We start from the raw sequence: 50,421 nt of genomic DNA, 5'->3' as shown, positions 1-50,421 counted from the left end.
TTAGTTGTTCCCGTTGTTTCTCGGATAATGTGCTCCTTGCGTGAATAGAAAAGCTCCCCAGATGTTGGTTACTGATTTCTCAGTCCAACTTCTGGGGAGCAATTCAGAATGCCGAGGCAGGATCAATTTTCCAGGCAAAGTTTATGGCCTATATGCCAACTTTTACATAGGGGAACCCCCAATACGGGATCCTAGTGGATCTCCGCGATACATATACCGCTATCGTTTGGCTAATATCAGAGAAACCGTTTGTCGCGACAATAATGTCAGACTTGATAGTCAAAGGCACACCCATGGCGAGCGAATGTTCCTATAATTCGGTAATTATGTTCATAATTCGAGCCCCAATGACCGATTCTCGATAGTTAGTCGAAGTGAAAATTTGAGCATTCTTGGCAAATTCAATTCGGCGAGGTGAATTTTGGGAGAGCTCCCAAATGAAGTCAGCCATTTCTCCTGTAGAAGCATGGAGCCATTCTCTTGGGAACACTCGATCCGCGCCTGGGTAAAGAAGCCCCACCGGAGTTGTCCCGAGTGCTGCAGCATCAGGCAACGTGGAATGCATTGCTTCAAAATCGCTAACTGACAAGGCAAAACCTGTCTGTCGATACCAATCAGCCATGTCAGGCCCAAAGGGGTCAAAAGTCACATATGAAGACATTTGGCTTGACGCTCGCTCTAGCGACTTTTCATACCATTTCAGTTCCTCTGGCCGTCTTTTCATCCAAGGGTAATCGACAGGCAACTTACTACGAATTCTCAGGTTAAATCGACTGTCGCGTTCATGAAGAATTTCGACAATATCCAATGCACGGTCAATGCGCTTCAACTTAGGAATAATACCCACCAATCCCAAAGTGAACTTAGAGGCTTCAAGAGGCGGAGTGTCGTCTACCATTGGAACAGTATTCGGAACAACGACACATTTTTCTGGATCAAGACCATGATCGCGAATAGCTTGGGCCCGAATATGCGCAGAAACAAAAATGTACTTACTCACAGCTTCTTGTTTTACGCGCGACAAGAAGGCCACGAACAATTCTTGTGAATGAACTCGAACGAATAGCTTCTGATCGCTTCTTAAATTGTGTGAATACCAAACCGCATTCCCGAGTCCCCACTCACAAAACACAATGTTAGCCATCGACAAAAGTCTGCGGCTCTTTTCTTCATCGTGAGCGTTGTGTCCGGCCCACGCGTCCTTTGTTACTTTATAACCAGCGGCCTCGAGCTCCCGCTCTACGCCACCGACAAATTTGAAGTCATGTCCTGCAAATAGCACAGTACCCGTATGAGTTCGTGCGACCGTCGAATATTGCTTCACATCGTCAGTTGTTTTTGGCGAGAGCACAACAGTACGAAGTAGCTTTTCTGACGCGCTAGCGTAATGTTCGCTTCGCACCATTGCACCGCCCAGATACTTGGATTCCACCCTTTTCGGCTCATGCGTATCTTCAGGTCCATAAACGATTTGGTCGACCCCCTCATTGGACGCATAGCTCAGAAGATCAGAGAAGTAGTTCTCTTCGATTTCTTCGCTCGGGAATTCAACTATCCAGTCGTTTGGGGTAACGTTCTTATTTCCCGCGAGCTCGCCACCTAGGTAGCCAACTCCAGAATTTTTCAGTAACGTCATGGCCTTATCATCAGTTATTTCTCCGAGCACAGCCTGTGGCCGGACCGATTGTTTAAGAAGTTTAATGCAATCGTCCATCGTCCAACTGGTGCAAACGGAAATAAAGGACAGTTCAGGTCGAACCGCGCAGTTGACTCCGGCAGTCCGTAGCATAAGAGCTAAGACGTGTTTTGCCCTGTGAGCACTGTAAACTCGTCGTCGGGCCTCACGGATGCTAGGAGCGAAGAACTCAATTTCGTCTTTGCACTTTTTCCAGGCGCCAGCAATCACATCAGGATCATTAGAAACCACAATCGAATCACCAAAAAATCTACTGATGGCCTCATTTGCTGCAAGATGAAGTTGCGGTTTTCCAAGCATGCTACCGATGAGGACTTCCTCCGGCATGAAAGTAGGAGATTGACCAGTTGAAACGGACAACAAGAGGTTAGTTCCCTCTATACACGTCGCTACATTGTCGTGCTTCCATTGAACAGCACCATCCGCTAGATCTTCCGAAAGCGGATTGTTAGTGTTGAAACGTGGACCTCGACCATGTATTTGGATCGTGTGCATGTCAACGGCACGTTTCGCCTTCTCAAGTACCGCCGATACTTGCTTAACAGGCGCACTAAACCGCAAGCCAGCGTAGTCAAGCGTTGGATTCTTGTGAACAAAATTCTTCGAAGAATCATGCAAACGTTCATCAACCATGCCAGATATCGAGACAACGGAAAGATCCTGGTTTGACGCTGTCAGATACGCAGGTAGCAAATTGGAATCAGAAGTAGCTACTGATTTTACGCGTGCTGCATGTTTCAGGAACGTGGCCGGGTAGTACCCGTCCTGTGTATTCCAAAGAATCGTAGGTATATTGAGTGATTCGGCTTTATTAATTAGCTCATTCAAAGCCTCAGAGGCTTCCGCATCTGTGCCGGATACTGCTCCAGTCCAGTTTCCTCCGTTACCGTTCCATGCGGATTGGATCACTACAGCATCAAGTCTCTCACTTTCAAGTTCAGCCAACCACCTGTCACGCGATAGAGCAAACACGTTCAGATTACTTGATAAAAGCAACTCATAGTAGGAATCAGCAACGAGACCGATAGTGAGTTCATCTAGAAACGGACTCTTCTCTACCTGTGAGGCTCTGGACAAACGAGCAACTTCATACGCATTCCGAATGGTGCGTCCGATTTTCGCCCAATTGCGTTCGTCTACCGCCCAGAGACGACCAGCACGAGCCAATGATTCACGCTTCTCCGAGTCATTAATCAGGTTTTCTAGAACATCGGCAAAATCAAGTGCATCATCGCTCTTGAACAACGCAGCTCGTATTTGCCCAGGTCCTGCAATATCCCGGTGTGGCGCAACATCTGACAACACGACGGCGCGGCCAGCACCCATCGCTTCAAGCGGCTTCAACGGCGAAACTAGTTCCGTAACCGCCAAAGAATGCCTGGGGCATGCGACGATGCTAAAAGTACTTATCAAGCTAGGAATATCTTTTGACGGTAGCCTTCCAGCTAAGGTCACCACATCAAGCAAATCCATCTCAGTTGCCAAGTCTCGCAGACGCGGAAGATCGCGTCCATCGCCGGCTATGAAGACTTCAAATCCTACACCACGGGATTTCAGAATTGAAGCAGCCTCAATTAGGAGATCTAGGCCTTCATACTCAACGACACTCCCAGCAAAACCGATGACGGGAACTCGTGAACTAATATTTAGGGACTCTCCGTAAGTAATATTTCGCAATAACGGTGCGAATTCTTCTGTATCGACGGCGTTTGGCACGACCTCAATTAGATTCTCCGGAACACCGCGTCGGACAAGTTCGCTGGCCACTTGTTTTGTAATTGCAAGTACTCGATCCGCATTTGATGCGATGAAAGTTTCAAGCTCCACCTGATGGGCATATCGTTCGCTTGATTCCCAGCCAGGGTTTACTGACGCATGAGAAACCTCCCATAAACCACGTACCTCGTAGATGAAGGGGACACCTAATCGTCGCGCCGCTATAATGGCAGGCAACGCGGTCAAGTAATTTGATGCCGATTGAATTACGGACGGAGTGGCTCTCCGTGCTTCTTGGATCAGCGAATCTGCCGCGGTCAACAGGTACTGATCCAATGGATCATTGTGCAAATGCCCCTCAGGCAGTACTACGTAATCAACGCAGTCCACCCGAGTCACTTGACGTTTCCGCGTTGGCTTTTCAATATCGATAGAAGAATCCCAAGGGTATCCAGGCCTCCCAACAACAGTTACAGAAATTCCAGAAGATTTAAGACCATCTGCGATGCCCTTGGTACGTTTAGCGTAACCGTTCGAATTGTACGGAGGAGCCGCATGCACGCAATACATGACGCTGTCAGTTTTCTCTAAGTACGTCGCGCCGGACAATTTAGGAGCTAACTTGATGCCATTTTCGCGGATCCTTGATGTGCTTTGAATTTGTCGAGCAATCCTCTGTCCGCGGTTAGACATTTTCAAAACCAGGTCTTGATTCTCAGCAACGATCTGATTCGATGACTTTATTTCACCTGAAATGTTCCAAAGGTGGTCGATTAGGACTTCAAGATTCTCTGGCGTTCGAGAATTCGATAAGTTCGCCTGCAATTCTGGAAGCGAGGGCTTGCTTGAAGCTACAATTTTTGGAGTCGATTTTGATGGAACACTCTTCGCAGAAGAAATGCTTGCAGGCTTACGACTATTACCATTATCAGTACGTGGTTGGACGACAATACTTTGCTTAACAGAAGCATCAAGAACATCGATGCTATTCTTCAAGTTAACCCGTGTGCTCGTCAGAGCTTTTCGGAGAATCTCAGTCTCGCTTCGTAAGTGAGATGACTCTAAATTTAGAGCGTGAAGTTCCTTCTCCATGATTTTAACATATGAATATAATTCATCAGGCTTTGAAATAAATCCTGCGAGTTTCAGTTCGCGTTCAAGAGGATTTGTTCCGATAAAGATGGAGTCTTCTGCCTTGTTGACCTCTGTAATTGCCAAGATTGGTGCCACACGGGTATGAGCATCTTTCATTGCAATTTCAAGCCTTTTCGCCGAGGCTGAAATCGAATAATACTTTGCGGCTCGCCTACCTGCTTCGCGTGCCCGAACTAGTCTTTCTGGGTCAGTTGAAATTTTACTAATCGTATCCTCAATGGAAAGGTCAACGAATAGTGGGTAATTTTTGCCGAGAAGTTTTTCATGCGCAAGGGTCCTGTTCACTATCGAGGGTAAACCTACAGCACAGTATTCCAAAAGTTTTGTCGAAATTTCTGGACTTTTGTCTAAGGCTGCAGTCCTCCACCCTAGGCCGAAATCGTGTTTTCTCATTTCTTGAATTGCTTCAATACGGCTCATGCCGCCCAACCACTGGACGCCAGCCGGCGGCGATGATAGGACTTGTTGCATGTTGTCAGCCCATTTAGGGTCCGACTTACTCCGCTGAACTTTGTCTCCGACGAATGTTACTTCAAGATTGCAGTTTATATTTCGACAAGTTTCGGGTAACGAAGCCATCTCCAACGTTCGCCAGTCCTCATGGAACTTACCTACATAAACGGCGGATAGATTGGAGGGATCTACAACTTTATCGTGTTTCTCCTCAAAGAATTCGTCAGGGATCATAGGGTTCAGCAGCACCAGCTTGCTGTTTGCTCCCGGGAGGATTTCATTCATCAACTGGCGCGAGAGTTCTGTTTGCACAAACATTCGAACAGAACTATCCAGGATGTCCCGCAGATCATCCTTCAGCTGCGGAGAGTATTCCGAGGCACTTTCGGGCAAATCAGTAATGTAAGGCCACAGTTTACCAACGAAATGCCCTCCGCGCGCTAACATTTTGCAAATCGCAGAGCCTCTTGAAATAACAAAATCGTATTTATTTCGCTGGTGCAGTCGCACCAGCTCCCGTCCAGCAAGTCTAGGAGTCAAGGCCTGCTGATTATCTGATGAAGAACTGGATTTGAAAACGTCTACGATGGTCAGATTGGGCAACCCTCGTAATGCTCTGATGAGACGATCGTCAATTACAGGTGCCTTTAACAATAATGTGACGTCGCTGTTGGTAGCAGCTAAGCATTGGGCCATAGATACAAGCCACACAGCTGAACCGTCAAGTAAGTTTAAATTCATGTCCCCATAGAGCAGAATTCTATTGCGGGAAGTCACTTCGCTTTTTTCCTTCATCGAGAGTCCTCATATATCAAGCAGGGAGCAGCGGGATCTAGCGCGCGCATCAATTTGGCGAGCGAACACTTTAAGTTCCATTCTATCTGCTCTTCATCTCTCTGAAGCTACGACACCTTTGATTCAAAGTAATCTGATAGCGAATAGTCATAAGGAATCCTTTATCGACCCTTCTATACTTATTGTCAACCCATCAAAACCTGTAACTGACCGAAAATACTCCTCGAAATATAACGATTTAGAAGCCGTTTGGCCTCTCCGTGACTCACTCCCACAGCAGCTCGTTTCTCAACATAAGCTTTGGTCTCCTTGTCGAACTTCATTCTCGAATTAGGGTCCATGTTTGCTGAATAGCGTTAGTTGGTACCGCTAGTCCGGCGACCTGGTTTGTAATCTCGTCACATCGTAGACACCGAATCTCGTCACTTCGTGGACAACCGGTCTCAAGAGTTTGTATGTCCTGTCTCATGACTTTTTGGACACACGAAGTCATGAGACAGGACAGCAGCACCACTTGGTAGCGCATGTGTAAAAAACGATAGCAATAGTGCGTGGAAAGGATGACATCCCATGCTATTTGGCATCTTTATGCTGGCAGCATCGGCGGCGAACAGAGCGCTCTCTTCTTACTGCCTACATAGATATTTACCCTCCCCGTCATTCCATTCAAATCGATCGGTTCACTGCCAAGGGCCGTAGATGGAGCTCACTAATTCCTTCGTTTGGCGCCATCTCAAATAGGCACGATGGCTCGGGTTGTTATGCCACGACGACATGAATTTCTCGGTTCCCGGAAAGCGACGTTGCTTTCCTTTTGTTGGCTAGTTCTCGCTAGAGCGAGATACCCAGGAATTGAACGGAACCATATACGTCCCAGGAAAACAGTGGGTGGGCGATTCGTTGAGCATTGGTCGTTTATTCGCCGCTCAGCCTTTGGGCACTTCGATTCAGGTGCTATCCGATGTTTACGCGTGCGCTACCGTATCGCCCCACAGGTGCTTCCAAATGCGTCTGCTAACTCATAGAAAGAATACCGTTTAAGGCTCGTCTCTCAATGAAGCTTTTGAACCTAAGAATTGGTTTAGAACTTTAGGACTATCGCGTGTCAACTCGGTGCGTTGTACCCTTAGCCGCTTCAGAATTACCCAGCACCCTGCGGAATATCCTTATTCTGAAAATGTCTTTTGGCAGATTATTCCACGTGTAATAGTCAACATTGGAATAAAGGGTCGAATCCCACAGCGTGTTCTCACGGTAAAGACGAAATGAGACTTCGGTACCAGGAATAGATTCAACAGTAATAAACAACCGGCTAGACAGAGCATCGAACCAGATGTTGTAACTACCAAGTCGTAAGTCGTTGTCGGACAAATCTGGTTTTAAGGCTGCTTTCTTGAGTTCGGACCTGAGCTCCGCGCTGTAAATCTTTCCAATCTCAGAATGAGGAGTTCCTTCTAGCGCTACGATCCGAGGTTTCAATCCAAGATTGGAGACGTATTCGCTCCATGGAGATACATGATTGCGGAAATGATGGTCTTTCTTGCCCACTAACACAGTAATATTATTAGTCGATCGATTAATCAATTCAGCGTCATATAGAATCTCGTCCAGGGTCGATATATCCGAGGCCCCGACACCTCCGGTCATATATTCGATGATATTCGGATGCGGTTTCTCTAAAAAGGATCCAATTTTAGTTTGCGGAGCTCCTACGAATATATTGCTTCGTGGGACTCGAAGGCCATGGATCATAGCTGCCGATCCACCCTTCGAAGATCCAACAAAGTAGACTGCGGAGCTCTTTCCGTGATGTTTAATTCGGTCAGCTATAAAGGCCTGAACCGAGTCGTGAATATCTCTATTTCCCTTTTCTTGATGGTAATAGGACCCTTGATCTCCGAAATCATCCAAAAGGTAGTAAATATGGCAGTTTACGTCTTTCAATGAGGCACGATAGTTATACGTAAAATCACCAAGAGCACCCATGGCGGAGAAAACAAAAACAATTGGAGTACTGTTAGATTTACCTTGAGGAGAATCATAAAGATAATTAATATTCCGAGAGCTTTTATACACACCCCAAAAATCATTCGTAGTTAATGAACCTACAATGCCCCTATCCTTGTAGCGGAATTTGTGGATATTGAATTCGGTCTCCAACAGAACAGTGCCAGAGGACTCGATCTGGACACACACTGAGTTCAACGGAGCTTTGCTACCAAATTTTGGAAAGTTCCACCCACGTGGGTTGGGATTAGATTCGCCACTATTTATTTCCATTTTGATGGGTACGTTCGAGCGCATGAAGGCGTCTAGTACTTTAGTATCACCGTCAAAAACTTCGAAACCGTTTCCATGCAGTAAGACCCGAAACCCGGCAGGAATATTCCAATGCGCGTCATACCGGTTATTCTTCAAGGAAGATAGCTCGTCTTTTACTAAAATTGTTTCTTTTCTAGCTGCACCGACTACATCCACAGTTCGTTTATGAGTTGCATTCGTCAATCGCCCTGTGGAAGCAGCAACATGGAACGTATCGTCATCAACCAGAAAGTCATCAATCTTTACTGTCTTTGATTTTTTATCAGTTCGGGGGGTGCTGATTTCGTTTACAACGATGTTGTTATGGGCATACTGAGAATAGGCATATATTGAGAAAGGGTCGGCGTAGTTATAACTATACGGTCCAGCCTCGGTGATTAGATTTCTACCATTAGCGTAGAGCAAAATGGACAAATCGTCCGAATGCTTGTGATAATTTGCATTATAAGCAGCTTGAAATAGTAAATAAGTAGAATTTTCATCCTCCCAATCTGATCGATACATAGCATAACCACTTTTTGGGAAAATAATATTCTTTTTGTTAGGTACAAGGCCTTGTTTACCGCCTGTTACAGAATACGAAAACTCGTCATTAAAGATCTGCCCAACACTACTTTTATTAGAAGTCCTATTGGTGTCACCGATTGGAGCGAACATTCCGTCAGGAGTCGTAATGTGGGTAGCGTATAAGGCCGTCTTCTCCAGCAGTGAGTTCAGTATTTCGGATTCAGCACCCGAAACACGCCTAATAGTTTCTACATGATTGTGAAGATGCTTGGACACCATCAGATGGTACGTAGGCGTATTTTCTACATGCACGCCCTCTGGTGTGAATGCGCTAACGAAATATCGGCTCAGTCGTTCACAAGCAATTTTCCAGTAAAAATCTCGACGCTCCGGACTAAGCCACGATGCTGTAAGTGCGTAATGGCGCAAAGCAACGTCTTGAAACATTCCATGGTTGTTTAGCCCGCTGTGAAATTCTTCCGTGGCCAACAAACCAGCAGTACGATCCGCAAGTTCACGAAGATACGGAACTTGTTGCGGCTCTGCAATGCGTATAAAAGACACTAAGACCGTCAAACGTTGTGCTGTAGTTTCATCATGATAGGCCATCTCATCTCGCTGCCTTTTCGCGAGCGTAAAACGGGTTTCCCACCGCCGAAAAATATCTTGTACAACCTCGAAAGAATCCGATAGGTGATGTTCAGCGATGCATTTGGCCCAACCTTGCATAAATAGGAATGCGTGAAAATAACGACCTTCACTCCTATCCGCCCTCCCTTCCCAGAGTTGAAGCCCCTCGTTTTCCACTTGTCCGTAGAGCGACGGAATTGTGTGAGTATCACCGTGTAAAAAATCAGGGATGGCTTCAACTAATTCACGTGGCGCCTGAGTAATGGTCATCGCGTCGACGAGTGTTTTTACTTCTGCCGAATCTAAATTCATTGTTGTCCTTGCTGTGCAGTTATACGCAGTGCTTCTTTACGAGAAGTACGTCAGGCCCCTTAGGTAAGTATTCTAATGTTGTCCTAGGCAAGCCACGATTGTGCTCTATACTAACTCAATCCACGAGACGTTTGAGGTCAAGTGCATCGTTTCTACGCAACTTTGCCCTCGTTTGATGAGGTCCAAATTTAGATTCCGGGCGTCTACAGTCCGTAATATGCTCCGAGTTCTACCTGGAGAATCCGTTTAAATCCCATTATTTCCATAGGATACGACTCTAATCTTTCATTCGCAGAAGTTTGTTTAACGAAGTCGGATATCATGATCGACAAAAGTTGATTCTAGTAGAATAACTATTTTCTGCCGGATTTATGAATTGACTCTAAACCAAGTGCATGGGATTACATTTTCGAATAAGAGGAGAAAATTATTGACTACCGGTCTCGTGAGAACAACGGGATCGGCAGCCAATAACGGTCAATATGTGCAGAATAAATCTAACCCACTAAATTGATCTCTCTTGCAACGCTTGCTCCGATAGCCGCACCAACAACATCCAGCACACCGTGCGGCAGAGCCGAATCGATGTTAATGACGGCGACGGCTTCAGCACGCTCTTCGTCGCGGGATACCTGCATGCCAGCAATGTTGATGCCCTGCTCCCCCAGCACGTTGCCTAGCGAACCGACTACACCCGGACGGTCCGAGTAGCGCACAACGATCATGTGATCCGAGATCGGGATTTCGATCTCGTGGCCGTTGATTCCAACAAGCTTCTCAATCTGCTTGGGACCGGTCAAAGTACCGGCGACCGCCAGTTGAGTGCCTTCATTGGTTGCTCCCTTGATGGTCAGCTGGTTGCGGTATTCAGGTGAGTCGGGGGTGGTGACCAAACGGGTGGCCACACCACGCTGCTCGGCAAGAACCGGAGCGTTGACGTAGGACACCTGGTCCGAGACGACATCCATGAAGACGCCCTTCAATGCGGAAAGCTCCAGGGCCTTCACATCCAGGGAAGCAATTTCGCCGGCGACCACCACATCGATGCTGGTCAGCGAGCCCGAGGTCAGGGCGTTGAAGATGCGGCCGAGCTTCTCGATCAGCGGGATGCCTGGGCGCACGTTTTCGTCGATGACGCCGCCGGCAACGTTCACCGCGTCCGGGACCAGCTCGCCGGCAAGTGCCAGGCGGACCGACTTGGCAACAGATACACCAGCCTTTTCCTGAGCTTCATCGGTGGATGCGCCCAGGTGCGGAGTGACGGTCACGTTCTCGAACTCGAAGAATGGAAGGTCGGTGCTTGGCTCCTTGACGAAGACGTCAATGCCGGCGCCGGCAATCTCTTCATTCTTCAGTGCTTCATACAGCGCGTCCTGGTTAACGAGGCCACCACGTGCCACGTTAATGACGTAGGCGCTCTTCTTCATCTTGCCGAAGGCTTCCTTGCCCAGCATGCCCAGCGTTTCTGGAGTCTTTGGCATGTGAATGGTCACGAAGTCCGCCTGGGCCAGCAATTCATCAAGGGTCACCAACGTGACACCAAGCTGCGAGGCGCGAGCCGGGGTGACATATGGGTCATAGGCAATGACATCCATGCCGAAGCCCTGCAGGCGTGCTGCGACGAGGGCGCCGATACGGCCCAGGCCGATGATGCCGGCCTTCTTTTCGAACAGCTCGACTCCGGTGAAGGAGCTGCGCTTCCATTCGCCGTTTTTCAGCGAGGCATTCGCGGCAGGAATCCGGCGAGCCAGCGAAACGATGTGGCCTACGGTCAGTTCCGCCGCCGAGATGATGTTCGAGGTCGGAGCGTTGACCACCATGACGCCAGCCTGGGTGGCGGACTTGATATCTACGTTGTCCAAACCGACGCCGGCACGGGCGATAATCTTCAGGTTCTTGGCCGCGGCGATTGCCTCGGCGTCCACCTGGGTGGCCGAACGGACGAGAATTGCATCTACGTCGGCGATTGCTTCGAGCAGCTGGGAGCGGTCTGCTCCGTCTGTCTGACGAATTTCAAAGTCGGGACCGAGCGCAGCGACAGTTGCTGGGGATAGTTGTTCGGCCAGAAGTACGATTGGCTTGTTGTCAGACACGGGTGTGGCACCTTTGCGATTTCATTGGGCTGATGCTGGCATGTTGGCGATCGTTGATATCCGCCAACATGTTCCACCCTATCGCCGGACAGCCGCGGGAACCGTTGAATTTACGCATATTACGTGGATTCAGGGCGACTTTGTGAAAACTTTCACTTAGTCGCTCAAGGGATCGAGGTGAAGTTGCTAAATTTGAATATTTCCCTAGTGTAGTCAGATTTGCATCGACCTCTGTTCTCCGAACCACCGTTATGCCATACATTTATGTGCACAGTACATCTGCATTTCACTGGCTCCATTTTCGATTCCCATCTTAACGAAGAAGGTATGCTCGGCGACGAGTTGTTCCAAATCCTGTGGGCTCTTCTGAAGATGCATTATTGCCATCAATCCCCAATCAGACGATGGCTTAGCCGCCTCCATTGATTTTTTGCGCCATCTTGACATGTTTCCTGTTCACTAGTCCTGCGACTTGGTCTAGTCTGAGGGTAGACACTTGGGGGTATCTACTTTGCAGCAGACAGTTTTTCCTATCGATCCGTTGCTTCTGGCTAAAAATGGCTGGAAGCCGACTGTGATCATCACAGTCTTTTGCCTGGTGCTGGCTGGGGCATTGCATGTCGTGTGGCCAAGCAAATACGAGGCCAATGCGGTCATCACGGTTGCTCAGGTCACTGAGTCGAAAGAACCAATCAATATGGACACGGAACGCGTCGTCGCCGCCTCAGATGCCGTGCTCATTGCTGCTACCCGTGACCTAGGAGGACTCCAGCTCGGAGATCTACGCGACCGCTTAGCAGTCAGCGTTCCCAAGGGCTCGGACGTACTGCAGTTCACCGTCACCGATTCCCTTCCCGAGAGGGCAGCTGCGGCCGCCAACGCCATCGCAAAATCGTACGGCGCAAATCGTACGAGCAGCGCGCAGACAGCCACAGAAAACGCGATGGACAGCATTACCCAGCGCATCGCAGAACTAGAACGTGAACGGAACGACAAAACTAAAGTGGTTGACCAGCGAGCCATTGACCTGCAACTGACCTCCTTGCAGGAAAGTCTTGCAAACTACAGCGCAACCACCTACAGTCCAAGCTCAATCCTGCGTACCGCAGTCGTCCCCGATCGGCCAACCACACCAGGTCTCCCGTTGTTCTTGGCCGGCGGTTTCTTCCTCGGCATTTTCGGCAGCGTCGCTTTTGTCCTGACACGCGAGCGCTATCGGGCCGTTCGGAGTGTTGCACAATTTACTCAGCAGTACCGCACCGGGACCAGCCGCTAGCCACGGCAGGAAGGCCGGAACTCCGATAAAGTGACGAGCATCTCAAACCAAAAATTGGTTTCAGCCGCACAAGAACAATGCGCAGACTTCAGGCTCAGGACTGGTGCACGCTTCCGTGATACCTTGCAGGTTTGGAATATTCTCGCAAGATGTCCAAACCCCGTTTAATGCCATTATTCCAAATGACGCACTATATTTTCCAGATGTTCTCGTGAAATTTCGTCTCCGTATGAGCTGCGCCCTTGTCACCAAACGTTGTTGCTGCCTACCGTTAACCCAACGTTGATGCCAGCAACGAAACAATCGTCTTGAACGCTCCTGCGCCAGCATGATTGTGTCGAGAGCTCATCTGGGGTTTAACCACAACAGATGTTTTCTCAGTCCCATCGTCGGGAGGCGGGTTCCATGTTCCTGGGGGTACATCGAATCCTGGCTCGCTTCCATGTTCTGCGCTGTCCCCAAGCGCATGATTCAAGGAAATTACTTGTTCAATCCCACTTCCCCCATGCCCAAAAAGAACTTTGCACGCGCCGGTGTTTTATTTGCCGCCGGAGCCATTATTTTCACCAGCGGAACCATCCCGCTGGCATACGCCAGCGGGGCTGCGGCTTCAACTCAGGGCTCGGCCAATACCGAAAATACCCGGTCCGCTGGGCTCACGTCCCCGATTGCGAACAACCTCAGTTTGAAACTGGTTAACTGGACCAAAGAAGCCGAGTCACCGCTCAAACTGCGAAAGTCAGCCAGCAATGCGGCAACGGCTCTTGCAAGCATTCCCGAGAACACCGCGTTGCAGGTTACCGAATCCGCAGGCCGATGGGCCAAGGTATTCTACAATAAGCAGACTGGTTGGGTCCCAGCTGGGTCATTGCGTGATATCAGTGCACGAAAGGTCAACTGGAACAAAGAGACCGAGCGTTCCATGCCGCTTCGCAAGGCCCCTGACAACAGTGCGGATACCCAATACACCATCGCAGCTGGGCAGCCGGTTACCGTCGTCGCTTCCTACGTTCGTTGGGCAAAAATCAAGCATCAGAGCAGCACCGGCTGGGTCCCCGCGGGTTGGCTGCGCGACCAGTCGGACGTAACCAGCGAACCCGAACCATCCCCGCTACCGCAGCCAGAAGCACCAAAAAACGAAACCCTGCAATCTGATGTGCTGAAAACGTGGGGCCAGCCGGACCTCCGCGATGAATTTACCTACGTAGATCAGGACGGCAAGCCAGCAGTTGATCCGAGCATCTGGAATGTCCGCGGCCGTGACACTTTGGGGCTATTACCCGATAAAACAGTAGTCGCCAAAGACCAGGTGAGCGTAGATGAGTCTGGTATCGCTCATTTGAAGGCCGCTTGGCTGGATCAGCCGATTTCGGCGAAGACCGCACCTTTTGAGCGCGTCATGGAAACCGGTTACATGGATATGCGTTCGCTGCGTGAAGGAGATGCCGACTATGCGCAACGCTACGGACGTTGGGAGATCCGCGCCAAAGTCCCAACGAAGGCAGGAACAAGCAACGGTGTTCTTGCCGCGTTCTGGCTGAGAAACGAAAATTCCGGCGAGATCGACATCATGGAATCGTGGGGCTCCTCCCCCACCCCACCGTCTTACCAGAAGGTCGGAACCTCCACTACCACCGTTCACACCCAGACCTCGGGTAAAAATAACCAGAAGAAGTTCTGGGTATTGGAGCGCGAGTTGGGGATCACCGAGCACGTTGCAGACAAGTTCCACACCTGGGCCTTGGAATACACCCCGGACCGCTTCGCCATGTACTACGACGGCAAGCTCGCCTTCGAAACTACCCCCAACGAATCACCGGATATCTGGGGCCCGTCGTTCCAATCCCCATTGCATGTCCGCCTGAACCTCCACATGGGCATGAGCGAAAAATACTTCGGATTGCCTGATCCAACGAAAAAGCAGGAAACGCAGAACAGCGACTTCCAAGTTGACTATGTCCGCGTATGGGACATGAAGAAGTAAGAGATCTAATGTGGGTCTACGTTGTGCCCACACACCGTAGACCCACATCTTTCTACCTAAACCACAGAGTTCTCCTCGTCGTTTTCGAACAACCTGTCAACCAGGTCCTTGGTGGCACGGATATTGCGTGCACTAGAAGCTCCGAACACGATGGCGTCAACTTCAGCGTTGTCCCTCAGCCAAGTCAACGCTTCTTCGGGATGGATAGCACCAGAAGCAAAGACTGACATGGCCATCAGCTGGCACGGGTACCTCTTCAACGCGTCCTTATAGGCCTGAACGCCGCCGGACACACGGAATTCTGCCTTATTAAAGTTCGTGCAGACAATTGGATTTGCAATGCCCAGCGAGTCCAGACGCTCGAGCAGCATCGGCAGGTTCATGGTGATATAGCCTGGCACCGCATCGTAGTGCTCACGCACGTGGGCATCAAAGATGCGGAAGGCTTCGTCGAATCCCATGCCCAGCAGCAGGTCCACTACGACATTCTGCAACATGATCACCGGAGTCTCTACGCCCGCGAAGGCCTTGAGCTCGGAATCGATGAGTATTCTGACGACCCCTTCAATGTCCTTCCCGGCTAACGCTTTGCCACCTTGCAACGCAGCGTCAAAAAGCCCATTCTGCGGCATATATTGCTTCAGCGCACCGAGCATTCCATGTTCGGTGACGGCATTCGCGTACTTATGCGCGTAGGGCATGCACGGAATGAACTTAAAATTCGCGTAGCGTGACGGGTTTGCCTTGAAGTTCTCCACGACTTCTGACATCCGCTCGTGCGTGGTGCACATAAGTGTGTCGATTCCGGAGTCCATCGCATCATCAAGAACATCGATAATACTCTGCACATCCCGGAACTTCATTGACTGGCTCATAGCTTTATCCTCGGACATGTGGTTAATTCCGAAGAACTGATTATCGCCTAAAAACAGTTTTGTCATAATTATTTCGCCCCCACGGAAGTCAGCAAGCGACGGATCGGCTGCAGCAAACGGCCTACTGACAGCGTCTTAGCTTGCTCGGTTGGAGCATTTCTCTGCCCACTTGCCGTCGGTAGGTTGAGTGGGTCCTCACCCGCGGCATCGGCAAGGATCAGCTCAATGGTGTGGTCCACCTGGCCGGCAGACGCAAAGTCGTTGAGCCCATCCACCGGCTGCCCCTGCGCGGCCAGCTGGGACTGGGCGATAAAGTGCGCAATCTCGGCGCTATATTCTTCGCCCCGGAGATAAAACCAGACCGGCTGGGTCAGCTCCGTCGTAAATCGGACGTTCCAGCCGTTCTGGTACCCGGCCGGTGGCTGAGAAGCAGAGTTGAAATACACCTTGCATTCCTGACGGTCGGCCACGATTCTTCCCTTTTGGCCCCACAGGGTGATCCTCGTGGTCATTTTCCGGTATGACTCGTCAGACCAGTTCACCGAAAGGTGAGCGGTGCTCTGCGATGCCATTTGAAAATTTGAATAAACCTCGTCGTCGGTATCCGAAGAAAAAATGGAGCTGGTGGTACTGCCCTGCACTCCTTGAGGCGTACCGAGATACCAGTGGAGCAAATCGATGGTATGGGCGGCATAGTCATAAAGGCAACTTCCACCGGCCGAGCGCTTTGATCGCCAGGTTTTGCCCTTTTCACGTAGTACGACCGGTCCGTAGCTCTCCGCCATGGCGTGAGAAATTTTCCCTATCGCCCCGTCAGCTACAAGACGGTGGACCTCTTGGAAAGATCCGACAAATCTGTTGTGGTATCCGACTTGAGTCGCCACTTGATGCTGTGCGGCCAATGCGGCAAGTTCCTGCGACTGGGTGAATGACAGCGTTAAGGGCTTCTCGCAAAATACGCTGATGCCGCGCACTATTGCAGCCTTCGCCATCGAATAATGATGCGGCGTCGGAGTAGCGATGACCACAGCCTGCGGTGCTTCAGAATCCAGCATTTTTTCGTAGTCGGTAAAAACCGGAAGTCCGGTATATTTCCCCAAAACTTCGAGTATGAAGCCCGGCTGGTCACACACTCCTACAAGTTCAACTTCTGGGTGAGCCCGTAACGTGGACAAATGCGAAATCCCCATTTTCCCCGCGCCCACAAGTACAGTTTTCAGCACTAGCTTTCCCCCTAGATATCGCTAACGTGCACATTTGACGGTGCTTTACAAGAGACGGTTTCCCACGACCGCTCTTCACAATCAATAGAATCGAATGTAGCATCAGGAGACAATGTTTGTGTAGCGTTGGACCTTTCTTTGGGGGGAAGGAATTTTGGGGAATTTCTACACAAAAGCTGATGCATCATTTAAGCATTCGGTTTTTGAATTTAAAACGTCGCTGTTGCAGCCAACTATTAAGCGCGTGGCCAGTCAGATGCTGGCGCTCGAAAGCGCCTCCGCGGCAGAAGTAAAAAGTCTCCAGGAACGCAACTGCTCAGCCATTGCTCTCTACGCTTTCCAGAACACCAATTTTTATGAAGACTACTACCGTAGCCACGGGTTCAGCACGTCGGATCTTGCAGATCCCGAGGCCTTTCCGGAACTGCCCGTCATAACAAAAAATCAACTACGCGAACACAATAAGAGCTTCATTTCACGGTCGGCGAGCCGAAGGCGCTGGCTGCCTTCACGCACCGGCGGGAGCACCGGAGAACCGCTGGAACTTCTTCATGACAAAGACGCCCCTACGGCAGCCTTGTGGTGGACTGTCTACCGGTGGGCGGGTGCCCGGCCATCGAGCGACGTGGGATTCATCCAACGTGAACGCCGGGAGCGTGGCCAGCGCTGGGCCGAAACGATCCAGTGGTGGCCTACCCGACGGTTTTTTCTCGATTCGAGAATGATGACCGCGCATTCGATCTCTCAATTTGTGAAGACTCTTCGGCATAACCAGAATTTCATCATCATCGGCTATGTGGGGGCCGTGCTGGAACTTGCAGACCATCTGCAGCGCACCGGAGAACAGCTGCCCGGACTGCAAAGCGTCAGCGTCACCGCAGCGCCCCTCGACGCAGCCTCCCGCGCCCAGTTGGAGCACGTCTTCAACGTCCCGGTTCTCAACCAGTACCGAAGTGCGGAGGTGCCGTGGATCGCCGCGCAATGCCGTCTGGGTTCGAATCTGCATATTCTTGCCAGCCACCGCCATGTGGGAATCAACCAATCTGGCGGCAGCAGTAAACCGGCTGAGCCTTCCGGCAACCTGCTCATCACAGATTTTGCGAACAGAGTGTTCCCTCTGGTCAAGTACGACATCGGGGACACCTCGTCTTTTGCGGAGGGCACCTGCCCCTGCGGGAGTCCGCTACCGATGCTGCGTCCCGTTGATGGCCGCGTCACCGATACCCTGCGCTTACCTGGCGGACGGGCCATCACCGGCGGGCTGACGGGTCTGTTCAATAAATACCCGCATGCAGTACGACAATTTCAAATTTTTCAAGGCGCAGACCGCAGCCTCACGCTACGCTGCATCGCCACGAACGCAGCTGCCCTGCCGGATATCGAACGTGCCAGAGCAGACCTTGCCAGCCTCGTTGAGGGCCTGGTCCCGGTCAGCGTCCAGCTGGTAGACACGATTCCACACGACCGCGGCAAGAGCCGCATCGTACAAACTGAGGTACCAAGGAGCTGACTACGTGCAAACACCGCCCGTTACGGTCGTTGTCCCAACACACAACCGTCCTGAACTCATGCAGAAGGCAGTGCAAAGTGTATTGAGCCAGGATTATGCCGGAGACATTGAAGTCATCGTGGTCTTTGATGCCTGCGACGTTGCACTGCCGAAGATTCCGGTTGCAGACCGTCGGAGTTTGCGCGGCATTCCCAACGAGCGCACGCGTGGGCTCGCAGGCGGAAGAAACACCGGCATCATGAATGCGTCCAGTGAATTCATTGCTTCCCTGGATGACGACGATTACTGGTTTGCCGACAAGCTCACCGAGCAGATGCGACTCATGCAGCAGAACCCGCAGACGTATCTGGTCGGGTCGGCCATGCTAGTTGAACGCGGCGAAGCAACCCATGAGCGGCTGGTGCCGGTAGACGTGGTGCATCACGATCAACTGCTCCATGACCGTATGGCGGGGCTGCATTCAAGCAGTTTCCTCTTCCGGCGTTCGGCGCTGGTGGACAAAATTGGACTGATTGATGAAGACCTGCCCGCCAGCTACGGCGAAGACTACGATGTACTGCTGCGCACGGCTAAGCTGTCACCGATCCTGGTGGTCAACAAGCCGTTGCTGACCGTGCGCTGGTCCGGTCAGTCGTACTTCTTCGGCAAGTGGCTCACCTATGCCGACGGGCTCAGTTACCTGTTGGACAAGCATCCGGAATTCACCAAGCATAAAAAGTCCCATAGCCGGATCAACTCGCAGATCGCCTTCGCGCTGGCTGCCGGCAAGGAGCATGCGAGCGCCCGCAGGATGGCCCTGAAGGCTTTAAAAGACAATCCGTTAAACATCAAGGCCGCCTTGGCCTTGGCAATCGGCTGCCATCTGCTCAGCGCGGCATGGGTCATCAAGACCGTGCAGCGCATGGGCAAGGGCATCTAAATGGATGAAGGTGCAGTGATGAAGGTTTTAATCGTTTGTAGCTCCGGAGGGCATTTGACTCAGGCCATGGCACTGCGCGAATGGTGGCAGGCACACCAGACGCATTGGGTGACGCTGCCCACCGATGACGCCCGCACCAAATTGGCTGGCTGCGACGTCCGTGAAGCCCACTACCCCACCGTGCGGAACCTGCCGAATCTACTCAAGAATTTCCTGCTCGCCAACAAGGTGCTGCGCGAGTTGCGCCCGGACATCATCTTCAGCTCCGGAGCGGCCATCGCCCTGCCTTTTTTCATGCAGGCCAGATTCTTCAACGCACGAACCGTATACCTTGAACCGGTGGACCGTATCGAGAGCCCCTCTTTGAGCGGTCGTCTGGTGTACCCCTTCGCCGACCAGTTTCTTGTCCAGTGGCCGCAGCTAGCCGAGCAGTTTCCCGGCGCAAAGAATGTGGGGATCATCCTGTGAGTGCACCCTTTACGCTGATGGTCAGCGCTGGCACCTATCATCTGCCTTTCAACCGGCTCGGCGACTGGATCAGCCGCTGGATGCAGGACCATCCGGAGGCTCAGGTGATCTACCAGCATGGGCCGGGAATTCCTATCTCCGGGGCGGATAACCGCGTGATCATTCCGGCCGATGAGCTCATGGAACTCTTCGCCGCGGTGGATGCCGTTGTGCTGCAGGGAGGCGCCGGAGGCGTCATGGATCTGCGCGCACTACAGCGCATCCCGCTGGTGGTCCCCCGGCATCCGGAACTCAACGAGGTGATCGACACCCACCAGCTGCTCTTCACCGAGAAAGCCAGCGCGCTGGGCCTGGTGCACCGCGCCGACGAAGAGCACCAGCTCCATGTTTTGCTGGACCAGGCGATGGCCGGAGAACTGAAGACCCGCTGCGCGGTGGCTGAACGGACCGAAGGAATTTCACAGGGCGTGGCGGTGCTCAACCGACTGCCGCAGAAACTGAGTTTGCTTACCACACTGAAGCGTCTGGCCTCCAGTATCATCCCGGTGGCCAAATCCCTGCGTTAACGACTCCGGGAGGCCACCGCTGATTATGACCGGCAAAGCAACTAAGCTACCCATTGGGAGCTTAGTTGCTTCACCTATTGGTTCCGCCGCGCAGCAAAGGGAATAAATGGCCAGCACCGCGATCCGCCGGTCTCCGAATACCGCCCACCGGGTCCTCATTGCCGAGATGGATTCCATTGCACAACGCGCCCGTTATGACGCCAAGGATCACCATGTCGCTACCGCCGAGCTGTCGGGCATGCTCCGCATCGGACGGTTAGTCTCCGAGCATATCCTGCTGACCGATGTTATGGTCCTTGACGGTTGCTATTTCATGCGTCTAGGACCCGAGGGCGTCATCCGTGAACTGGGCGCCACCGAAGCACAATTCCCGCTCACCATCACCGGCCCCTATCCCACCCTGCGTGAGGGCCTGAGAGCCCGTCTGGCAAATGCTGACTTCGTGTGGTCTCTGGACAACGTACACCGGGGGCACGAAGCTCCGGCCTCGGTGACAAATACCTGGCAGCAATGGCTGGACTATGTGGAGCGCGGCATCGTGCGTTATGAGCAGCAAACCGGCCAATTCGCGCTGCCGGCCGGGGCAGATTACCCGCTGGAGCATGAGGGTGCTGAAGAGCTGCAAGCGGCACTGGAGCAGACCCTTGGCCGCGGAGCGGCCTTCGCAACGATTAACGGCGCGCTGGAAGGTGAATCCGAACGCGAGCGAATCCGCGGCTGGTGGAATGTCCGCTATCTGGATGGGATTTCACGGGTGACCGGTGCCGACTGGCTCAGCTTCGAACCCGCCGATGAACCCTCCCGGCGAGTGGGAGAAAACGAACTGATCCGCCTGCCCGAACGCCTGCGCTCCTGGGCTGAGTCAAACGGGTCGGCAACCATCTCCCTGGCCTGGGATCATACCGTCAAGCAGCGCGCCGCCCTGCACAAAAAACCCAGCCAAACCGCCTTGCGTGCGCTCACCTTCTCCGCCATGCAGGTTTCACAGGCACCCACCCGCACTGGAGTGCTCACGGATGCAGCTCTCAAGGTCTTCATTGCCCTCGCCGTGATCACCGCAGAGATTATTGGCCTCCAGATAACCGACGCACTTCCTTTTCTCTCGGCTAGCGCCCTGACCATACTAGTCCTGTCCACTTTTCCTTTCGGCTCATTATCAACCCTGCTGTCCAATCTCAAACCAGACCGGCACAGCCTGCTGCTGCTCTCCCGAAACAAGGCGGACCACTAATGGCTTCACCCCAAGGCTTTGAACCACTCTATGAATCCACCCAGGGCACGCATGTACGCCTGGATGGCGCGCACCGGGTGGACGGCGCAGGCAATGACTACGTCCATCACCGGCTAGTCACCGCCCACGGACGGCCTGGCGCGGTCATCCTCGCCACGCTGGACGCGCACCTGCTGCTGGCACACGCCCGGCGGGACCATCTCGCCGCCCTGAGCCTGGAGCTGCCCCGCGGATCATGGGATCCGGTGGATTCGGGGCCCGCCGAACGGCAGGAACTTCGCTACTTGGCCGGGGGCCGGCGCGGCACCGCTGACTCAGACCTATTGGATGAGCAAGCGCAACTGGCCTTATGCAATACGGCTGCCCGCGAATTACGCGAGGAAACCGGCTACCGCGTTGGCCGGGCGCAGTTCCTCGGCGGCTATGTCACCGACACCTCCATTTACCCGCAGCGGGTCGGCGTGATCCATTGCGTGGTAGACACCGGCAAGACTCTGGCCACTACGGATGGTGAACTCGCAGGAAGCAGCTGGACCCCGCTTACCCAGCTGCCCGGCTTAATCGCCAAAGGGAGAATTGCCGATGCTCATTCACTGGCTGCGCTGGCACTGTGGCAAGCCGCCACGGCGCGCTAGAGCTTTCTCCGCCCGGTAAATGACGTGAACTTGAGTTCTCCAAGCCCTAGCCAGCGGCGCAGCAGCACAATGGCTCCAAGGTACACCAGTGCCAGCATCACCGCGCCGAGCAGCAATGCCCCTATCGAATGCCAGCCGCACAGCCGCAGCGCCAGCCAACCACCGCCGAATACGGCGAGCGCTACGAGGATGGAACGTAGGACATAGCGCAGGTCCAGGCCGATGCGCATCCTGCGGTAGACAAGGAACCCGCAGATGCTCGCGTCAAGAATAATGACGGCAGTCCAGGTGATGGCCGCCCCCATGATTCCCCACCACGGAATCAGCAGGATGTTTAGCCCCACGCTGAGCGTTAAGCTGACGGCTTTCACCAGCATCTGCCAGGAGCTGCGCCCGCCCATCAGAATCAGGCTCTGCAGCATCCCGGTGCTGGTCAGAATCATGATGCCTAATGCTGCTACCGCAAGCACCTGGCTTCCTGAAACGAATTCCGGGCCGAAGAACACCAGCACCGGCTGCCCGAAGAAGATCAGCGTCAGGTAGAACGGCCAGGCAACCAGGATCATCGTCTGCGTCGCCTTGGTATGCAGTGCCCGCACCGCGTTATTCTCACCAAGCGCCAGATGATGGGCAATCTTGGGGCTCACTGCCACGCGCATCGCCCGGTCAATGATCTGGCCGGCTCGCACAATCCGTGTCACTACCGCGTAGATCCCGGCCTCCGCCGGGGACCGGAGCGCGGCGACCAGCAGCACGTCCACCCACTCCAAGCAGATTTCCAGCGCCGCGCCGACGCCGCGTGACGCACCGAAGATCCAGAATTCACGCGTTGTCCCCGGTGCTAAAGTCCGTTCGCGCAGTTTCCTGTCTTCGCGCAGCTTGGGCAGAAGGATTCCCACCGTCACCAGGACCCAGAAGGGTATTGAAATCGCCCAGGCAAAGACCACCTCAAAGGCGTCCATCCCCCACCACAGAGCCAGCCCCACGAGCGCCACCCGGCCAGCGGGCAATAAAACGTTCTGCAGCATGGTGAACATCAGCACGCTGTTAAGCATCCGAGTGAGCGTCTGCAGTACGGCCAGGACCGCGCTCAGCGAAATCAAGAACGCGAGTTGGCGCAGCAGGGAGGCAAAGTCCGCCTGTTGCCGGGCATCGACAAAAAATCCGGCCATCGGCTCGGCCAGCAGCACGATGGCTGCCGCTGTGCCCAAGGAGATGAACAGAACCGGCAACACTGCGATATATAGCACGCTGGACGCATGCCCCGACACCCCCAGAGCACGCTGAGTGGCGATGGTCCGGATCACCGCGCTATTGCTTCCTAGCCGCAGCACCTGGGAGGCGATGGTAAAAAGACCTACGGCAAGATAGAACAAACCGGTGCCTTCGGCTCCCAGCGCCCGGCCCACCATGATGGTTAATAACAGCGCCGCAACCGCCGCAAATCCGGATCCCAAAAAACTGATGACAGCACTATGCGCCAGCTTTTCACTGGGAGAATTAGTGGACAGACTCATTGTTCACTTCTCAGATGCTTGGGTTTTTGCGTTTCCAGCGCCCCGGCCTTCACCAGATACCAGCGGCGCGGCACTGGTTTCCAGAAACTCGACTGCTCCGCATATCTTTCCCGCAAGAGGAACCCGGCAAGCAGCATGATGATCGGCAGGTGCCGGTCCAGCCCGTAGAAGATGCCCACAAAGGTGGCAGTCACAATCGAGGCCTGCAGCCACAGGGCCGAGGCGTTGGGCGCAGCCCACGTGCGGATGAGGATTCCGCTCAGAAAGTAGAAGAAAAATCCGCAGCCCACCAACCCGTAGCAGAACATCAGTGACCACAGCATTCCCTGCGTTCCCACGAAGATCTCGCTGGTGTAGGAAGGCTGCGGAGCACCAAAGCCGAACAACGGAGATTCCAGGGTCCGCTGCCACGTTTCCAGGTACAGGTTTCCCCGGCCCTCGGTGGTATCCACCGCATTCTGACGCTCGACTATGCCCTCCAGCACGCCAACCGACACCAACGTTGCTGAAGCGACAGCTCCGGTCAGCACAATGCCTAGAAACAGCAGCAATTGCCCGCGCAGGAAGAACCGGATGGCCACGTACACCACCGCCACCACCACGCCCAACAACAATCCGCGGTTCGTGGACTGCACCATCGGAGGCACAGCTGCTGCCAGGGCGAGGACGAGCAGAACCTTGGTGCGTAGATTGCGTTGCGCGGCGGCCACACCAATCACTGCCGGGATCAAGATCCCTACGGCAGCTCCCCACCCATTGGCGTAAAGGAAAGGTGCCGAGGGGCGGTAAAACGGTTCATCCACACCCCACGGTTCCTGAATTTCGGCGAAAGGAGGAGTGAAGAGCTGGAAAATGTATTCATTAGAAGCCAAGGAGCCAGGTAGCAGCATCCCCACTGTGTATTTCAGCGAGCCTTCCGGAAAGAACATGCCAATATAGCCGCCGAGTACAATCCACGCATAAGTGAATCCGACGCACCGTAATAACCACGTGGAAGTTAAAGCCTTGCGGGCATTAACTACGTACAGCAAAACCACCGCATAAGACGCGAACAGGCAGAAACGCATCCCGAAGCCAAGGACGTCACCATAGTCGCCAAGCACAATGACGCAGGTAATCAGCCACCCGGTAAAGGCCACGTAGGGCAGGATTCCAGGTAGCCAAATTATCTTTGGTTGTCGGGTCAGCAGGAAATAAACCATGGGGATGCTCATGATGACCGGGCTGAGCGGGTACAAGCCCACCAGCCACCACACCGGCAAGCCGATGAAGAGCCAGGTAATCGGCCAGGCGGGTAATTGTGAGCCGGCGCGGTCGTCAACTACGCGTACTTGTTCCTCACCGCCCCCGCCCGTTCCCGGCGGCGCCTGGATCCGGAACTGCGTGCCAATCCGCTCGGCAATGCTCATGAGATCTCCTGGGAGCTGCCCGCGGTGACTGAGGCCAGCCACCGGTATTTGCGGTACAGCGAGAGCACCGCAACCAAGGCGGTGAAGACCAGGAGCGCGGCATAAAGCACAATAAATGTCCCAAGCCAGGGAAAGAACAGTATGGTCAGGAACGAGGTAGAGACATCGTAAGGCTGTTTGGCCAGCGACACCCAGGCGCGGGCATCAGATCCAGGTGCACGCACAGATTTCGGCCCCAGCTTCTCGGCAAGCAACTGGCCAATGAACCACGTTGAAGCCACCAGGGCAAAGGCCACGGCCAGAGCCGCGGTCCAGATTTCCGCGTCGGCACGTCGATACAGCCCGATGGCGACTCCCAGATGAAAAGCCGGCAGGCGCAGCGCATCGACTACATGGTCCAGCCATTCACCCGCGGGGCTGCTGACGCCCAGCAGCCGGGCCAGCTGCCCGTCGGCGGAGTCCAGCGCATAGCCGGTCAGCAAGAGGAACACCGCGAGCCACGACATCACGGCGTTCGGTGCCGCTAAGGCGATGATCCCGATGCCGGTAAAAGAAACCGCCGCGCTGAGCAGCGTCACTGCATTGGGGCTCAGGCCCAGCACGTAGGCCATCGCTCCCATCCGCCGGCCTATGCCGCGGTTGACCCAGCGCAAATAGGCTGGCACCCCCTGTCCAGGCTTCTGCGCCGCCGACAAACGGCTTACCGCCTCGCCATAATGACGTTTTTCCCCAGTCATTTCAAAGGTTCCTCTCCCCCAAGATGAACGTATCCACTAGCTTGCCGCATCGCACGGCGCCCGGCCACGGAATTCCCGGTTCCGGGCTCGTGCGCCGTACCTCAGATAATTGCCCAGCTCATCGCTGACCTAGCCTTGAAGATCCGCGGTGAATGACAAGTCGAAGCTGAGATCCGTGGTGCCGCGGTAATTGCCATGCGTGCTGACCGCGACGGTGTTATCCCCTGCCAGCAGCGCGTCTTCGGGAACCTGGAATTCCACGAGGTTCGCGGCCGCTCCCGAGGCCCGCGGCGCGGCGGTCGCATAACTGTTCTGGCCCAGGTTGCCGGTGGGCAGATTCTGCCTGCCGACTTCCTGTCCATTGATATACACGACCACGCCGTCATCGGCACGGACTTTGATCATCGGGGATCCGAGTTCAGCGGGATCTTCGACGTGCACTACTTGACGAAACTGCGCACTGAGCGGAACTGGCGACAACGCGTCCGGCATGATATTCGTCACCCATGTACCAGGTCCTCGTCCAAGTGGCGCCTCCCCTGAGGCCCACGTGGAATCATCAAAACCGGCCGTGTTCCATGTCGGGTCCCAGGCAGCGGAGTCATACCGCCATGACCAGGTAGAACCGAGCCCGATGACCGTCACCGAGGTATCGGCCGGTGTGCTCAGCGTTGCGCTGCCCGCATCCGAGCTACGCCCGAATTCGCCCACCGCCACCACGGTGTACTCGTAGGATGTCTCCGGGCTCAGCCCCTCATCAAGGTAGGTCAATTCATCTGCCGCGAGCTCGGCTAGCTGCTCTCCATCACGGCTGAGTACATACTTGCTGATCCCCACGTTTCCCTCATCAGCCAGCCAGCTGATCGTTGCCGTAGTCGGCGAATTCGCCTCCACCGAAACCTGCGGTGCTGCAGGAGCGTCCGGTATTTGTGCCTCACCGCGGGCCGCGGCGAAACTCAAGTCGAAGCTCAAATCGGTAGTCCCGCGATAGTTTCCGTGGACCGACGCGGCAATGATGTTCTCCCCAGTCCTGAGCACCGCACTTGGAACCTCAAATTGAACCGGATTAGCGGCTGCCGTCGAAGTGCGAGGTGCCGCAGAAGCATAGGAGTTCTGCCCCAGCGTGGCGTTGGACAAATTTTGTCGGCCAACTTCTACGCCATTGACGTATACCACTACCCCATCGTCGGCGCGCACGGTGACTACCGCGTCAACTACCGCAGCTGGATCCTCCACTTGAACCGCTTTACGGAATTGAGCGCTCAGCGGGATCGGTGAAAGCGCCTCGGGCATTATGTTTGTTTCCCAGGTGCCTGGTCCGCGTCCCAAAACAGCGGTTCCGGTGGCCCAGCTTGAGGAATCGTAGCCCAAGGTTTGCCAGTCCGGATCCCATGCTGCTGCATCGTACCTCCAAGACCAGTCCGAACCCTCCTGGATGAAGGTCAGCGAGGTGTCCGTTGGGGTGCTCACCGACGCTATGCCGGGCTCCGAATTACGTCCGAACTCACCGACGGCAACGATGGAGTATTCGTAAGTGGTTTCTGGGGTTAGCGAATCCTCTGACCAGCTGGTCTCATCCCCGGCCACTTCTGCCACTACTTCGCCGTCTCGACTGATCTCAAACTTCTCAACCGCAACATCACCGGCCGGCTGCGTCCACGACAGCGTGACCGCGGTCCCGGACGTCGCTTCTGCCACCAGCTGCGGAGTCGCCGGAGGATCTGGTACTTCGGCCTCACCACGTACCGCGGTAAAGCGCAGATCGAAGCTCAGATCCACGGTGGACCGATAGTTGGCCTGCACCGACGCCGAAACAACGTTCGTTCCATCGCGCAGTACCGCCGCCGGCACGTCAAACTCGACCAGATTCGCCGCTGCGCTCGACGAGCGCGGCGCGGCCGTCGCGTAGGTGTTCTGCCCCAACGTAGTCTCCGGCAGGTTCTGCCGGCCGATTTCAACCCCATTGATATACACAACGACGCCATCATCGGCTCGCACCGCGACCTTTCCGCCGGTGACATGCGAGGCATCCTCAATCTCGATGCTCTTGCGGAACTGCGCGCTCATCGGGATGGGCGATAGTTCTTCGGGCATGATGTTGGTTCCCCAGCTGCCCGGTCCACGGCCCAGCGGTGCGGCCCCGGAAGCCCAGGATCCCGAATCGTACTCGGTGGCATTCCAGTTGCTGTCCCACGCGGCCGAGTCGTATCTGAAGGACCAGTCGCTTCCCAGCTCAATGAGAGTCAGCGCGTTGGGATCAGGCGCTTCGGTGATGAATGCCGCGGTGCTCGCGGATCTGTTTCCGGCCGCGTCTGCGGCCCGCACAAAGTACTTCGCACCGTCGTTGGGCACGGTTGCGGAGCGGTCACTGGTCGTCTGTACAACCCGATCACCGCGGATAATCTCATAGGTCACCGAATTGCGGTCATCGGTGCTCGCAGCCCAAGACAGCTGCGTATCGGTTGCCTGCGCCTGGTCTTGCAGATCTGTAGGAGTGCTCGGTGCGCTCGTATCACGAGGTGCGAAGCGCATGAAGCCGCCGGACCACTGATTGGCGAAACTTGTCGGAGTGTTCAGCCGCACGGAGTCGGTATAGTCGCCGCCCACCCACAGCCGTCCCAGGGAGTCGGTAAAGGTAGCCCACACGCCGTAGCCGGAGCGGCCTATCACCATTGGGGAGAAGTCGCGCATCATTTCCCCGGTTTCGGTGTTCCACGCACCCACCTGGCCGATAGCATCGGAAGAGGTCCATTGATTGCCAACGTTCGGCCATTCAAAAGCGTTGCTGAACGCCCAGTCGTCACAGTGGCAGCCGGCGTACATGACCTTTTTATCGCGGTGCATATATTGGAAGTCACCGCCATTCTTCGTGATGTTTCCACTGAGCAGGGAGAAATCCTCGGTGCTGTAGCTGAACATGCTGTGTTCGGAGCCCCCCAGCCAAACCCGCCCGTCGGCCTCACCGATGGCGTATTGCCACAGATTGTCATTCAGTGTCCGGCTGAAAGTTGGATTCCACACCGGTTCAATCACCGAAGCGCCCGCTTCCGTAGAGATCGCCGCGGCCGAGACAGTGCTGGTGCTGCCGGACATCCTGAAGAAGCCAGAAAAGTAGGTTCTCGGGTTGTCGCCAGAGGCATCCAACCCCACGGAAGTTCCATTAAACAGTGGATTCCAGTTGCCATCCGGGGTCCCGTTGGAAATCTTGACGCGGCCGCCGTTCCATGCGCTGGCGCTGCCGGTCGCACCCTTCTTCGTCAGGTGGGTGAAGGAGCCGGCGAGATACAGATAATCATCTTGCACGTCAAGATTCCGAATGGTCCCCATGCCACCTGCGTTACGGTTTTCAACAACAACTTGATCGCCGTTGAGTTCGCCGCTGTTCGGATCAATGAATGCCAGTGCCGGTTGCTGCGTGCCGTTGACGGTCGAGAATTGCCCGCCAATAGCTAACCGGCCGTCGGGCATCGCTTTCATGGTCTTCACCGGATTATTCAGTTCTGGGGTAAAGGATGAAATGTATTGCCCGGTATTCACATCAAATGCGGCGATAAATCGCTGTTCAACCCGGTTCGCACCGGAACGGTTGGTCTGCACGTAGCGGAAATTACCACCGACGAATACGCGGTCCCCCACCTGAGCAAAGGCCTGGACTTCGGTGTTCAATTCGCCGCCGGTGCCATTGCCCAGGCCGTTCACGCCCCACGCGGTGGTCATTGACGTGGACTCGGCCAGCGGTTGCTGTTCAATTTTTGCCGTACCCGAGTCCTCTATCGTCTGATATTCAATTTCCGAGCTGATTAACTTGGGACGCAGGTACATCTGGGTGAAGGGAACCGCGTTGCCCCTGCCATTAACGTTGGCCCACAGGTAGGTGCTGGCATTGTTATTACCCGTCACCTGACCGCCATAGGCAAATCCCCAGACCCAACCGGTATTTGATGATCTCTTGGTATTCACCGAGTTGTAGGCATTATTGTTGCCAAAATTGTTGGTGGTGCCGCCGTTGCCATTGCTGTTGCCAAAGCTGTAGCTGCCTACAGGCCACTCGGAGGGAAAAGTCCACGCCCACGCGCCCCACCGGGCGGGCTTGAAGCGGCTTTCCTGCCACTGCGTACCAGTGTCATTCGAAGCCCGGCGCAGGCGGATGCCGTCATCCAGTGCGTCGACACGGCCATTGTTCAGCAGGCCGTCAACGGTGTTGATTGGAAGCTGCGCGACGTCGAATGCCTCGCTGCCGTCGACCGGATTCGACACCCGCGAGGAATATCTTCCATCGACGTAGGTCTGCCACCCTTGACGTCCTCGCCCAACCAGCACCCATCCGCCGCCATCGGTGCTCTGATCGCAGTAGAACTGCTGCGGCGCCTTCAACTCGGGAGTGAGAATCCAGTAGATGCCGTCGGCAGCCTCGGCGTTGTTCTGCTTGATCTCCCAGCATGAAGCCGCGGCAGTGGACTGGCTCATGCCGTCAATGACCGGTGCTGCGGGTTGTTCATCGGCAGTGGCAACGGGAATCGGAGCGAGAAAACTCATTGTCGCGATCAGTGCCAAGGTCAGGACGGCTACGATCCATGTTTTCACCGTCCACGGAATTTCCGACAACTGAACTGGTTTGGTGCGAGTCGCGATTGACATGATCAGTCATCCTTACTGGATACGTCGCCGCAGGTAGAATCTTCTGGAATATTATGCGTGGAAATCTTCCACTGGCCATCAACAAAAATGGCTCCATAGGTATTGAGCACGGGTACGTCCGGCTGATAGAGCAGTCCTTCGAATGAGTTGCCATTTTCGTCAACGACGTCAATACCGCTCAGATCCAGACAGACGAGCAGGTCCATGGAAGGCACCTTCGCCTTCAGGTCCACGTTCTTCGTCTCGACGGAGACAACCTTCGCCTCACCTACCTGGCGTACGCCCAGCTGCCAGCGTTCCGCGGCGAGCGCTTCAAGCTGGCCTTTGACGAAGCCGTCGGCCACTTGGTCGATGCCTTTGGACTGCCCGTCCCCGCGCACCGCAATCTGCTGCGCGACGTTGACCACCGATTCGACGGCGCTCTGCGCGTTTTGAACTGCATCCTTTGGCGTTCCAAGTTTGCCAGACTCCGGTGCCTCGATCTGCAGCGGTTCAAGGTCTTCGGCGAGTTCCTTGTTTTCCGTATCCTGCTGCTCTTTGACCAAATCGCTGCTTGGATCCGGCCCTTCGGATGCGTTCTTGCCGCTGCCTCCGGTGCAGCCCGCGCACAGAATCGCGACCATCGAGACCGAAAGAACAACACGCATGCCCCTTCTGGAGGCGCGTCTTTCGATTCCGCCTAATATTCGACTCTTCATTTCAACCAGTTCCCCCAGTAAGTGACCTAACGACTATTTGCAAGAAGGAAGCTAGTTCTTCTCGCTTTCACAATCCCGAATTTAACGTTGCGGGAATCAGATGGACGCAGATTTTTATCATTCGGCCGCCGCTAGTTGGAGTCCCGGAATTTTTTTGCTAAGGGCAAGGGGCCGCCGACGGCTGGGGGTTCGAAACAGGGCTTAATCTGAATCGACCGCCGACGACCCCAGTCACATTCGATGTCAGTGATGGCTATGCCTGAATCGGTTCCACTAACGACACCAGACTTTGCACGATTACCTAGCATCATTGGCTTGTACAGCTTTGGCATCGTGTCGAGAATTGTTACTGCCCAGGACCACCAGAGCCTGACGGAGCATCGTCGAAGATGTATGAACGGTGTATGGAAAATACTCCACCACGACTCCCACATGGCCGAACCTCAGCTCCAGGTCCAGCCCTTTGGGTGTGCCGCGCCAGTCATCGCCTTTGAAAAATACGTTGAAGCCGACCTTTTCCCATGTTTCGAGCTTGTCTGGGACTGTCTCCAGAACCGCAGCATCGACAATCCCGACGTTCTCCACGATTTCCAATCGTTCAGCTTGCGGAATTACCGGTTGTTTTCCCTTGGTCAGTTCGAGCATTTCGTCGGACACCACACCCGCAATCAGATAATCGCAGCGTGATCGTGCCTGGCGTAAGAGATTAAGATGTCCTACGTGGAAGAGGTCAAAAGCACCTGCAGCGTAACCGATTCGCACCATTGCATTTCTCCTTAGGTTAAGATCGCTACGCTAGTACGCGCCGACTGGATTGAGCATCACTTTGAAGGTCCGCCACATGATCATGATGTCCCCCGTCAGCGACCAGTTTTCGACGTAGTACAGGTCAAGGCGCACGCCCTCTTCCCAGTCCAAATCTGAACGTCCGCTGACCTGCCACAGGCCGGTTAGCCCGGGCTTGATGTAGAGCCTGCGTCCGACGTGCCCTTCGTAGGCTTGCACTTCTTTAGGAAGCGGGGGGCGAGGTCCAACGAGCGACATATCTCCACGCAGCACGTTGAAAATTTGCGGAAGCTCATCAAGGGAATATTTCCGAATCCACCGGCCGACTTGGGTGACCCGCGGATCATCCTTCATTTTAAATAGAAGCCCGCTGCCCTCGCTCTGACTTTGCAACTGGTCAAGGAGCTCTTCGGCATTGCTATGCATGGAACGAAATTTGAACATTCTGAATGTATTGCCGTTAACGCCGACTCGTTTTTGAACGAAGAACGTCGGCCCCGGCGAATCCTTCTTGATAAGCACCGCGAGGACTGCAAAAACAGGCAGCAGCACAATCAAGGCGCTTGCAGACAGAATAATGTCCAGTAATCGTTTGATCACGTGGTGCCCGCCGCTGAAATTGGGCAGGTCGACATGCATGAGCGGAAGCCCATCCACCGGTCGGATGCTGATTCTCGGGCCAGCCACATTGGTCAGTGAAGAGACCATGATGATTTGAGTTCTTGACTCCTCCAGCAGCCAGCAAAGTTCTTTCAATGCTTCTGGTCCATCATTTAACTGTCCAGCGACTATGACGGCGTCAGCTCCTGCTGAGGCAATCGCTTCTTCAATCGTTTCCACGCCGAAGCGACACGACATTCCGCTTGGGATCGATTCATTCCATGAATAGTCTGTGGTCACTATGCCAACAATTCGGTATGCAGGTCCTGCATTCGAATTGATTTGACGCATCACATATTTCACGTCTGCAACGGATCCGACCACTACAACGTGAGATAAAGCCTTTCCCAATACAGCCTGGTGATACAGCCAACGCCGCGCACCCCAGCGGGAGACCAGCAGCGCCAGAATTCCGATAGGCATTGCAACAAGAACAAGTTCACGGTATTCGATAGCATTCATGCTCATTGCGGCAAAAGCAATAATTCCGCCAGCGACCGCTGAAGACTCCACGACTGAGCGATATTCTTTTGCGCCGCTTCCCAAGATCCGCGGAGCACGCGTTCGGCGTAATTCCATAACGGTGACCCACAGCAAGCCCACAGCGCATAAAATCCAGATCTCACGAGTGCCTGATGTTGATTCTTGCAAGATCCCAAATGCAAGCAAAGTTGTAAATACTATGAACACATCTGAAGAGATCAGATAACGTGTAAAGCCCTTACGCCATTTCACCCCTGCATACGCTTCAGGATTACCGGTATGCGTAGTCCCCTGCGAACTATTAGTTTTAACTTGTAGTTGTGCCGGCGAAAGTTTTTCAGGCATGCCCCAAGTTTCGTGCAACTGCGTCACGAAGATTCCCCCATCTTCAGCTGAGGATCAAGACCACAGGGAAGACACGGCTTGAACTACCGCAGGAGTCCCCCAAGGACGTTTGACCACTCGAAATGCATTGAACAAGATAGCAAGTCCCCACTCGCTACCTTGTTTTTCACCTTAGGGAGTTGCCGAAGATAGCGCACGAGTATCCCCACACTCGATATCCATAGGTGTTCACCTCGCGTTTGACGAAGAATACTCACTTCGAGAATTAACTACCTGTGTCGGTACGTGAGACATACTCGCTTTGGCGAGAAGTGCCAGAGTACGCAAAATCCATCACAGAGATTTTCGGCCCCCGTTCTGCTCTGTGCATACTTCTCATAATTTTCCGGACGCCGATGAGCACTGAAAGATAGTCCGTTCTACCAATTGAGCATGAGTTCCTTTCGACGTTTGATCCCCAGCTTGCCGAAAACTCTAAATAAATGCCCCTCAACTGTTCGTCTGGATAGTGTCAGGTTTTCCGCAATTTCCATGTTGCTCATCCCCCGTCGCAGAAGCCTCACGATCTCCAGTTCTCGTTCACTCAGACCAACATTCTGCAGGACCATGCCTGCGTAACCCCAAACCTGGATTTTATGCTTCTCCATCAGGCCATGCATTCGCATGACCGCTAGCCCCCGGCCTGAGGGCGTGATGACTGACAATTCCAGACCTGCAACTCTGGCTAATGCTTCTACGGCGTTTGGATAGTCGCCGGCTCTTTCGAATTCCTGAGCGAGGCGCATCAGCTGCTCGTGCTCAGCGTTGACAACGGCCTTCGATAGTTGGGCGATTCTCCCTATACGCGAGCCGGGCGCCGAAGGTGTGCCGTTTTTTACCAAGCGGTCGAACCAAAACGTCGTCGTGCCGGAAATGTCGGATCGCCAAAGCAGCAAGGCCGATTCCCATTTCACCGGGATGGACTCCAGTGATTCAATCTGCATAGTTAGTTCCGCTATGGAGTCCATGTCGGCAGTGTGTGCGCCGATGACTTCCGCAAGCATCTTCGCCACGTTAACCTGAGAAATTCCCACGGGCGATGAATGGTCGCCGTCATCAATGATTGAAGCCTGCGCTTCAGCGTCTATTTGGCACTTTACTCCCAGAATATTTACGATGATCTGGAGGAGACTGGTAGATGATGATTGCAATCGTTCTGGATCCTGCAGGGACAATGACCTAGTGGCGCGCTGTAAGTACTCAAACGAAAGTGTGTATTTCCCTTGTTGAGCGTACAGGTACCCACGGAGGTAGTTCAAAGTCCCCTGCGCCCGTAAAGAGGCTTCGTCCGACACGGATTGGAAGGCTCCAAGAAGGGATTCTGCCTGCAGGAAGTCTCCGCTGAAGATCACTGCTCGCATCCTCAGCACAAGCTCTGCCAGCCTGTAGGCATCGATCGGCACGAAAGTTCTCATGCAACCGTGGGATGCAAGTGACATTGTCGAGTTCATTTCTCCTTTCCGCCATGATTCTGAAAGATCATTCAGGTAGCGGGCCCAGTGGAGATCGGTCCATCCGCCGTGTGTGCCAGGCACTACGTCGAGGGGCTTTTGAAGGTACTCGCTCAGAACTGGCTCATAGAACTCATGTAACAGTTCGGATGTTGGAACCGATGACGATATCGGGAGGCCGTAGCGAATCGAAGCCCAGTGAATCGCAGATACGACTTGGTGCACTTCGGTCGCATCAGGTTTGAGCCACTCGTGTTCGAGAGCCCTCTTCAGAAGGGATACGGCCGGTTGCAGCTGGAAATCGCCAATTAGCGCACGGAGATGATTTAGGATAGTTGCCGGGCCCTCGGCTTCCGGTCCCAGTAGCCAGAAGATTTTTCTTGCCAACGTGTACTGGGCCGCTTCAATAGCGGTTCGAGTAGCTTCAACTATGGTTTCGCCGTCTAATGCGATGCCTTGTTCCAGAGAGGTCAGCACCAGCTGGGCATTGATGTCCTCGGTGTTTTGAGTCATTGCACCTGTTATGTCGGCTAATATTTTTTGCCTACGGCGAATAACTATGGTTCTAGCCAGCACCTCCATATACAGGGGACTCGCAATCCGGACTTTGCCCTCTTTCACTGCAAATAAATCAGCGTCCTCTAGTTCATGTTCCTGCAGAGATTGGAGATCTAAAAACTGCTGCACCGGTAGCTGGCCTGCAAGGGCCAGATACTCAAGCGCGGTCTGGGCCGCTGGGTTCTGACGACCATGGAAGCTGCGTATGGCACGATCAAGACCAGCATCAGATCGCAACTCGATCTTGTTCAAGTGCCAGGTTTCGCCTCGCTTACGCAATTGCCTCTGGCCCAGTGCATGGTGCAAGTAAAGTTTTGCCAGGAACATATTCCCAGCAGATTGCCGATGCACCGCAAAAGCAACGCCATGATCAATGTGGCTTCCAAGCCGTTCTTGGCAAAGCTGCAAAATCTCGGAACGTTTCAGCGGCTCGAGCACCAGTGTCTTCATGGTGTCCTTGGATCCTAAGGCTGCGAATTCTTCACGTTCGTCAAGCAGATCAGAACTGAACAGCAACAGGTTTGCAACTTGAGATTCGGCGAGCTGGCCCATGACAAACGCGGAAGATTCATCGAGATACTCCGCGTCAACAATGACTACCAGGGGCCTGACCTCCACACCGGATGATGCTGCCAACACCTTGAGCGCGGTCATCGAAGCTCGCAATGCCGATGTCACATCGGGGGTTGTCCCGCTGCCTGAATACAACGGCGCTAGCGTGGACAGCGGTTCTTTCTCAAGCGTTTCCGTACACACCAGGTGTACTACGGTCCCTGGATATGATTCTTTCAAGGAACGTAGCAGTCCGGACCTTCCGCTTCCAGGAGGTCCTGAGACGAACATCTTCGATACCCCGCCCTCGAACAGCCAGCGCTTCAGCTGTTTCAGCTCATTGATCCGCATCTCAGGTTCAAGACCTGTATTCGACATTGCTACCTTCATCGCCTTTAATTTTCGCCACCAAAGCTGTTAAATCCTGTCGGCCTGAGACTTCCAGCTTGTTATATACCTGGTACAGATGCCCCTCAACCGTACGCACTGAAATACCGGTGCGGTGCGCAATTTGAAGATTGGATTGACCGTTCGCGGCGGATAGGGCCACCAGCCGTTCTCTCGGTGTGAGTAGGGACCTCAAATCGAATTCAGCCAGGTCCCCCGCATTCTCAAGATGATCCGTAGCTAGTGCCATTCTGAGAATGTTCCGACGATCCCGGACACTTAACATTGAATTGACCAGATTTTTTTGTTCAGACACCAATCCACCGAAACCAAGATTAATGAGGCGCATAATTCCTGAAAGTACCTGTCTGGGCACTTTTCCCTCTACTCCCAATGCGACCTCACGAGCCGCCTCTCCCCAGTCGGTGCTGTCTCCATCGGTCATCCGGATCAGTTCATTGGCAGCCGAGGCATTCCCGGCGCGAAGCGAACAGAGCAAGCTAGTAAGGCTCAAGATTCGCTGGTGCTGCCGATCGGCCAGCACTGAGATGCTCAAGAACAAATCGTGGCATTCTTCCTTGCCAGCATCCCCGTTTGGCGACAATGCGTGAGCTAGGAAAATCCAGCCATCCAGGGGGAAAGGTAAATGTCCGGAATCCGAGCGGTTGGATAACACGTTTAGGTCAAAGGCACTCATTCCGAGGGCAAAAGGTCTTGAACTACCCCAGACATCCGTCTGCCGGGCCAGAGAACGGAGCTCTTCCATGGGTTCTCCCGACCTCGTTCCTCCCAAAATTTTCAGCATCGCCTTGATACTTTGCCCAAAGCTGAAACTTTCCGGATCGAGAGCATTTTCGTTTACTTGTATCACGCTCAGGGCTTCATTCCAACGGCCCGACTGCAGAAGAGCGAACACCAAGAGGTCATGGCAATGACGTATGCAGGTCTCAGTTGCTGAGTCACATCTATGATCTGTGGACCCATCGAAAAGAGCCATGAGTACAGCCGTCGTTCTATCTGACAATTCATGATCGCCACGTTGTATGGCGATCGCTCCTGTGAAGGCCGCCATGAGGTACTCGAAACAGTTATCTGCTGGTTCGGTGCCGTGGCCAGTTGACTCCTTCACCAGCGAGGTCAAGGCTTCTAATGCGCTCTCGGGTTGTCCTTGGAAGATGCGGCGCTTGGTTTCATCATTCCAATATTCCAAAGATGATTGCGCGCCAGTATCGGTTGCCGTTGCAACCGGAGCCGGGGACTGTTCTTGGCATTCAGGCATGGCGATGAAAGTTAATGCAGAAGGTATCACTCCTGAATTATCGGTATCCATTTCCAGCCATCCCAAGAGGATGAGTGCATCTACATGGTCTAGCTTTGCCTCACGGATTTCGGCTATTTTTCGTCCACCGTTTGCCTTGACCCAAGCAAGTGTGGTGCGTTGATCCGTCGTTAGCTCCTGCATTCTTTGGCGCGCGGTCTCAACGACAGGACCGGCCATAGATAGGCCCTGTTCACCGAGAACAAGATATCCATCGGATACTAAAATACGGTGCAGCCCAATGTTGTATCGGATCACAACGTCGAATAGCTCTCTGCTTCCTCTAGTGAGAGCCATGAGCGACCCTACGAGCAGGCTCGAGGGTCTTGCCCCAGTGATGTCTGAGAGCACCTGCCGGATTTCAAGCATCGACATGACCGGAATTTCGATGCTCGAAACGGCCGGCGACAGCAACAGACTAGACAAAGACGTCTGCAGTTCCACTAATTGGTCGTCCATGATGAGCAGGCGGATATCGCCGGTAAGCACCAACTGGCAAAGGACCGTCGCAGTCTTCTGGTCCAGCAAATGTGCGTTCTCCACGAGAATGAGACTACGTTGCGGGGCCTCACTAAATAGTTTGCGTACCTCGCTGTAGACTCCGCTGCTGGTTTGTTCAGCTTCGGGGCTCAGCGAAGCTACCAAATACTGAATAGCTCCATAATCGATTTTTTTCGCGAAGCGGGTTCCGACAACGCTGAAGCTTGTCTCAAGGAGTCCGAGTTCTTCGAGCACATCGGAAACAAGCGCTCGTTTCCCAACGCCAGGCTTTCCGGACACCACAATTGCGGCGTCGCTGCGTCGACGCAAAACATCTGTCAAACGATGACGCGCGACTCGAATTGCGCTCGCCATTTCCATGGTTGCGTGCTCAGGCACGCCGATATCTACATTGCTGAAGTTCCCTACTCCAGCAGAAAAAATCCCCAAAATTTTTTCCACCCGTCCCCCTACGGATCTGAGTAGTCAGTCACCCCCAAAGTGGCCGACTACGCATTATCTATCTGAATATAACTCATTCTCTACGCCAAATACACGGTTTGGATAATAATACGAATACGTGACTTGTTCAGAACTGCCCGGTTTCGGTCCACTACGCAAAATACACAACTAGCCCCAATGCCGTTTACTTAGCTCCCTGATGTGTCAATCTTTACTCATGGCACGCAGCGGATGGGTGAAACCCGAAAGAACAGAACGACTTTCAGACCACGCCTCTCTAGGCGTCCTCGCGAAGGTCTTCCCTCCGTCGCTGATTAACGAGGTGATCGCCAAGGTGGCTGCTGGCGAGCAACGCTCACGTCTGCTGCTCTCGTGGATGATGGTGTAACTACGTGATGGCCCTGACCTTGCATGCTGCGGCCTCCTACGAGGAAGTCATGCGCAGCTTGCTCGGTGGGCTCCAGTGGATTTCGCACCGAACCAGCCAATGGACCATGCCCACCAAAGCAGCAATTTTCAAAGCCCGCACTCGTCTGGGATCCGAGGTGATGATCGAGCTGTTCGACCAGGCCGCTAAGCCTTTCGGCCCTCAAACGCGGCGAGGATTCCTCGCGGGCTTGCGCCTGGTCAGCGTGGACTGGACCACAACGGATATCGCAGACACTCCCGCCAACGAGCAGGCCTACGGGCGGCCGGAAACGAATACCAAGTTAAAAAGCGCCTACTCGCAGGCGCGGATCCTGGGGCTGGTGGAGTGCGGCACGCACGCCATCATCGGCGCGGTGACCGGCCCGTATTCCACGTCGGAAAACGACATGTATCTGGGATTGCAGCACAAGTTTGATCCGAGCATGCTGCTGATGGCGGACCGCGGATTCTTCAGCTACCGATCTTTCAAATACAGTGCCGCAACCGGGGCCCAATTGCTGTGGCGGGTGCGCGGGAACATGGTTCTTCCGATGCTGGAGGAACTGGAGGACGGCTCGTATATTTCGGCCGTGTACGAGGGAACGAAGCAACGCCGGAACAAGGTGGATCCGGTGCCGGTGCGCGTGGTGGAATACACGGTCAGCAATGGTGCCGAGGCCAGCGAATTCCGGTTGCTCACCACGCTGCTGGATCCGGGTGTGGCCAGTGCACAGGAGCTTGCCGAGGCCTACGCGAAGCGGTGGGAGATCGAGTTGTGCTTCAAGGAAATGAAAACCCATCAGCGAGGTCCTTCGGTGGTGCTGCGTTCGAAAACTCCTGAGGGGTGTTGCAGGAAATCTATGGATATCTTTGCACTCACTACGCGTTGCGTACGTTGATTGGCGAGGTTGCCTTTGAGTTCGGCGAGGATCCCTTGAGGGTTTCCTTTACTCGTACGCTACCGGCTGCGCGGCGCTCCATGGCCGGGCAGCCCGGTTTTTCCCCCTGAAAATCTGCGGCAGCAGTTCGCTGTGTTCTGTTCGGAGCTGCTGCATGAGCTGTTGCCGGAGCGTCGGGGCCGGGCGTGTCCGCGGGTGGTGAAGCGTAAGATGTCTGGTTGGTTGTTGAAGCAAGTTCCGAAACCTGTTAAGTAAACGGCATTGGGGTTAGCCGTGATTAAGCCGGGGAAAACGCTAAGCACATAGATGCCGGTTTTGTCCCGGGTTTCGGGGCTTTCCGGAACTTTTCCTCAGCTTCTTCACGGTCGATTCCAATGACCGGAAATGGGAAGACCTCCATGACATGCAGCAATGCTTCGAACACGTGCTTCTGCGCCTTATTGCGCACCGACCGGTTCACCGTCCAACCGGTGCTGATATCGGTGACGGTCAGGGTGAAGCAGAATTCGCCGTGGCTGTTGCCGCCTTCATGTCCCACCAAATCAATCTCGACAAATCCGGGGACCACGTCATCCCATTCAGCCCACGTGCGAATAGGAATTTGGGACTAGAGCAGCGAGCCAGGCTTGGTATGGGACCTGCCATGAAGGATCATCTTCCGATGCTCGTTAGCCAGGCTCCGGTCGATGGTTGACGCGCTCATCTTGATCAGCAGCGCGGCTTGCTCGTCAGTGACGTCCAGTGCCTTCTCGGCGCGCAGCATCGGCACCAGAAACGGCATGGAAGCCGTCAGCAGTTTCGACGCTGGCCCACGCAGGACGGCCCTGCATAGGATCAGGCCCGGTTGCAGGTCGGCCGGGTAGGTCGGTTTCCGGCCTGCTCTGGCGATCCGTGGTTTGGCAGGTTTCAGTGCTTCTCGCAGGGCGCAGCGGGCGTAGTCGCGGTGCCAGCCGGTGATTTCGACCAGTTCATTCAGGATCCGTGTTTTCCCGGCTTTATCGCCGAGTCGGTATGAGCTGTTCGCGAGTTGTTTGGTGACTTGTTTGGTGACTTGTTTGGTGACTTGTTTGCGTGCGCTCATTGTCAGTCCCATGCTGCTGAGCAGATACCCGCAGAGCCCAAGAAGCAAGAAGTACTTTGGCGGAGGTTTTCTTGTGACGCAACGTAGTATCCCTGCCGGAGGTTTATTACGAGTCAACGCAAGTGATAGACATATCTCATTGCATCAGGCACTATGAGACACGACTCGATTGCTGTTTTTGGGGGCACAAATGGTGGATCAGAAGATGCATGGGGAGCAAGCCAACCGAAACGATAACGTTCGACCTGGCCGGCGGAGATTCATAGGCATTCTCTTATTCGTCCTTGCAATCGCTTTCTCCTGCGCAGCTTTCATCCTTGGAGCTAACGTTGGAGCGAAGGGCCAAATTGAGTACATTTCAAATCTGATGTCTCACCAAAATTCCCTTGTCCAAGATAATACCGAACTCAGATCGTTAAACGATCTTAGCGAATCCATTATCGAAGGATATAAGGAGGACGCCAAATCGATTGTGGAGCACGAACCAATCGGGGTGATTCCAATTCCGCCCGGTGAATTTTCCATAGTAGACAAGGATCCGCCTGTGGTACCTCTCATTGATCCATCTGCACTAGAAGATGGGTCATGGCACATAGGCGAAGATTTCGAAGCAGGTACTTACTATTCCCGTGAAGCGACCGGTTCGTCTTGTTATTGGGCGATATTCAGCGGTGGCAACGCTCCAGCTGACCTAGTCAAAAATGGGCTCACTGATGGCGCACATTCCGGCGTCCAATTAAATGATGGAGAAACCTTCCAAACGTGGGGTTGCGGGGTGTGGAAACCCGAATAGAGTATTTCCTTGAGCCGTTCTTCTGAATCTTTCCTTTCTTGTACGGCGCCGTGGACTATGGGAATCCAGCATGCTGGTATCCCATCAAGCGGGTAACAAAAGCACCGTTAAGCCTATTTCAAGGCGAAAATGGTGAAGATCAAGTCCGGACTTTTGAGCGTGGCCCAGGGCAAGAAGCTGGTGGCTAAGAACGAGAAGTCGGTCAAGCTTGCTGCTGGAACTTAAAAGGTCAACCGTTCGGTGAAGTACCAGCTCAAGGGCAAGACTTGAACGTCAAGAAGCCTCAGACCTTGCTGGCAAAAAGTCTTCCACCAAAATGTGGGTGAAGAGGAACGGGAAAACCATCAGTTGTCCCGCTGGCTTCCCGGTGAAGGGAAGCCGCACCGGCAGCAAGAACGAGTAGAAGTACCACGTCACGGGTCAGCGCTTCTACAACATCACGAAGCCCGAAGAATGCTCAAGACCGCCGCCGATGCTCGGAAGGCCGGCTACCGGGATTCGAAGATCTTGCAGCAGGCTCCGTAGCGACGGAATTGCACGCGTGACATGAAACGAACCAGGCTGCTTCCGTCCGGAAGCAGCCTGGTTCGCTTTTGTTCAATGCTGATTACGTGAGTAACCGAAGCTTAGCGAGCTACGGAACCATCCACGTAGTCATCCGCAGAGGAATCGGAGATCCAGGAGAACAGCGAGCGCAGTTCGCGGCCGGTGGTCTCGATTGGGTGCTCTTCGCCCTTCTTGCGCAGTGCCTTGAATTCCGGGGCACCGGCCTTCTGGTCTTCCATGAAGCGGGTGGCGAAGGCGCCGGACTGGATATCGGCCAGCACAGCCTTCATGTTTTCCTTCACCTCTGGGGTGATCACGCGTGGGCCGGAGACGTAGTCGCCGTACTCTGCGGTGTCGGAGATCGACCAGCGCTGCTTGGCGATGCCGCCTTCCCACATCAGGTCGACGATCAGCTTCAGCTCGTGGAGCACCTCGAAGTAGGCGATCTCTGGCTTGTAGCCGGCTTCGGTGAGAACTTCGAAGCCGTACTGGACCAGCTGCGAGGTGCCACCGCAAAGCACGGCCTGCTCGCCGAACAGGTCGGTTTCGGTCTCTTCGGTGAAGGTGGTCTCGATGACGCCGGCACGGGTGCCGCCGATGCCCGCTGCGTAGGACAGTGCCAGTTCCTTGGCGCCGCCGGTGAAGTTCTGCTCCACTGCGATCAGGTCGGGAATGCCGCGGCCTGCTTCGAATTCGCGGCGTACGGTGTGGCCCGGTGCCTTCGGAGCTACCAGGGCCACGTCAACGTTGGCTGGTGGCTGGATGAAGCCGAAGCGGATGTTGAAGCCGTGGCCGAAGAACAGGGCGTTGCCCTCTTCGAGGTGCTCGGCGATCGACTCTGCGTAGACCTGGGCCTGGACCTGGTCCGGGGTCAGGATCATGATGACGTCTGCCCACTTGGCTGCCTCGGCCACGGTGGCGACCTTCAGGCCTTCGGCCTCGACCTTGGCGCGGGACTTGGAGCCCTCGGCCAGGCCGACGGTGACGTCCACGCCGGAGTCGCGCAGGCTCAGTGCGTGTGCGTGGCCCTGGGAGCCGTAGCCAATGACGGCTACCTTGCGACCCTGGATGATTGAGAGGTCGGCGTCGTCTTCGTAGTACATATCAGCCACTGTGATTGCTCCTTAGGTTTTCTTCGAATAAGAAGTTTGTTATTGAAAGTTCGGTAATTTTGCGTGGTGCCGTTTAGGCGGAGAGGGTTTTCAGTGCCCTGTCCGACATCGACTTGGCGCCGCGTCCTACCGCTAGGGTACCGGCCTGGACGATCTCGCGGATGCCGAAGGGTTCGAGCACCGCCAGCAGCGCATCGATCTTCCCGGCATTGCCGGTGGCCTCGATGACCAGCGAGTCCTGAGCCACGTCGATGACGGAGGCGCGGAAGAGCTCGGCGGCCTGGGTAACCTGCAGGCGGGTTGCCGCATCTGCGCGTACCTTGACCATGATGTGGTCGCGCTGCACCGAGGTTTCCGGCAGCAGCTCGACGATCTTGATGACGTTGATCAGCTTGTTCAGCTGTTTGGTGACCTGCTCCAGGGAGTCCCCTTCGGCGTCCACCACCACGGTCATGCGGCTGATTCCCTCGATTTCGGTGGGACCCACCGCGAGCGAGTGAATGTTGAACGCACGGCGGGCGAAAAGGCTGGCTACTCGGGTGAGTACGCCGGGAACGTCTTCGACGAGTACCGACAACGTATGCTTTGCCATGTTCTAGTCCTCCTCTTCCCACTCTGGGGTCATGCCCTTGGCAAACTGGATCTGGTCATTGCTCACTCCGGAGGGCACCATTGGCCACACCATGGAGTCCGCGGAGACCACGAAGTCGATCACCACTGGGCGGTCATTGATTGCAAGTGCCTGCTGGATGGTGGCATCGATGTCTTCGTCGCGTTCGCAACGCAGACCCACGCAGCCATAGGCATCGGCAAGCTTCACGAAGTCCGGGACCCGTGCGGTGCCGTGGCCGGTGTTCAAATCGGTGTTGGAGTAGCGCGATTCGTAGAACAGCGTCTGCCACTGGCGGACCATGCCCAGCGAGGAGTTGTTGATGATGGCGACCTTGATGGGGATCTGGTTGATTACGCAGGTGGCCAACTCCTGGTTGGTCATCTGGAAGCAGCCGTCCCCGTCGATGGCCCACACCACACGGTCCGGCTGGGCGACCTTGGCGCCCATGGCCGCGGGTACCGAGTAGCCCATGGTGCCCAGGCCGGCGGAGTTCAGCCAGGAGCGCGGGCGCTCGTACTTCACGAACTGCGCCGCCCACATCTGGTGCTGGCCAACGCCCGCCACGTAGACGCCCTCGGGGCCGGTCAGCGCGCCGATGCGCTCGATGACGTTCTGCGGCGCGGAAAGCCCGTCATGGGTTTCGGTGTAGCCAATCGGGTAGGTTTCGCGCAGCCGGTTGAGCAGGCCCCACCAGCTGGTCAGATCCTGCGGCGGGTCCGCTTCGAAGCGCGTGGTGCACGCCTCCTGCAGCTGCGGGATGATTTCATCCAGCGAGCCGACAATCGGCACGTCCGCGGTGCGGTTCTTCGAGATTTCGGCCGGGTCGATATCCGCGTGGATCACCTTCGCGTTGGGTGCGAAGGAGGAGAGCACGCCGGTGACGCGGTCATCGAAGCGCGCGCCCAGGGTGATCAGCAGGTCGGCCTGCTGCAATGCGGTGACGGCTGAGACCGCGCCGTGCATGCCCGGCATGCCCACGTGCTGGGTGTGCGAATCCGGGAAGGCGCCGCGCGCGGTGAGCGTGGTGACCACCGGGGCGTTGATGAACTCGGCGAAGGCCTTCAGTTCCTCATGCGCGTTGGCCTTGATCACGCCGCCGCCGACGTAGAGCACCGGGCGGCTGGCGCCGGCGATCAGTTTCGCCGCTTCGCGCAGCTGCTTGTTGTGTCCCTTGGTGACCACTCGGTAGCCGGGCAGGTCCACCTTCGGCGGCCAGGAGAAGGTCATGTCTCCCTGCTGGGCATCCTTGGTGATATCCACCAGCACCGGACCGGGGCGGCCGGTCTGCGCGAGGTAGAAGGCGCTTGCCATCACCCGCGGGATTTCTTCCGGGTCGGTCACCAGGAAGGCATGCTTGGTAATCGGCATGGTGATGCCGACAATGTCGGCTTCCTGGAATGCGTCCGAGCCGATGAAGGCGCTGTGCACCTGGCCGGTGATTGCCACCATCGGCACCGAGTCCATATTGGCATCGGCTAGCGCGGTGACGAGGTTGGTGGCGCCCGGACCGGAGGTGGCGATGCACACGCCGACTTCTCCGGAAACCATGGCGTAACCCTGTGCGGCATGGCCAGCACCCTGTTCGTGGCGGACCAAGATGTGATTAATCTTGGTCGAATCCATCAGTGGATCATAGGTGGGAAGGATGGCCCCGCCTGGTAATCCGAAGACGTCCTTGACGCCCAGTTCTTCCAGTGAGCGGACGATGGCTTGTGACCCCGTCATCTTTGTGGCAGCGACGATAGTATTCGGACCCTGTACCGGGTTCGAAGCTTCCACGACGGAAGAGACAGCGGTGGCGGCATCCTTTGATCGATTAATTGATTTCGCAACCGAGGCCGGATTGGCTGGTGTTACGTTGCTCATCGGGATCCTTTCCTGATCTATCTCTTCGTTTGCGCATAAAAAACGCCCCGCGGCCGTCACTATTGACGAAAGGGGGCTGGCGCGTTACCGACGTTCTGTCCTGGTGGACAACGCTTCAGGCTTCGCGCCTGATAACTAGTAGAACCTCGGAGGTTGTTTGCATATCTCTAGTTTTCTCCACCGGGAGGTAAAGAGCAACTAGAAACCCCTTGTATCTCATTATACGAGATGGATGTCCATTGGTTGGACGCTTTTGCGTCCAACCAATGGATCATAGTGGCTCTTGGCTAGCCACAGTAGGCGCCGGTCGACGCCGAGTTGACCAGCTTCGCGTACTTGGCCAGCACACCGGTGGTGAACTTGGCAGGCAGCGGCTCCCAGCCGACCTTGCGGGCTTCCAGCTCGGCAGGCTCAACCAGCAGGTCGAAGCTGCGCGCCTCGATATCCACGCGGATCTTGTCCCCGTCCTGGACGAAGGCGATGGGCCCGCCGTCCACGGCTTCGGGGGCCACGTGCCCGATGCACAGCCCGGTGGTGCCCCCGGAGAAGCGGCCATCGGTGAGCAGCAATACGTCCTTGCCCAGGCCCGCACCCTTGATGGCGCCGGTGATGGCGAGCATCTCGCGCATTCCCGGACCGCCCTTGGGGCCTTCGTAGCGGATGACCACTACGTCGCCGGCCTGGATCTTGCCAGCGTCGAGCGCTTCGATGGCGCTCTGCTCGCGTTCGAAGACGCGCGCGGTGCCCTCGAAGACGTCCGCGTCGAAGCCGGCGGACTTCACCACAGCGCCTTCCGGGGCCAGCGAACCGTGCAACACGGTCACCCCGCCGGTCTTGTGGATCGGGTTGTCCATGGCCCGCAGGATCTTGCCATCTGGATCCGGTGGGGCAATGTGCTCGAGGTTCTCCGCCATGGTCTTGCCGGTGACGGTCAGGCAGTCACCGTGCAGCAAGCCGGCATCCAGCAGCGCCTTCATGACCACCGGCACCCCGCCGATGCGGTCCAGGTCGTTCATCACGTAGCGGCCGAAGGGCTTCAGGTCCGCCAGGTGCGGCACCTTGTCGCCGATGCGGTTGAAGTCGCTCAGGGTCAGTTCGACCTCGGCTTCGCGGGCAATGGCCAGCAGGTGGAGCACCGCGTTGGTGGAGCCGCCGAAGGCCATGGTGACGGCGATGGCGTTCTCGAAGGCCTTCTTGGTCAGGATGTCGCGGGCGCGGATGCCCTTGCGCAGCAGTTCCACCACCGCCTCGCCGGACTTGTGCGCGAACATGTCGCGGCGGCGGTCGGCCGAAGGCGGGGCCGCCGAGCCCGGCAGGGACATGCCCAGTGCCTCGCCGATGGAGGCCATGGTGTTCGCGGTGTACATGCCGCCGCAGGCGCCTTCGCCCGGGCAGATGGCCCGTTCGATGCGGCCCAGGTCTTCTTCGCTCATCTTGCCGGCGGCGCAGGCGCCCACGGCTTCGAAGGCGTCAATGAGGGTGACGTCCTTTTCGGTGCCGTCCTCCAGCTTGACCCAGCCGGGCATGATCGAGCCGGCGTAGAGGAACACCGAGGAGAGGTTCAGCCGGGCGGCAGCCATCAGCATGCCGGGCAGCGACTTATCGCAGCCGGCCAGGAGCACCGAGCCATCCAGACGCTCGGCCATCATGACGGTCTCGACCGAGTCGGCAATCACTTCGCGGGAAACCAGCGAGAAGTGCATGCCCTCGTGGCCCATGGAAATGCCGTCCGAAACGGAGATGGTGCCGAACTGCATCGGGAAGCCGCCACCGGAGTGCACGCCTTCCTTGGCGCCTTGCGCCAGCCGGTTCAGCGAGAGGTTGCACGGGGTGATTTCATTCCACGAACTGGCGATGCCGATTTGCGGTTTGACGAAGTCGTCGTCTCCCATGCCGACCGCGCGCAGCATGCCGCGTGCGGGGGCCGCATGGATACCATCGGTGACCACACGGGAACGTGGTTTGATGTCTGGGGTAGTCTCCTGGCTCATATTTGAGATTCTAGTAGTCAATATGACCAATTGGACAACCCATGACGCGACAATGACATATTTCGCTATGCGAGGAGACCGATCATTTTGTCCATCAAAGTCGGTAGAGTGGAACTTATGGACTCACGCCCGGACGAAAATCCTACCGACCACGTCAAGCGCCTCCTCCATGAGGCCTTTGACTCGCAGATCCCGAACTTCGCCAGCTATAACCTGGTGGCAGGTACCGGCATCGCCGGTTCGGGAGGCTTGAAGGTCATTGGATATCGGCGTCAGCCGGCGGAACTAGTCCTCGCACCGGTTTCTTCAACGGATCTGTCCGCGTCAGAAGCGGCCATCACCATCAACAACACCAACGTGAATCAGCTGGCGTTGCTCAGCGATGGCGGTTACGAAGTTGCCACGTCCACAGGACGCGTCTTCCGCTTTGCTATCCCCGGAACCCCGAGTATCGACGTGCATATTGATGATGCGGTCAGCGTTGGCGCGGTCATCGACCAGCAGATTGATGCGCGGGATTTCGCTGATTTCATGGATCACTTCATGAATACCATCGAGGGTACCGAAAGCTTCGTTTAAGCGACGTTCTTTTTTCACTGCATTTACCGATGTGGCGCAACGACCTCTGGTCGTTGCGCCATTTCGGTGTTCAGGCGGAGATCACCGCACCGCCGAAGCCATACTCGAACTGAACCAAGCTAAGGCGGTACTCGGTTCAGCACTCCCTTGGCCCCGCAGGTCCCATCAATCACAGTCTCGGCATCGCTGTGCAGGGTGTGTAAAAGAATCAGATCTGCGCCGAAGTCACGCGGGTTTGGATAACCCGGAACCTGGGCTTCTCCTCAAGTGATGGGTCCGGCAAAGTGGCAATCAGGGAATCCAACGTCGGCTCCGGATTTGAGCAGCAAATCCATGATCTGCAGCGCAGGAGAACCCACTTGATCCACGGTGTCTGGTTGAGGGGATAAACCGATGACCAGCACCTTGGAATCGGACGTCACTTTTCCGGCATCTGCGAGCACACGCGCACAATGCTGCGCCACCTGATCAGCGCTGCAGCTTTAGCAAATTCTTCCGGCTCGGCAGTCAGCGTCAGCAGCTGCTCGTCCATCGCGTGGGCGTCCTCTTGTTTTCGAGCAACGATAAGCCCATGGACCCGCGGGACAGCTCAGCGAGTCGGGACTCAGAGGCATCAAAACCAAGCACCCGCTCTTTGGAGATGCACTGATTGTGAAGCGTCCGCACTCCGACGGGCCCCAACCCGATCACTGCGATGTCGTATTCAAATTTGTTGTCAATACGCGGATTCTCGCCTACAAATTCTTGCGGCGAGTCTCCGGTATCAACAACCTCCGACAGACCGAGTTTGCCTCGAATATTAAGTACGGTCATCACGCTTCCCCAAGAAGTCTCCAATATACCGTTCAGAATACTACGGTGCTCCCACTTTCCTTCGAACAGGCGCAGGGCCAGCGCAACGTTTCCTCTGTACTCCCCCAAAAGTGCACAGTGAGTTGACACCTGCCCAGCAAACTGTCGGTCCGTCCTGAAACAAGCTTGAACTGGTGCATGTCAAGTTGGCTAGTGCATCCGACGGGGAATATAGAAAACCCCATAGCGATGAAAGGAATGTGGGGTTAACCCCACGTTAAACGCATACTTCAAAGATGACGCTTCAACTACTATCTTGCGTACATGCGCCGTTTAGTGATGACCGCTCCGCGGTCAATTCTGGAACGTATCCAGGCTGTGTGCTGGTCTTCCCCAGTCGAACTCGATGTGCAAACACCGTATGGCATGGAAAACAAACCTTGCCACGGTCAAGTCATGTTTTCTTACTTTGAGCTTTTCTGTGCCGAGCTCCAGGAAATAATGTCAGTGCTTAGACCCCAACTGCAGTGCGCTCGAAACCAAGCCTTCAGTGCCCACTGGACGTAAGAATGTATGCCAAGTTTATTTTTGTTGAGAATACATCCAAGATGTGAAAACACATCCGTAAATAGTTTCTGAAACACGACGTGATACTTTTCACCTATTTCCGATGTCAACGTATTGTTGGATTAGTCGGCCATAAGTATGATCGACGAGGTTTCGCTGGGGAGCGTTACCTGCACTCGCAAAGGTTCGTCAGTTCTGGGCCTGATTTACGTACCTTGGGGGTACTCGACTTGTTGATTTTAAATCCGCATTCTGCCACCGGGCGATATCAGTTCTGGCCGGGTCACC

30 protein-coding genes and 1 pseudogene are annotated in these 50,421 nt (G+C 54.9%); 11 read left to right on the top strand and 20 right to left on the bottom strand.

Annotated elements, in window-relative coordinates; translation table 11 throughout:
• Positions 1 to 310: 310 nt before the first annotated feature.
• The 3 genes from ACT3UA_RS15620 to serA form a co-directional block, all read right to left on the bottom strand.
• Positions 311 to 5,815: a glycosyltransferase gene (locus tag ACT3UA_RS15620; protein ID WP_444617253.1), complete on the bottom strand. Its 5,505-nt coding sequence runs from the start codon at positions 5,813 to 5,815 to the stop codon at positions 311 to 313.
• Positions 5,816 to 6,910: 1,095 nt separating this feature from the next.
• Positions 6,911 to 9,586 (bottom strand): heparinase II/III domain-containing protein, encoded by a 2,676-nt coding sequence (locus ACT3UA_RS15615; protein WP_444617251.1) that lies wholly within the window; start codon positions 9,584 to 9,586, stop codon positions 6,911 to 6,913.
• 497 nt (positions 9,587 to 10,083) lie between these two features.
• Entirely contained in the window at positions 10,084 to 11,679 is a 1,596-nt protein-coding gene (gene serA, locus ACT3UA_RS15610) for a phosphoglycerate dehydrogenase (RefSeq protein ID WP_444617249.1), read from the bottom strand.
• A 511-nt stretch (positions 11,680 to 12,190) separates the two neighbouring features.
• Between serA and ACT3UA_RS15605 the strand changes: the two genes are divergently transcribed.
• Together ACT3UA_RS15605 and ACT3UA_RS15600 are read left to right on the top strand one after the other, a co-directional pair.
• A complete protein-coding gene (locus ACT3UA_RS15605) occupies positions 12,191 to 12,955 on the top strand; it encodes a GNVR domain-containing protein (RefSeq protein WP_444617247.1) in 765 nt (254 codons plus the stop codon).
• 505 nt (positions 12,956 to 13,460) lie between these two features.
• Positions 13,461 to 14,939: an SH3 domain-containing protein gene (locus tag ACT3UA_RS15600; protein WP_444617245.1), complete on the top strand. Its 1,479-nt coding sequence runs from the start codon at positions 13,461 to 13,463 to the stop codon at positions 14,937 to 14,939.
• A gap of 56 nt (positions 14,940 to 14,995) precedes the next feature.
• Here ACT3UA_RS15600 and ACT3UA_RS15595 read toward each other — a convergent pair whose 3' ends face one another.
• On the bottom strand, positions 14,996 to 15,814 hold the full coding sequence (locus tag ACT3UA_RS15595) for a hypothetical protein (protein ID WP_444617243.1): 819 nt from the start codon (positions 15,812 to 15,814) through the stop codon (positions 14,996 to 14,998).
• Between the two features lie 68 nt (positions 15,815 to 15,882).
• Positions 15,883 to 17,037, bottom strand: coding sequence for a Gfo/Idh/MocA family protein (locus ACT3UA_RS15590; RefSeq protein ID WP_444617241.1), 1,155 nt, complete (start codon positions 17,035 to 17,037; stop codon positions 15,883 to 15,885).
• 154 nt (positions 17,038 to 17,191) lie between these two features.
• On the opposite strand from ACT3UA_RS15590, the gene ACT3UA_RS15585 reads away from it, so the two are divergent.
• From ACT3UA_RS15585 to ACT3UA_RS15560, 6 genes are all read left to right on the top strand, one after another.
• Positions 17,192 to 18,547, top strand: coding sequence for a phenylacetate--CoA ligase family protein (locus ACT3UA_RS15585; RefSeq protein WP_444617239.1), 1,356 nt, complete (start codon positions 17,192 to 17,194; stop codon positions 18,545 to 18,547).
• 4 nt (positions 18,548 to 18,551) lie between these two features.
• Complete coding sequence (locus tag ACT3UA_RS15580; RefSeq protein WP_444617237.1) at positions 18,552 to 19,466, top strand: glycosyltransferase family 2 protein; 915 nt, start codon at positions 18,552 to 18,554, stop codon at positions 19,464 to 19,466.
• A complete protein-coding gene (gene pssD, locus ACT3UA_RS15575; protein WP_444617235.1) occupies positions 19,467 to 19,934 on the top strand; it encodes a PssD/Cps14F family polysaccharide biosynthesis glycosyltransferase in 468 nt (155 codons plus the stop codon).
• Positions 19,931 to 20,500 carry a glycosyltransferase gene (locus ACT3UA_RS15570; protein ID WP_444617233.1) on the top strand — a complete coding sequence of 190 codons (570 nt, stop codon included), beginning with the start codon at positions 19,931 to 19,933 and terminating at the stop codon, positions 20,498 to 20,500. The genes pssD and ACT3UA_RS15570 overlap by 4 nt, the downstream gene beginning before the upstream one ends.
• A 106-nt stretch (positions 20,501 to 20,606) precedes the next feature.
• Positions 20,607 to 21,731: a hypothetical protein gene (locus ACT3UA_RS15565; protein WP_444617231.1), complete on the top strand. Its 1,125-nt coding sequence runs from the start codon at positions 20,607 to 20,609 to the stop codon at positions 21,729 to 21,731.
• Positions 21,731 to 22,366 (top strand): NUDIX domain-containing protein, encoded by a 636-nt coding sequence (locus ACT3UA_RS15560; RefSeq protein WP_444617229.1) that lies wholly within the window; start codon positions 21,731 to 21,733, stop codon positions 22,364 to 22,366. Before ACT3UA_RS15565 ends, ACT3UA_RS15560 begins: the two co-directional genes overlap by 1 nt.
• Here the strand turns inward: ACT3UA_RS15560 and ACT3UA_RS15555 are convergent.
• From ACT3UA_RS15555 to ACT3UA_RS15515, 9 genes are all read right to left on the bottom strand, one after another.
• The gene (locus ACT3UA_RS15555; protein ID WP_444617227.1) at positions 22,363 to 23,883 is read right to left on the bottom strand and encodes an oligosaccharide flippase family protein; all 1,521 of its coding nucleotides are present in this window, start codon (positions 23,881 to 23,883) and stop codon (positions 22,363 to 22,365) included. The two genes, ACT3UA_RS15560 and ACT3UA_RS15555, sit on opposite strands and share 4 nt — an antisense overlap.
• Positions 23,880 to 25,292: a hypothetical protein gene (locus ACT3UA_RS15550; protein ID WP_444617225.1), complete on the bottom strand. Its 1,413-nt coding sequence runs from the start codon at positions 25,290 to 25,292 to the stop codon at positions 23,880 to 23,882. Before ACT3UA_RS15550 ends, ACT3UA_RS15555 begins: the two co-directional genes overlap by 4 nt.
• Positions 25,289 to 26,029 carry a CDP-alcohol phosphatidyltransferase family protein gene (locus tag ACT3UA_RS15545; RefSeq protein ID WP_444617223.1) on the bottom strand — a complete coding sequence of 247 codons (741 nt, stop codon included), beginning with the start codon at positions 26,027 to 26,029 and terminating at the stop codon, positions 25,289 to 25,291. Before ACT3UA_RS15545 ends, ACT3UA_RS15550 begins: the two co-directional genes overlap by 4 nt.
• 129 nt (positions 26,030 to 26,158) lie before the next feature.
• Positions 26,159 to 30,667, bottom strand: coding sequence for a fibrinogen-like YCDxxxxGGGW domain-containing protein (locus ACT3UA_RS15540; RefSeq protein ID WP_444617221.1), 4,509 nt, complete (start codon positions 30,665 to 30,667; stop codon positions 26,159 to 26,161).
• A gap of 2 nt (positions 30,668 to 30,669) precedes the next feature.
• The gene (locus tag ACT3UA_RS15535) at positions 30,670 to 31,314 is read right to left on the bottom strand and encodes a hypothetical protein (protein ID WP_444617219.1); all 645 of its coding nucleotides are present in this window, start codon (positions 31,312 to 31,314) and stop codon (positions 30,670 to 30,672) included.
• Positions 31,315 to 31,662: 348 nt separating this feature from the next.
• Positions 31,663 to 32,130, bottom strand: coding sequence for an adenylyltransferase/cytidyltransferase family protein (locus ACT3UA_RS15530; protein ID WP_444617217.1), 468 nt, complete (start codon positions 32,128 to 32,130; stop codon positions 31,663 to 31,665).
• Positions 32,131 to 32,160: 30 nt separating this feature from the next.
• A complete protein-coding gene (locus ACT3UA_RS15525; RefSeq protein WP_444617215.1) occupies positions 32,161 to 33,639 on the bottom strand; it encodes a sugar transferase in 1,479 nt (492 codons plus the stop codon).
• A 419-nt stretch (positions 33,640 to 34,058) separates the two neighbouring features.
• A complete protein-coding gene (locus ACT3UA_RS15520; protein WP_444617213.1) occupies positions 34,059 to 36,629 on the bottom strand; it encodes a LuxR C-terminal-related transcriptional regulator in 2,571 nt (856 codons plus the stop codon).
• Positions 36,598 to 38,886, bottom strand: a complete 2,289-nt coding sequence (locus ACT3UA_RS15515; protein ID WP_444617211.1) for a helix-turn-helix transcriptional regulator — start codon at positions 38,884 to 38,886, stop codon at positions 36,598 to 36,600. The genes ACT3UA_RS15520 and ACT3UA_RS15515 overlap by 32 nt, the downstream gene beginning before the upstream one ends.
• 217 nt (positions 38,887 to 39,103) lie before the next feature.
• Here ACT3UA_RS15515 and ACT3UA_RS15510 point away from each other — a divergent pair.
• Positions 39,104 to 40,303 (top strand): annotated as a pseudogene (locus ACT3UA_RS15510) (IS4 family transposase).
• A gap of 167 nt (positions 40,304 to 40,470) precedes the next feature.
• Here ACT3UA_RS15510 and ACT3UA_RS15505 read toward each other — a convergent pair.
• Together ACT3UA_RS15505 and ACT3UA_RS15500 are read right to left on the bottom strand one after the other, a co-directional pair.
• Positions 40,471 to 40,761, bottom strand: coding sequence for a hypothetical protein (locus ACT3UA_RS15505; protein ID WP_444617209.1), 291 nt, complete (start codon positions 40,759 to 40,761; stop codon positions 40,471 to 40,473).
• 39 nt (positions 40,762 to 40,800) lie between these two features.
• Positions 40,801 to 41,274, bottom strand: a complete 474-nt coding sequence (locus ACT3UA_RS15500; RefSeq protein ID WP_444617207.1) for a hypothetical protein — start codon at positions 41,272 to 41,274, stop codon at positions 40,801 to 40,803.
• Between the two features lie 190 nt (positions 41,275 to 41,464).
• Between ACT3UA_RS15500 and ACT3UA_RS15495 the strand changes: the two genes are divergently transcribed.
• On the top strand, positions 41,465 to 42,067 hold the full coding sequence (locus ACT3UA_RS15495) for a hypothetical protein (RefSeq protein ID WP_444617205.1): 603 nt from the start codon (positions 41,465 to 41,467) through the stop codon (positions 42,065 to 42,067).
• Positions 42,068 to 42,693: 626 nt separating this feature from the next.
• On the opposite strand, the gene ilvC is transcribed toward ACT3UA_RS15495, so the two are convergent.
• From ilvC to ilvD, 4 genes are all read right to left on the bottom strand, one after another.
• The gene (gene ilvC / locus ACT3UA_RS15490) at positions 42,694 to 43,716 is read right to left on the bottom strand and encodes a ketol-acid reductoisomerase (RefSeq protein WP_444617255.1); all 1,023 of its coding nucleotides are present in this window, start codon (positions 43,714 to 43,716) and stop codon (positions 42,694 to 42,696) included.
• Positions 43,717 to 43,798: 82 nt separating this feature from the next.
• Complete coding sequence (ilvN, locus tag ACT3UA_RS15485; RefSeq protein ID WP_096288635.1) at positions 43,799 to 44,317, bottom strand: acetolactate synthase small subunit; 519 nt, start codon at positions 44,315 to 44,317, stop codon at positions 43,799 to 43,801.
• Positions 44,318 to 44,320: 3 nt separating this feature from the next.
• A complete protein-coding gene (locus tag ACT3UA_RS15480) occupies positions 44,321 to 46,204 on the bottom strand; it encodes an acetolactate synthase large subunit (RefSeq protein ID WP_096288633.1) in 1,884 nt (627 codons plus the stop codon).
• Positions 46,205 to 46,491: 287 nt separating this feature from the next.
• Positions 46,492 to 48,195 (bottom strand): dihydroxy-acid dehydratase, encoded by a 1,704-nt coding sequence (gene ilvD, locus ACT3UA_RS15475; RefSeq protein WP_444617202.1) that lies wholly within the window; start codon positions 48,193 to 48,195, stop codon positions 46,492 to 46,494.
• A 117-nt stretch (positions 48,196 to 48,312) separates the two neighbouring features.
• On the opposite strand from ilvD, the gene ACT3UA_RS15470 reads away from it, so the two are divergent.
• A complete protein-coding gene (locus ACT3UA_RS15470; RefSeq protein ID WP_444617200.1) occupies positions 48,313 to 48,774 on the top strand; it encodes a hypothetical protein in 462 nt (153 codons plus the stop codon).
• The last annotated feature ends 1,647 nt before the right edge of the window (positions 48,775 to 50,421 follow it).

It is taken from the genome of Glutamicibacter sp. 363, from assembly GCF_052379505.1.
Taxonomy (GTDB): Bacteria; Actinomycetota; Actinomycetes; order Actinomycetales; family Micrococcaceae; genus Glutamicibacter.
This window is presented reverse-complemented; position numbering and strand designations above follow the sequence as displayed.

Bases quoted from the DNA above. Each gene is read 5' to 3' on its own strand.
- ACT3UA_RS15535 (WP_444617219.1), bottom strand. From the start codon at position 31,314: ATGCGTGTTGTTCTTTCGGTCTCGATGGTCGCGATTCTGTGCGCGGGC.
- ACT3UA_RS15495 (WP_444617205.1), top strand. From the start codon at position 41,465: ATGGTGGATCAGAAGATGCATGGGGAGCAAGCCAACCGAAACGATAAC.
- ACT3UA_RS15550 (WP_444617225.1), bottom strand. From the start codon at position 25,292: ATGAGCATTGCCGAGCGGATTGGCACGCAGTTCCGGATCCAGGCGCCG.
- ilvD (WP_444617202.1), bottom strand. From the start codon at position 48,195: ATGAGCCAGGAGACTACCCCAGACATCAAACCACGTTCCCGTGTGGTC.
- ACT3UA_RS15560 (WP_444617229.1), top strand. From the start codon at position 21,731: ATGGCTTCACCCCAAGGCTTTGAACCACTCTATGAATCCACCCAGGGC.
- ACT3UA_RS15555 (WP_444617227.1), bottom strand. From the start codon at position 23,883: ATGAGTCTGTCCACTAATTCTCCCAGTGAAAAGCTGGCGCATAGTGCT.
- ACT3UA_RS15540 (WP_444617221.1), bottom strand. From the start codon at position 30,667: ATGTCAATCGCGACTCGCACCAAACCAGTTCAGTTGTCGGAAATTCCG.
- ilvN (WP_096288635.1), bottom strand. From the start codon at position 44,317: ATGGCAAAGCATACGTTGTCGGTACTCGTCGAAGACGTTCCCGGCGTA.
- ilvC (WP_444617255.1), bottom strand. From the start codon at position 43,716: ATGTACTACGAAGACGACGCCGACCTCTCAATCATCCAGGGTCGCAAG.
- ACT3UA_RS15615 (WP_444617251.1), bottom strand. From the start codon at position 9,586: ATGAATTTAGATTCGGCAGAAGTAAAAACACTCGTCGACGCGATGACC.
- ACT3UA_RS15470 (WP_444617200.1), top strand. From the start codon at position 48,313: ATGGACTCACGCCCGGACGAAAATCCTACCGACCACGTCAAGCGCCTC.
- ACT3UA_RS15600 (WP_444617245.1), top strand. From the start codon at position 13,461: ATGCCCAAAAAGAACTTTGCACGCGCCGGTGTTTTATTTGCCGCCGGA.
- ACT3UA_RS15480 (WP_096288633.1), bottom strand. From the start codon at position 46,204: ATGAGCAACGTAACACCAGCCAATCCGGCCTCGGTTGCGAAATCAATT.
- ACT3UA_RS15530 (WP_444617217.1), bottom strand. From the start codon at position 32,130: ATGGTGCGAATCGGTTACGCTGCAGGTGCTTTTGACCTCTTCCACGTA.
- ACT3UA_RS15525 (WP_444617215.1), bottom strand. From the start codon at position 33,639: ATGCCTGAAAAACTTTCGCCGGCACAACTACAAGTTAAAACTAATAGT.
- ACT3UA_RS15520 (WP_444617213.1), bottom strand. From the start codon at position 36,629: ATGAAGGTAGCAATGTCGAATACAGGTCTTGAACCTGAGATGCGGATC.
- ACT3UA_RS15595 (WP_444617243.1), bottom strand. From the start codon at position 15,814: ATGAGCCAGTCAATGAAGTTCCGGGATGTGCAGAGTATTATCGATGTT.
- ACT3UA_RS15565 (WP_444617231.1), top strand. From the start codon at position 20,607: ATGGCCAGCACCGCGATCCGCCGGTCTCCGAATACCGCCCACCGGGTC.
- ACT3UA_RS15545 (WP_444617223.1), bottom strand. From the start codon at position 26,029: ATGACTGGGGAAAAACGTCATTATGGCGAGGCGGTAAGCCGTTTGTCG.
- ACT3UA_RS15500 (WP_444617207.1), bottom strand. From the start codon at position 41,274: ATGAGCGCACGCAAACAAGTCACCAAACAAGTCACCAAACAAGTCACC.
- pssD (WP_444617235.1), top strand. From the start codon at position 19,467: ATGGATGAAGGTGCAGTGATGAAGGTTTTAATCGTTTGTAGCTCCGGA.
- ACT3UA_RS15620 (WP_444617253.1), bottom strand. From the start codon at position 5,815: ATGAAGGAAAAAAGCGAAGTGACTTCCCGCAATAGAATTCTGCTCTAT.